Annotated in this window: 50 protein-coding genes and 1 tRNA gene (1 of these 51 cut by a window edge); 25 read left to right on the plus strand and 26 right to left on the minus strand. The window is 68.8% G+C overall.

Annotated elements, in window-relative coordinates; genetic code table 11:
- The 5 genes from CAP40_RS20630 to CAP40_RS00025 all read left to right on the plus strand — a co-directional run.
- Window positions 1-834: TonB-dependent receptor domain-containing protein (locus CAP40_RS20630; RefSeq protein WP_218822093.1), on the plus strand; the 834-nt coding region annotated here is incomplete at its 5' end.
- Window positions 835-993: 159 nt separating this feature from the next.
- Window positions 994-1,128, plus strand: a complete 135-nt coding sequence (locus CAP40_RS20665) for a hypothetical protein (protein ID WP_256923941.1) — start codon at window positions 994-996, stop codon at window positions 1,126-1,128.
- Window positions 1,129-1,142: 14 nt separating this feature from the next.
- Window positions 1,143-1,445, plus strand: a complete 303-nt coding sequence (locus CAP40_RS00015; RefSeq protein WP_086128364.1) for a DUF3649 domain-containing protein — start codon at window positions 1,143-1,145, stop codon at window positions 1,443-1,445.
- Window positions 1,442-2,911 carry a PepSY domain-containing protein gene (locus CAP40_RS00020; RefSeq protein WP_086127329.1) on the plus strand — a complete coding sequence of 490 codons (1,470 nt, stop codon included), beginning with the start codon at window positions 1,442-1,444 and terminating at the stop codon, window positions 2,909-2,911. The genes CAP40_RS00015 and CAP40_RS00020 overlap by 4 nt, the downstream gene beginning before the upstream one ends.
- Complete coding sequence (locus tag CAP40_RS00025; protein ID WP_086127330.1) at window positions 2,908-3,231, plus strand: DUF3325 family protein; 324 nt, start codon at window positions 2,908-2,910, stop codon at window positions 3,229-3,231. Before CAP40_RS00020 ends, CAP40_RS00025 begins: the two co-directional genes overlap by 4 nt.
- Here CAP40_RS00025 and CAP40_RS00030 read toward each other — a convergent pair.
- From CAP40_RS00030 to CAP40_RS00045, 4 genes are all read right to left on the minus strand, one after another.
- Complete coding sequence (locus CAP40_RS00030; protein ID WP_086127331.1) at window positions 3,228-5,045, minus strand: response regulator; 1,818 nt, start codon at window positions 5,043-5,045, stop codon at window positions 3,228-3,230. The genes CAP40_RS00025 and CAP40_RS00030 overlap by 4 nt on opposite strands.
- Window positions 5,032-5,898, minus strand: coding sequence for a protein-glutamate O-methyltransferase CheR (locus CAP40_RS00035; RefSeq protein ID WP_179187819.1), 867 nt, complete (start codon window positions 5,896-5,898; stop codon window positions 5,032-5,034). Before CAP40_RS00035 ends, CAP40_RS00030 begins: the two co-directional genes overlap by 14 nt.
- On the minus strand, window positions 5,895-8,990 hold the full coding sequence (locus CAP40_RS00040; protein ID WP_256923942.1) for a response regulator: 3,096 nt from the start codon (window positions 8,988-8,990) through the stop codon (window positions 5,895-5,897). Before CAP40_RS00040 ends, CAP40_RS00035 begins: the two co-directional genes overlap by 4 nt.
- A 248-nt stretch (window positions 8,991-9,238) precedes the next feature.
- Window positions 9,239-9,314, minus strand: a tRNA-Ala gene (locus CAP40_RS00045).
- Between the two features lie 209 nt (window positions 9,315-9,523).
- Here CAP40_RS00045 and CAP40_RS00050 point away from each other — a divergent pair.
- Complete coding sequence (locus CAP40_RS00050; RefSeq protein WP_086127333.1) at window positions 9,524-10,351, plus strand: DUF2171 domain-containing protein; 828 nt, start codon at window positions 9,524-9,526, stop codon at window positions 10,349-10,351.
- Window positions 10,352-10,430: 79 nt separating this feature from the next.
- Here the strand turns inward: CAP40_RS00050 and CAP40_RS00055 are convergent, their stop codons facing one another.
- From CAP40_RS00055 to CAP40_RS00070, 5 genes are all read right to left on the minus strand, one after another.
- Window positions 10,431-11,342, minus strand: a complete 912-nt coding sequence (locus tag CAP40_RS00055; RefSeq protein ID WP_179187821.1) for an alpha/beta fold hydrolase — start codon at window positions 11,340-11,342, stop codon at window positions 10,431-10,433.
- A 5-nt stretch (window positions 11,343-11,347) separates the two neighbouring features.
- Window positions 11,348-11,551, minus strand: coding sequence for a helix-turn-helix transcriptional regulator (locus CAP40_RS00060; protein WP_086127334.1), 204 nt, complete (start codon window positions 11,549-11,551; stop codon window positions 11,348-11,350).
- Window positions 11,548-11,958 (minus strand): hypothetical protein, encoded by a 411-nt coding sequence (locus CAP40_RS00065; RefSeq protein ID WP_086127335.1) that lies wholly within the window; start codon window positions 11,956-11,958, stop codon window positions 11,548-11,550. Before CAP40_RS00065 ends, CAP40_RS00060 begins: the two co-directional genes overlap by 4 nt.
- A gap of 103 nt (window positions 11,959-12,061) precedes the next feature.
- A complete protein-coding gene (locus tag CAP40_RS20310) occupies window positions 12,062-12,232 on the minus strand; it encodes a hypothetical protein (protein ID WP_179187823.1) in 171 nt (56 codons plus the stop codon).
- A gap of 91 nt (window positions 12,233-12,323) precedes the next feature.
- Window positions 12,324-13,721, minus strand: a complete 1,398-nt coding sequence (locus CAP40_RS00070) for a glutamate ligase domain-containing protein (RefSeq protein ID WP_086127336.1) — start codon at window positions 13,719-13,721, stop codon at window positions 12,324-12,326.
- Between the two features lie 40 nt (window positions 13,722-13,761).
- Between CAP40_RS00070 and CAP40_RS00075 the strand changes: the two genes are divergently transcribed.
- Complete coding sequence (locus tag CAP40_RS00075) at window positions 13,762-14,595, plus strand: LD-carboxypeptidase (RefSeq protein WP_086128367.1); 834 nt, start codon at window positions 13,762-13,764, stop codon at window positions 14,593-14,595.
- Window positions 14,596-14,822: 227 nt separating this feature from the next.
- On the opposite strand, the gene CAP40_RS00080 is transcribed toward CAP40_RS00075, so the two are convergent.
- Window positions 14,823-16,217, minus strand: coding sequence for a class I SAM-dependent methyltransferase (locus CAP40_RS00080; protein ID WP_144034174.1), 1,395 nt, complete (start codon window positions 16,215-16,217; stop codon window positions 14,823-14,825).
- A complete protein-coding gene (locus CAP40_RS00085) occupies window positions 16,207-16,563 on the minus strand; it encodes a VOC family protein (protein WP_086127338.1) in 357 nt (118 codons plus the stop codon). The genes CAP40_RS00080 and CAP40_RS00085 overlap by 11 nt, the downstream gene beginning before the upstream one ends.
- Before the next feature lie 72 nt (window positions 16,564-16,635).
- Here CAP40_RS00085 and thrS point away from each other — a divergent pair, with 72 nt between their 5' ends.
- The 3 genes from thrS to CAP40_RS00100 are packed head-to-tail and all read left to right on the plus strand — an operon-like array spanning window position 16,636 to window position 19,408.
- Window positions 16,636-18,636 (plus strand): threonine--tRNA ligase, encoded by a 2,001-nt coding sequence (gene thrS / locus CAP40_RS00090; protein WP_086127339.1) that lies wholly within the window; start codon window positions 16,636-16,638, stop codon window positions 18,634-18,636.
- Entirely contained in the window at window positions 18,633-18,959 is a 327-nt protein-coding gene (locus tag CAP40_RS00095) for a YnfA family protein (protein WP_086127340.1), read from the plus strand. Before thrS ends, CAP40_RS00095 begins: the two co-directional genes overlap by 4 nt.
- The gene (locus CAP40_RS00100; RefSeq protein ID WP_086127341.1) at window positions 18,959-19,408 is read left to right on the plus strand and encodes an acetyltransferase; all 450 of its coding nucleotides are present in this window, start codon (window positions 18,959-18,961) and stop codon (window positions 19,406-19,408) included. The genes CAP40_RS00095 and CAP40_RS00100 overlap by 1 nt, the downstream gene beginning before the upstream one ends.
- Here the strand turns inward: CAP40_RS00100 and CAP40_RS00105 are convergent.
- Entirely contained in the window at window positions 19,374-20,873 is a 1,500-nt protein-coding gene (locus tag CAP40_RS00105; RefSeq protein WP_086127342.1) for a glycosyltransferase family 39 protein, read from the minus strand. The genes CAP40_RS00100 and CAP40_RS00105 overlap by 35 nt on opposite strands.
- Before the next feature lie 226 nt (window positions 20,874-21,099).
- Between CAP40_RS00105 and infC the strand changes: the two genes are divergently transcribed.
- The 3 genes from infC (at window position 21,100) to CAP40_RS00120 (ending at window position 23,658) form a co-directional block, all read left to right on the plus strand.
- Window positions 21,100-21,633: a translation initiation factor IF-3 gene (gene infC / locus CAP40_RS00110; protein ID WP_086127343.1), complete on the plus strand. Its 534-nt coding sequence runs from the start codon at window positions 21,100-21,102 to the stop codon at window positions 21,631-21,633.
- On the plus strand, window positions 21,633-22,493 hold the full coding sequence (locus CAP40_RS00115) for a family 16 glycosylhydrolase (RefSeq protein ID WP_086127344.1): 861 nt from the start codon (window positions 21,633-21,635) through the stop codon (window positions 22,491-22,493). The genes infC and CAP40_RS00115 overlap by 1 nt, the downstream gene beginning before the upstream one ends.
- A gap of 670 nt (window positions 22,494-23,163) precedes the next feature.
- Window positions 23,164-23,658 carry an asparaginase domain-containing protein gene (locus tag CAP40_RS00120; RefSeq protein ID WP_086127345.1) on the plus strand — a complete coding sequence of 165 codons (495 nt, stop codon included), beginning with the start codon at window positions 23,164-23,166 and terminating at the stop codon, window positions 23,656-23,658.
- Between the two features lie 139 nt (window positions 23,659-23,797).
- On the opposite strand, the gene hutU is transcribed toward CAP40_RS00120, so the two are convergent.
- Genes hutU through hutI form a run of 4 tightly spaced genes read right to left on the minus strand, consistent with a single transcriptional unit; the run spans window position 23,798 to window position 28,957 of the window.
- Window positions 23,798-25,453 (minus strand): urocanate hydratase, encoded by a 1,656-nt coding sequence (gene hutU, locus CAP40_RS00125; RefSeq protein ID WP_086127346.1) that lies wholly within the window; start codon window positions 25,451-25,453, stop codon window positions 23,798-23,800.
- Complete coding sequence (gene hutG, locus CAP40_RS00130; protein ID WP_086127347.1) at window positions 25,450-26,247, minus strand: N-formylglutamate deformylase; 798 nt, start codon at window positions 26,245-26,247, stop codon at window positions 25,450-25,452. The genes hutU and hutG overlap by 4 nt, the downstream gene beginning before the upstream one ends.
- Entirely contained in the window at window positions 26,244-27,773 is a 1,530-nt protein-coding gene (hutH, locus tag CAP40_RS00135) for a histidine ammonia-lyase (RefSeq protein ID WP_218822094.1), read from the minus strand. Before hutH ends, hutG begins: the two co-directional genes overlap by 4 nt.
- Window positions 27,770-28,957: an imidazolonepropionase gene (hutI, locus tag CAP40_RS00140; RefSeq protein WP_086127348.1), complete on the minus strand. Its 1,188-nt coding sequence runs from the start codon at window positions 28,955-28,957 to the stop codon at window positions 27,770-27,772. Before hutI ends, hutH begins: the two co-directional genes overlap by 4 nt.
- 184 nt (window positions 28,958-29,141) lie before the next feature.
- Here hutI and CAP40_RS00145 point away from each other — a divergent pair, with 184 nt between their 5' ends.
- The 7 genes from CAP40_RS00145 (at window position 29,142) to CAP40_RS00175 (ending at window position 36,980) form a co-directional block, all read left to right on the plus strand.
- Window positions 29,142-30,482, plus strand: a complete 1,341-nt coding sequence (locus tag CAP40_RS00145; RefSeq protein WP_086127349.1) for a formimidoylglutamate deiminase — start codon at window positions 29,142-29,144, stop codon at window positions 30,480-30,482.
- Window positions 30,479-31,171, plus strand: a complete 693-nt coding sequence (locus CAP40_RS00150) for a UTRA domain-containing protein (protein WP_086127350.1) — start codon at window positions 30,479-30,481, stop codon at window positions 31,169-31,171. Before CAP40_RS00145 ends, CAP40_RS00150 begins: the two co-directional genes overlap by 4 nt.
- Before the next feature lie 71 nt (window positions 31,172-31,242).
- Complete coding sequence (locus tag CAP40_RS00155) at window positions 31,243-32,127, plus strand: LysR family transcriptional regulator (protein ID WP_086127351.1); 885 nt, start codon at window positions 31,243-31,245, stop codon at window positions 32,125-32,127.
- 71 nt (window positions 32,128-32,198) lie between these two features.
- Window positions 32,199-33,233, plus strand: a complete 1,035-nt coding sequence (gene dgcN, locus CAP40_RS00160) for an N-acetyltransferase DgcN (RefSeq protein ID WP_086127352.1) — start codon at window positions 32,199-32,201, stop codon at window positions 33,231-33,233.
- A complete protein-coding gene (gene dgcA / locus CAP40_RS00165) occupies window positions 33,191-34,180 on the plus strand; it encodes an N-acetyl-D-Glu racemase DgcA (protein ID WP_086127353.1) in 990 nt (329 codons plus the stop codon). The genes dgcN and dgcA overlap by 43 nt, the downstream gene beginning before the upstream one ends.
- Window positions 34,177-35,739, plus strand: coding sequence for an amidohydrolase family protein (locus CAP40_RS00170; RefSeq protein WP_086127354.1), 1,563 nt, complete (start codon window positions 34,177-34,179; stop codon window positions 35,737-35,739). Before dgcA ends, CAP40_RS00170 begins: the two co-directional genes overlap by 4 nt.
- Entirely contained in the window at window positions 35,739-36,980 is a 1,242-nt protein-coding gene (locus tag CAP40_RS00175; protein ID WP_208413820.1) for a dicarboxylate/amino acid:cation symporter, read from the plus strand. Before CAP40_RS00170 ends, CAP40_RS00175 begins: the two co-directional genes overlap by 1 nt.
- A 30-nt stretch (window positions 36,981-37,010) precedes the next feature.
- On the opposite strand, the gene CAP40_RS00180 is transcribed toward CAP40_RS00175, so the two are convergent.
- Together CAP40_RS00180 and CAP40_RS00185 are read right to left on the minus strand one after the other, a co-directional pair.
- Window positions 37,011-38,288 carry an amidohydrolase family protein gene (locus CAP40_RS00180; protein WP_086127356.1) on the minus strand — a complete coding sequence of 426 codons (1,278 nt, stop codon included), beginning with the start codon at window positions 38,286-38,288 and terminating at the stop codon, window positions 37,011-37,013.
- The gene (locus tag CAP40_RS00185) at window positions 38,285-40,300 is read right to left on the minus strand and encodes a prolyl oligopeptidase family serine peptidase (RefSeq protein WP_256923943.1); all 2,016 of its coding nucleotides are present in this window, start codon (window positions 40,298-40,300) and stop codon (window positions 38,285-38,287) included. The genes CAP40_RS00180 and CAP40_RS00185 overlap by 4 nt, the downstream gene beginning before the upstream one ends.
- A 122-nt stretch (window positions 40,301-40,422) precedes the next feature.
- Here CAP40_RS00185 and dacB point away from each other — a divergent pair, with 122 nt between their 5' ends.
- The gene (gene dacB / locus CAP40_RS00190) at window positions 40,423-41,862 is read left to right on the plus strand and encodes a D-alanyl-D-alanine carboxypeptidase/D-alanyl-D-alanine-endopeptidase (protein WP_086127357.1); all 1,440 of its coding nucleotides are present in this window, start codon (window positions 40,423-40,425) and stop codon (window positions 41,860-41,862) included.
- Window positions 41,863-41,901: 39 nt separating this feature from the next.
- Here dacB and CAP40_RS00195 read toward each other — a convergent pair whose 3' ends face one another.
- The 3 genes from CAP40_RS00195 to CAP40_RS00205 are packed head-to-tail and all read right to left on the minus strand — an operon-like array spanning window position 41,902 to window position 45,631.
- Window positions 41,902-43,086 (minus strand): dipeptidase, encoded by a 1,185-nt coding sequence (locus tag CAP40_RS00195; RefSeq protein ID WP_086127358.1) that lies wholly within the window; start codon window positions 43,084-43,086, stop codon window positions 41,902-41,904.
- The gene (locus CAP40_RS00200; RefSeq protein WP_086127359.1) at window positions 43,083-44,087 is read right to left on the minus strand and encodes a serine hydrolase; all 1,005 of its coding nucleotides are present in this window, start codon (window positions 44,085-44,087) and stop codon (window positions 43,083-43,085) included. The genes CAP40_RS00195 and CAP40_RS00200 overlap by 4 nt, the downstream gene beginning before the upstream one ends.
- A complete protein-coding gene (locus CAP40_RS00205; RefSeq protein ID WP_256923944.1) occupies window positions 44,084-45,631 on the minus strand; it encodes a permease in 1,548 nt (515 codons plus the stop codon). The genes CAP40_RS00200 and CAP40_RS00205 overlap by 4 nt, the downstream gene beginning before the upstream one ends.
- A gap of 318 nt (window positions 45,632-45,949) precedes the next feature.
- Between CAP40_RS00205 and CAP40_RS00210 the strand changes: the two genes are divergently transcribed.
- The 3 genes from CAP40_RS00210 to CAP40_RS00220 are packed head-to-tail and all read left to right on the plus strand — an operon-like array spanning window position 45,950 to window position 51,348.
- A complete protein-coding gene (locus CAP40_RS00210; RefSeq protein WP_256923945.1) occupies window positions 45,950-48,895 on the plus strand; it encodes a TonB-dependent siderophore receptor in 2,946 nt (981 codons plus the stop codon).
- A 37-nt stretch (window positions 48,896-48,932) separates the two neighbouring features.
- Window positions 48,933-50,102 (plus strand): serine hydrolase, encoded by a 1,170-nt coding sequence (locus CAP40_RS00215; RefSeq protein ID WP_086127361.1) that lies wholly within the window; start codon window positions 48,933-48,935, stop codon window positions 50,100-50,102.
- A gap of 4 nt (window positions 50,103-50,106) precedes the next feature.
- On the plus strand, window positions 50,107-51,348 hold the full coding sequence (locus tag CAP40_RS00220) for a threonine synthase (protein WP_086127362.1): 1,242 nt from the start codon (window positions 50,107-50,109) through the stop codon (window positions 51,346-51,348).
- Here CAP40_RS00220 and CAP40_RS00225 read toward each other — a convergent pair.
- Window positions 51,345-51,959 carry an alpha-ketoglutarate-dependent dioxygenase AlkB gene (locus tag CAP40_RS00225; RefSeq protein WP_306298537.1) on the minus strand — a complete coding sequence of 205 codons (615 nt, stop codon included), beginning with the start codon at window positions 51,957-51,959 and terminating at the stop codon, window positions 51,345-51,347. The genes CAP40_RS00220 and CAP40_RS00225 overlap by 4 nt on opposite strands.
- A gap of 141 nt (window positions 51,960-52,100) precedes the next feature.
- Between CAP40_RS00225 and CAP40_RS00230 the strand changes: the two genes are divergently transcribed.
- Entirely contained in the window at window positions 52,101-52,409 is a 309-nt protein-coding gene (locus tag CAP40_RS00230) for a helix-turn-helix transcriptional regulator (RefSeq protein ID WP_086128371.1), read from the plus strand.
- On the opposite strand, the gene CAP40_RS00235 is transcribed toward CAP40_RS00230, so the two are convergent.
- The 4 genes from CAP40_RS00235 to manD form a co-directional block, all read right to left on the minus strand.
- A complete protein-coding gene (locus tag CAP40_RS00235) occupies window positions 52,388-53,311 on the minus strand; it encodes a 1-phosphofructokinase family hexose kinase (protein ID WP_086127364.1) in 924 nt (307 codons plus the stop codon). The two genes, CAP40_RS00230 and CAP40_RS00235, sit on opposite strands and share 22 nt — an antisense overlap.
- Complete coding sequence (locus CAP40_RS00240) at window positions 53,308-54,312, minus strand: AAA family ATPase (RefSeq protein WP_086127365.1); 1,005 nt, start codon at window positions 54,310-54,312, stop codon at window positions 53,308-53,310. Before CAP40_RS00240 ends, CAP40_RS00235 begins: the two co-directional genes overlap by 4 nt.
- A gap of 79 nt (window positions 54,313-54,391) precedes the next feature.
- The gene (locus CAP40_RS00245; RefSeq protein WP_086127366.1) at window positions 54,392-55,528 is read right to left on the minus strand and encodes an endo-1,4-beta-xylanase; all 1,137 of its coding nucleotides are present in this window, start codon (window positions 55,526-55,528) and stop codon (window positions 54,392-54,394) included.
- Between the two features lie 16 nt (window positions 55,529-55,544).
- Window positions 55,545-56,699, minus strand: the 3' portion of a protein-coding gene (manD, locus tag CAP40_RS00250) for a D-mannonate dehydratase ManD (protein WP_086127367.1). Its footprint extends 57 nt past the window's final position; 1,155 of the gene's 1,212 nt are visible here — the last part of the coding sequence; its start codon lies beyond the right edge, outside the window; its stop codon occupies window positions 55,545-55,547.

Here is a 56,699-nt window from a genome sequence, read left to right on the forward strand (position 1 = left end):
GGCCTGATCTTCGAGCCGATCCGCGGCCTGAGCTTCACGGTCGATTTCTGGCGGATCAAGGTGAAGGACCAGATCGTCGGCGTGAACAACACGGCGCCGGTGCTCGATGCCTATTATCGCAACAACGGCGTGGTGAACATTCCGGGCTTCATCGTTCGCCCCGGCGCCGTGGATACGGCCAATCCCAATGCGCTGCCGCATATCGGCACCATCCAGGCGTCCTATGCCAACGCCAACCGGCAGGTCGTCCAGGGCATCGACGCCGGGGTCAACGCGAACCTGAAGCTGGCCGAGGGCCTGCGCTGGATCAGCTCGCTCGAAGTCTCGTACCTCGACAAGAACCATCTGACGCTGGTCGACTCGATCACAGGCGAGGCACAGCCCCCGCAGCGCTACGAGGACACGCTCAGCCCGTGCAACAACACTTCATGCTCGGGTTCGCCGCGCTGGCGCGCCAGCTGGCAGAACACGCTCCAGCTCGGCGGCACCAGCGTGACGGCCACGGCCTATTACACCGCCGGCTATCACGTGTCGCAGGTCGATTTCGGCGCGACGCCGTTCGACTGCCAGAGTGCGGTCGAACATGGCGCCGCCGCCTATGACGACGATTCGCCGGTGCAGTGCCGCTCGAAGGACATCTGGAACGTCGACCTGACGGTCCAGCACAGGATCAACGACAATTTCTCGCTGTCGCTGAACGTCCTCAACCTGCTCGACACCAAGCCGCCCTTCGATCCGAACGCCGCCTATGGCGGCTTCGGCTACAACCCGGCCTGGGCCGGCCCCAACATCATGGGCCGCTATTTCCGCGTCGGGGCGAAGATCGATTTCTAGACCCGCCGTAAGAGGGCAACTTCGGGGAGCGGCTTTGCCGCTCCCTCTTTTTTTGCCCGGTACGGACAGCTGTCGCGCCGCTTTCCGCTAATGCGATTGACTCGCAATATGCCATTCCCTAACGAGCCCGCCACACGGGTGTTTCAAAAGGGATCCGCGATGAAGTCCTTCCTCCGCAGCGCGCTGTCCGCCCGCGTCATGGCCGCGCAAGCCGCGGAGCCGGGCGGGCAAGCGGATCAGGGCAAGCACCGCGAGATGATCGCCCCCCTCGCCTCGCTCCGCCCCGCATATTGAACCGGGAGGAGCGCGTGGCGGGGACAGCACGAGCGCGTACGGGCTGGCGCTACCGCGCCAACGTCACGGCACGCGTGGTGGCCGGGACGATCGGCGCCTATGCGGTCGCCGCCCTGTTCGCCGCGGCGATGGCGCGCGTGCTGCCGATGCCCAGAGTGGAAGCGATCATGCCGGCGACTCTGCTCGCCTTCCTGGTCGGGCCGGCGGTCACGCTGTGGGCGTTCCTTGCCCGCGGCCCCTGGCGCGCCTGGGCAGGGGTGGTCCTGCTCGCCGCGCTCTTCGCCGCGATCGGCTGGTCCGCGGGGGCGCCGGCATGAGCGCGCTCCGCGAAGGCGCGCGCCAGGTCATGGCCTGGCTGCACGGCTGGACCGGGCTGCTGCTCGGCTGGGTGCTGTTCGTCATGTGCCTTGCCGGCACGCTCAGCGTGTTCAAGCCCGAGATCGGCCAATGGATGCGCCCGGAGACCCGCGCCACCGCCGACCCCGCCGATGCCGTGCAGGCCGCGACCGACTGGCTGGCCAGCAACACCAGGGGCTCGACCGGCTGGTATCTCACGGCCCCGAGCGCCCGGACCAACACGGTCGAGGCAGCCTATGACAGCGACGGCAGCTTCGTCTATCGCGCGCTCGATCCGGTGCGCGGCACGCCCGCCCCGCGCGAGACGCTGGGCGGCGAATTCTTCTACCGCCTCCATTTCGAACTGGAGCTGCCCTATCCTTGGGGCCGGCTGCTCGCGTCGATCGCGGCGATGGCGATGCTGGTCGCCCTGATCACCGGGATCATCGCGCATCGCCGCATCTTCAAGGACTATTTCACGTTCCGCCCGGCCAAGGGCCAGCGCTCCTGGCTCGATGGGCACAACGCGCTGGGCGTGCTCGCCACGCCCTTCCACGTGATGATCACCTTTACCGGGCTGGTCACGCTCGCCTCGCTCAACATGCCCTGGGCCATCTCCGCCACCTATGGCAAGGACCTGGCCGCAGTGTACCACGATCTCGCGCCAGGCGTGGCGGAGCGCGCCCGGGCGAACGTGCCCGCGCCGCTGGCTCCGATCGCCCCGATGCTGCGCGAGGCGCAGCGCCGGCTCGGCGGCACGATCGGCCGTGTCTATGTGATCAACCCGGGCGACCGGGCCGCGGTGGTCACCATATTCCGCTCGGATGCCGACCAGCTCGGCTTCACGCCGGCCGAGATCAGCTTCGACGGCGCCACCGGCAGGCCGCTGCGCGCCTGGCGGGAGAATCGCGGCGCGATCCAGACCTATAATGTCGTCTACGGCCTCCACATGGCCCGCTTCGCCTCGATCGCGACGCGCTGGCTCTATTTCCTGGGCGGCACGATGCTGACGCTGGCGATCGCGACCGGCCTGGTCCTGTGGATCGTCAAGCGCCGCGAGCGGGCGCCGCTCTCGCTCGGCAATCGCATGCTCGAGCGGCTGAACGCGGGCGTGCTGCCCGGCGTGCCGCTGGGCTGCGCCGCCTATCTCCTCGCCAACCGCCTGTTGCCGCTCGGCCTCGCCGGCCGTGCCGAACTGGAGGTCTCCGCCGCCTTGTGGACCGCCGCCGCGGCAGTGGCGATGGGCGCCGCGCTGCCACCGCGCTGGTCCTGGCCGCTGCTCACCGGCGCGACCGCGCTGGCCTGCGCGCTCGCGGCACTCATCGGCCTGTCGATCAGCGCCATGTCGGCGGTGCTGCTGGCGGTCGCCGCGGCGCTCGCCCTGCTTGCCGCGAAGCAGCTGCGCGGCCCGAAGCGGCGCCCCGAGCGCAGGCGGCGCGCGGCATGACGATGGCAGTCGCCGGCCTGCTCTATCTCGGCATGTTCGCGCTCGCCGCCGGCATGTCGCGCCACGCCGATCCCCTGCTCGGGGCCCAGGCAGGGCATGCCGTGCTCCGGCATCCGGCCCGCTATGGCTGGGCACTGGTCGCGCTCTCCTTCCTCGCCGCCTGCCTCGCGGGCGACGGCGGCCGGGCGCTGGTGCTTTGGTTCGGGCTGATCCCCTTCGCCAGCGCGATCATCCTGCTGGGGCTCAGCTATCGCCCGGCCGTGCCGCGCGCCATGGTGCCGGTCGCCGCGCTGATGGTGCTGCTCGCGCCCTTTATCTAGGCAAGGACCGCCTTGCCGCGCAGCAAGGCTCCGGCAATCTCCACGATCTCGACGGGATCGAACGGCTTGCCGATCGCCGGCACTCCCGCGAACCCCGCGGGAAGATGGTCGCGCCCATAGCCGCTGACAAAGGCGAAGGGCACGCCGCGTGCATCGAGCGCGGCCGCGATCGCCTCGACGCTGGCGCCTTGCAAATTGCCGTCGAGCAGCGCCCCGTCGATCCGCCCGCCCTCGACGATCGCCCGGGCATGCTCGGCGGTAGCGGCCGGGCCGACCACCTCCACGCCGGCATCGGCGAGGATCGCGGCGAGTTCGAGCGCGACCAGCGGCTCGTCCTCGATGATCGCGAAGCGCTTGCCGGCGATGGACGCCCTCGCGGCCCCGGCGCCCCTGGCCCAGCCGCCGTCATCCGCCGGGCGATCCGCCGGCAGTTCGGCCGCGCCGCCGGAATGCGGCACGGTCAGGATCCAGCGCAATCCTTCGGGCGCGAAGGTCGCCACGGCCGATCCGCCCTCGGCCTTCAGGCTCCGCTCGATCAATGCCGTGCCGAAGCCGCGCCGGCCCGGCGCCGCAACCGCCGGGCCGCCGGTCTCCGCCCATTCGAGCTCGAGCATCGCGCCCCGCAGCCGCCATTCCAGCCGCACCCGCCCGGCCTCGTTCGAAAGCGCGCCATATTTGTTGGCGTTGGTACCGAGTTCGTGGAGCACCAGGGCGAGGTGCAGGGCCGGCTCGGGCGACAGCTCGATCTCGGGCCCGGCGAAGCTCAGGCGCTGCGGGTCGATCGTACCGAGCTGCAGCTGCCCCTCGATCAGCTCGCGCAGCCGGGCGCCCTGCCAGGTGGTAGCGCTGAGCAGCGAATGGGCGCGGGCCAGCGCATGGATGCGCCCGATGAAGGTCGGCGCGAAATCGGAGGGGCCGGCCGAATGGCGCAGCGTCTGCGTCGCGATCGCCTGGACCGAGGCGAGCGTGTTCTTCACGCGGTGATTGAGCTCGCCGATCAACAGCCGCTGCGTCGCCTCGGCACGCTTGCGCTCGGTCACGTCGAGGATCTGGACGCTGACCGAGACCAGCCGGTCGCCCTCGAACAGCGCCGAGCAATAGCATTCGCAGTCGAGCAGGGCCCCGCTCTTGTCGTTGGCGCGCAGCGTCTCGACCCGGCGCAGCTCGTGCCCCTCGACCATCTGCCCCAGCACCGCCTCCACCGCCGCGCCATTGGCGGGATCGAGCCAGTCGAGCTTCGCGGCGCGCCGGCCCAGCACGTCCCCCGCGCTCCAGCCGAACAGCCGCTCGGCGCCGTTCGACCAGCCGATCACCCGGAGATCGGCGTCGAACTCGACGATGGCGAGCGGGCTGTTGTCGCTATGCGCCTGGATCCGGCCGAGCGCCGCGGCCAGCTGGTCGCGCTGGCGGGCGATCTCGAGCCGCTGGCGCGCCAGCTCGACGAAGATGTCGACCTTGCTGCGCACGATTTGCGGGTCGACCGGCTTGAACAGATAGTCGACGGCGCCCGCCTCATATCCCCGGAACCGCCGGCGCTCGTCGGTCGCCACCGCCGTCACGAAGATGATCGGAACGCGCCGCGTCCGCTCCGTCCCGCGCATCAGCTCGGCGAGTTCATATCCGTCCATCCCCGGCATCTGCACGTCGAGCAGGGCGAGCGCGACTTCGTGCCGGAGCAGCAGTTCCAGCGCGGCCGGGCCCGACGGCGCCTTGAGGATCTCCACGCCGTCGCGGCGCAGCAGCGCGTCCATCGCGATCAGGTTCTTCTCGACATCGTCGACGACGAGGATCTTCACGGTTTCAGGCTGCGGCATGGTCGACCTCCGCGGCTATCGGCCGGATGTTGCGCCGGTATATCTTCTCTTCGGACACGAAGTCGGCAAATGCGTCGGCATGCGAGGAGAAGCGCAGATTCTCCTTGGCGCCCAGCCCCAGGAAGCCGCCGCGCACCAGGCTCTGCCCGAACAGGCCGAGCGCGCGATCCTGCAGCGCCCGATCGAAATAGATCAGCACGTTGCGGCTCGAGACCAGATGCGCCTCGGCGAAGACCTGGTCGCTTGCGAGATTATGCTCGGCGAACACCGCCCGGGCCCGCAGGCTCTTGTCGAACACCGCCCGGCCATAGCCCGCGGTATAATGGTCGGAGAGCGATCCCCTGCCGCCCGAGGCGCGGTGATTCTCCGTGAACAGCGCGATGCGGTCCAGTTCGTAGACGCCGGCCTCCGCCCGCGCCAGCGCGGCGGGGCTGATGTCGGTGCAATAGAAGATGGTCCGCGCCTCCAGCCCCTCCTCGCGGAACAGGATGGCAAGCGAATAGAATTCCTCGCCGTTCGCGCAACCGGCGATCCACACCTTGAGCGAAGGGAAGGTGCGCAGATGCGGCACCACCTGCTCGCGGATCGCGCGGAAATAGGCCGGGTCGCGGAACATCTCGCTCACCTGGATGGTGAGGAAGCCCATCAGCTCGGCGAACAGCACCGGCTCGCGCAGCACCCGCCCTTGCAGCTGCGACAGGGTATCGCAGCCGAAGCGCGATTGCGCCCGTTCCAGCCGCCGCCGCAACGAGCCGCGCGAATAGCCGCGAAAGTCATGATGATAGCGCCGCCAGATCGCGTCGAGCAGCAGCTCGAGCTCCAGCGTGTCCACCGGATCCACGGCGTCGCTCATCGCGGCATCCAAACCCGGACGAGGCTGAGCAGCTTGTCGACGTCGAGCGGCTTGGCGAGATAGTCGTTCGCCCCCGCCGCGATGCAATCCTGCTGGTCGCGCGCCATTGCCTTGGCGGTGAGCGCGATCACCGGCAGCCCGCGCCATTCCGGCCGCCCGCGAATGGCGCGGGTGGCGGCGATCCCGTCCATCTCGGGCATCATCACGTCCATCAGCACCAGCTCGACCGGAGCGCCGCCGTCCCGCGCCGCGTCGAGCGCCGCCAGCGCCTCGATCCCGTTGCGCGCGATCTGCACCCTGGCGCCGTGCGGCTCGAAGATCGACGTGAGCGCATAGACGTTGCGGATATCGTCCTCGACGACGAGGATGTGCCGCCCGTCCAGCGCGGCGTCGCGCTTCAGCGCCTGGCTGAGGATCGCCTGCTGCTGCTCGGGCAGGTCCGACACCACCTGGTGGAGGAACAGCGTCACTTCGTCGAGCAGCCGCTCGGGCGACTTCGCGCCCTTGACGATGATCGACTTGGAATAGCGCCGCAGCCGCAGTTCCTCGTCGGCCGAAAGGTCGCGCCCGGTATAGACGATCACCGGCGGGAAGCCGAGATTCTCGTCCATGCTCAGCTGCTCGAGCAGGTCGAGCCCCGGCATGTCGGGCAGGTTGAGGTCGAGCACCATGCAGTCGAACGTCTCGCTGCCGAGCCGCTCCAGCGCCGCCGCGGCGCTGCGCGCGTCGATGGTCTCGACGTCGCGCGAGGCGAGCAGCAGCCGCACGCTCTCGGCCTGTTGCGCATCGTCCTCCACCACCAGCACCCGACGCAGGCGGCGCGTCATGTGCACCTCCAGCCCTTCGAGCACCCCGACCAGCTGGTCGCGCAACACGGGCTTGAGCATATAGCCGATCGCCCCGCCGGCGAGCGCGGCCTGGCTGTCGTCGTCGGCCGAGACGACATGCACCGGGATATGCCGCGTGCGCGGATCGCGCTTGATCCGGTCGAGCACCGACAGGCCGGTATGGTCGGGCAGTCCGATGTCGAGGATCACTGCGTTGGGCAGATATTGCCTGGCCATCAGCGCGCCTTCGTCGGCGGTGCCCGCGATCAGGCAGTCGAAGCCCAGTTCGTGCGCCAGCTCGTACAGGATGCGCGCGAAGGCGGGATCGTCTTCGACGACGAGCAGCACCCGGCTGTCCCCGCGCAGCTTCTCGCGATCGTCGGCCATTTCGGCGGCGCGCGGCGCACGCCTGGGCGCGGCCGGTGCGGGCATGGCGGCGATCAGCGGTGCCTCCGCCATGGGCGCCGCCTCGATCAGCCCCGGATCATAGGTCTCGGGCAGCAGCAGCGTGAAGACGCTGCCCTCGCCGGCGCTGCTCTCCAGCCGGATCTCGCCGCCCAGCAGCCGCGCCAGCTCGCGCGAGATGGAGAGGCCCAGGCCCGTGCCGCCATATCTGCGGCTGATCGTGCCGTCCGCCTGGCGGAACGCCTCGAAGACGATCTTCTGCTGATCGGGCGCGATCCCAACGCCGGTGTCGCGCACCGCAAAGCCCAGCCGTCCGTCGGCGGCCCGGCCGACGCTCAGCGCCACCTCGCCCCGGCCGGTGAACTTCACGGCATTGGAGAGGAAGTTGCGCAGCACCTGTTCCAGCCGCTGCGGGTCGGTCTCGAAGTCGTCGGGCGTGCCCGGCAGCGCCTCGCAGCGCAGCGCCAGCCCCTTGGCCTCGGCCGCCGGAGCGAAGCCCTGGCGAAGCTTCTCGAGCATCGGCGGGATCCGGATGCGGCGCGGCTGCAGTTCCAGCTTGCCCGCCTCGATCTTCGAAATGTCGAGCACGTCGTTGATCAGCGCGAGCAGATCGTTGCCCGACGTCTCGATCGTCTCCGCGTGCCGGATTTGCTCGGCGGTCATGTTGCCCGCGCGGTTCTCGGCGAGCAGCCGGGCCATGATCAGCAGCGAATTGAGCGGCGTGCGCAGCTCGTGGCTCATATTGGCGAGGAATTCCGACTTGTAGCGGCTCGCCTGCTCCAGTTCGCGCGCCTGGCCGGCGAGCGAGGATTGCGCGCGCGCCAGATCGTCGCGCTGCGCCTCCAGCGTCCGGGTCTGCTCCTCGAGCTGGGCGTTGCTTTCCTCCAGCTCGGCCTGCTGCACTTCCAGCCGCGCCTGCGATTCCTGCAGCGCGCGCGCCTGCGCCTCCAGTTCCTCGTTGCTCGATCGCAGTTCCTCGCCCTGCGCCTGCAATTCCTCCGCCTGTGCCTGGGTCTCCTCGAGCAGTTCCTGGAGCTGGGTACGATATTTGGCGGAGCGCACGGCGATGCCGAGCTGCTCGGCGATCCGTGCGAGCAGATCCTCCGCCGCCGCGGGCATCGCGGTGCCGGCGAAGCCGAGTTCCACCACCGTGTTGACCTGGCCGTCGATCCGGGCGGGCGCGATCAGCAGCTGCCCCGGCCGGGCCTGGCCGAGCGCCGAACCGAAATAGAGATAGCCGTCGGGCACCGGCGCCAGCGCGAAGCCCCGCCCGTCGGCGATCGCCTGGCCGAGCAGCCCGTCGCCCGGCGTCACGCGCTCGGGCACCGCCGCGCCGGCCGGCACGCCATAGCTGGCCCGGCGCAGGAAGCCGTCGCCGTTGCGGATGAAGATCGCCCCCGCGGTCGCGCCCAGATATTCGGCGAGGAAGCGGAGCGCGTTCGCGCCGAGCCGATCGATCGCCAGGTCTCCGGCGAGTGCCTGTCCCAGCCCGACCTGCCCCGCCTGCAGCCATTCCTCGCGGCGAACGGCCAGCCGGTTGCGGACGAACAGCACGCCGACGATGCCCAGCGTCCAGGCGGTGAGCACGCCCAGGGTGCGGTTGACGCGCGCGATGCTGGGGTCGACACCGCTGCGCGCCAGCATGAAGCCGGTGATCGTCAGCACGGTCGCGACCAGGGCGACCGCGGCGGGCACCACCGGCCGCGGCGCCAGATAGGCGAAGACGATCGGCAGCAGGTAGATCACCCATACCGAGGTGCCGAGCGGCAGCTGGAGATCGGCGAGAAACGGCGCCACGAGGAGAGCCGCGAGCGCGCCATAGAGCATCATTTCGTATTTCGCGCCGAACCGGTGGATCATCAAACCCCGTTCTCTAAGGCAAGCCCGAGAAATTGCCGCCTTATTCCAACAGCATCCGGGGATCGCAACCAAGATCGGCGCCGAACGACGCCGCCCGGCGCAACGTTCTGCACGCGGATAAGGTTCCGGGAAATGCGCAAATTACGGACAGCGGTCCGAATCGGGACGGCGATGGCCGGCGCGCGCAAGGCCCGGCCCGGCGGGACGCCAAGCCGGCTGCGTTCTAATATGTAGGAACTGTGGGCGGCTGGTGGAGCTGAGGGGAATCGAACCCCTGACCTCTGCAGTGCGATTGCAGCGCTCTCCCATCTGAGCTACAGCCCCGCCGCCTGTCCCCGGGTGGCCCCGGGAGGCGCTCCATTAGCGGCGCTTTTTCCCCAATGCAACCGGCTTGAAACAAGCGCGGCAAAACGCTTCGCCGGCGCGGCGAACTGCACTGAAAAGCGGGGATTTTTCCGGAACCATTGCCGGCTCTCGCCCGCTGAATCCACGCCGGCCAAGCCCCCCGAAGACCGGCAGTGGAGAAGATTCCCATGAGCGACCGTTACTCCGATCCCCGCTATTTCGGCCCCGAAGACCAATATCAGGTGAGCGGCGCCCGCCGCGCCGGCGGCGAACATTATTCGAGCGCCCGCGAATATGCCGCAGCCGGCGAGCTCGGCCGAACGCGCGGCTATCGCGGCGGCTATGGCCCCGGCGGATATGGCGGCGAATATCGCGGCGGCTGGGATCGCGGCGCCCGCGACCAGCGCGGCTGGGACGAGGCCCGCACCGCGTATCGCAGCCAGGATCCGGACCGCGGCTTCTTCGATCGCGCGGGCGACGAGGTCCGCTCCTGGTTCGGCGACCAGGAAGCGGAGCGCCGCCGCGAAGCCGACGCGCGCTACGACGCACGATGGCCCCACGGCCCCGACGATCACTATTCCGGCTGGCGCCGCCAGCGCATCGCCGAGCTCGACAGCGACTATGACGAATATCGCCGCGAGAACGCCCAGCGTTTCGAGAACGAGTTCAACAACTGGCGCACCGATCGCCAGGGCCAGCGCGACGGCCTGCGCCGGGTGGCCGAGCACATGGAGGTGGTCGGCTCGGACGGCAGCCATGTCGGCAAGGTCGACAAGGTGCGCGGCGATCGCATCGTCCTCACCAGGAACGACAGCGAGGCCGGTGGCCATCACCATTCGATCCCGTCGCGCTGGATCCAGTCGGTCGACGACAAGGTGACGCTGCGCAAGACCGCGGACGAAGCGCATGCGGCATGGAAGGACGAGGAGCGCGCGGGCGCGCTGTTCGGCGGACACGACGACCAGGACTGGAATCGCGACCGGAATCTCAACCGGAGCTTTTCCGGAACCTATTGATGCCCAGATACGGGAAGTGAGCAGAACTTGGGCCCGGGAACAGCTCCCGGGCCCCTTTTACTCGTCGCGGCGCGCCGGCTCAGCCGGCCAGGAAGGCGGCCAGCGCCGCGCGGAAGGCCTCGGGCTGGTCGAGCATGATGAAGTGCCCGCTGTCGGCCACGCCCTTCAGGTTCACCTTGGGCGCACCCGCATATTCGCGCTTGTAGAGCTCGAGCATCGGCGCCTCGCCGCCGCGCGCCGCCAGCCACGGCACCAGCACGGTGATCGGCGCGGCGATGCCCTTCAGGTCGGGGCGCAGATCGGTCTGGAGATCCTCGAACATGGTCTGGGCGGAAACCCGCATGTCCGCCTTGGCCATCCAGGCCGCGACCTGCGCCTGCGATTCGGGCTTGGCTGCGTTCTGCCGCGCGATCGCCTGGCCCACCGCCTCTGGAAGCGGCTTGCCGTAAAGGCTCGCCATCTGGGCGCGCATCGCCTCGGCCTGGGGCTTGACCGACTCGACCGTCGAGCCCGGGAAGAAGGCCGAGCCGACGAACGGCATCGCATCGACGATCAGCGCCTTGCCGACGTCGCCAGGATGCGCCTTGGCCAGCATCAGCGTCAGCAGCCCGCCCATCGAATGGCCGACAACCGCGGCGCCGGCGATCTTGCGCTCCGCGACCAGCTTGTGCAGCTCGGCGACCATGGCGGGGAGCAGCCCCTCGCCCAGATTGGCGCCCGGCGCGTCGCCGCCGAAGCCGTTGACCTGGACGAGATACACGGTGTGCGTCTTCGCCAGCTCGGGCGCCACGCCGTCCCACACCGCGCGAGGGCTCGACAGGCCGGGGATCAGGATCACCGGACTGCCCTTGCCGATCACCTGCACCGAGAGGTGATCCATCTGGATCATCTCGGCCGGTGCCGGCGCGGTCGCCGCATGTGCCGCGGGGGCATGGAGGATGGCGGGGATGCTGGCGGTGGCGAGCAGGGCGAAGGCGATGCGCTTGATCATGACGGTCAGTCCTTGCGGTTGGGATTGGTGAAGATTTCTTCGATGGTCAGGCCGAACACGTCGGCGATCCTGAAGGCGAGCGGGAGCGAGGGGTCGTAGCGGCCGGTCTCGATCGCGTTGACGCTCTGGCGCGAGACATCGAGCCGCTCGGCCAGGTCCTGCTGGCTCCAGGCCCGCTCGGCACGCAGCACGCGGAGGCGATTGTTCATTCGCCGCCTCCGCGCATCGCCGCCAGCTTGTTGAAGCAGCGGCCCACGCCCAGCCCCGCGAACCACAGGATCGCGGCGTAATAGGCATAGACGTGCGGCACGAGGCCGAAATTCTCGAGAAAGCCCCAGGCCGTCGCGATGCTCAGCGTGAAGCCGGTGGCGACCAGCGCCTGGCGCGTGACCTGCACCCGCAGATATTCGTCCTGCTCCTCGACGAGATAGCGACCGAGGACGAAGAACACGCCGATCACCGGCAGCGCGGGCAGCACGCCGGCGACATAGCCCAGCGGCCCGTGCAGCGGGCTGTTCCGCGCATGTATGACCACGCCGACCAGGATCAGCACATAGCTCATCATCAGCAGGATCACCGATTTCGTGTAGCGCTTCTGCGCCCGATTGCCGGCCATGATTGGCTTCCTTTGCAGTTTGTAAAGGGAGCTTTACCTGTGTCGGCACGATATGTCAACCAAGCTTTCCATATAGGAAAGCCTGCCAGACTAGATGCTAATGCTACTTTCCAGTCGGCGCTTCGGTATCGAGGCGCCAGCCATGGAAGGTGCGGATCATCGGCTTGCCGCATCCTTCGCACCAGGATCGGAAACTGGATCCGTCATTCCATGCGCGGCCATGGCTGCGATGGTGCTTACCGAACAGGCAATAGAATGGCTGCAGCAGGCGCATGCGTCGCCTCCCCGGAATCTCACGGGAATGGTGCCATCTCTGGCAAAAAAGTCCATATTTTTGCGCAGGTGCGTGAAAAGATTACCGGTTTTTAATCAGCGAGCTGCGCCAGCATCTCCGCCGCAAGGTGGCTGAGCGTGTCGTCGCGCGCGCCCATCACCACGATGCGATCGCCCGCGCGCGCATTGGCGACGAGATGCGCCGCCGCCGCCGCGCGATCGGGAATGTGGAGCGCATTGCGCCCGGTCGCGGCGACATCGGCCACGATGTCCGCGCTGGTCACCTCGCGGCTGGTGGTGCCGCCCTGATAGACGGGATCGGGCAGCACCAGCACATCCTCGCCGCCCAGCTTCTCGGCGAACATCGCGACGAGCTCGGCGCGCATCACCTTCAGAGGGCCATAGCCGTGCGGCTGGAACAGCAGGAGCAGCCTGCCGTCAAAGGCGTGCAGCGTGTCCAATGTCGCGGCGATCTTGTCCGGGTTGTGCCCGAAATCGTCGATCACGGCGATCCCGCCCGCCTCGCCGACCAGCTCGAAGCGGCGCTTCAGGCCCTGGAAGCCCTGGATCGCCTGGGCGGCCTCCTCCACCGCGATCCCCGCCGCCGCCGCCGCGCCGATCGCCGCCAGCGCATTGGAGACATTGTGCCGGCCCGGCACCTGCAGCGTCACCGGGATCGACGCCGCGCCCTCGCGCGCCAGCTCGAAGGCGATGCCGTAGCGCTGCTCGCGCAGGTTGATCGCCGTCAGATCCGCCGGCGCGCCGATCGCGAAGGTGCGCAGCCGCTCGCGCGGCATCGTCGCCGCCAGCAGCGCGCCCTCGCCATTGTCGAGGTTGATCACAGCCTTGCCCGCCCGCGCGATGAAGGCGCCGAACAATTCGATCAGCTTGTCCATCGGCAGATGATCGAGGCTGACATTGTTGAGCACCGCCACGCCCGGGCGATAGAGCGCGATCGAGCCGTCGCTCTCGTCGACTTCGCTCACATAGACCCGGCCGGCTCCCACCAGCGCGCTGGCAAAGGGCGCGTCTGGCGTGGCGAAGTTCTTCATCACCGCGCCGTTCATCACCGTGGGATCGCGGCCCAGCGCGTGGAGGATCCAGCCGATCATGCCGGTGACCGTGGACTTGCCGCTGGTCCCCGCCACGCCGATCGAGAGCGGCGCGGCATTGAACAGCCGGGCATTGAGCTCGGCCCGCGTCATCCGCGCATTGCCGAGTTCGGCGGCACGGCGCGCATCGGGCACGGTCTCCTCGATTGCGGCCGAAGCGACGACGATCTGCTCGGACGAACCGATTCCGCTGCCGTCCTGGGGGAACAGGGCGATGCCGCTGCGCGCCAGGAAATCGAATTTCGCGGGCAGCCGCGCCTGATCGAGGCTGCGGTCCGATCCGGCCACCCTGGCGCCCTGCCCGGCCAGGATCATCGCCAGGGGCATCATGCCCGACCCGCCAATGCCCACGAAGAAGTAAGGTTTGCGATGCTCCATGGCCTCGCGCTATCGGCAATTCGAAGCGAAGGGGCAAGGCATGCGCATCGGAGTCGTCGCACCAGCAAGACCGGTCAGCCGCGAGGGATCGCTGCGCATGGCCGCGTTCATGGCGCTGACCTATCCCGGGCACGAGATCGTGTTCCATCCGCAATGCTATCTGCAGACCGGCCATTTCGCCGGCACCGACGCGGAACGCGCGGCCGCCTTTCTCGAATTCGCCAATGATCCGGCGTTCGATGCGATCTGGTTCGCGCGCGGCGGCTATGGCTCGAACCGCATCCTGGAAGCAGTGATGCCGAAGCTCGGGCCGGCGGCAAACCACAAGACCTATGTCGGCTTCTCCGACATGGGGTTCCTGCTCGGCGCGCTATACGCCCGGCGGATCGGCCGGGTGGCGCATGGCGCGATGGCCTCCAGCCTGGGCATGAACGACACCGGCGAAGGCGCCGGCTGGGTGCTGGGCTGGCTGATCGACGGGGACAGGCGCGGCTTCGAGCCGGGCCTTGCCGACGGGCGCCCCGCCGCCGCGTTCAACCTCGCCATCCTGGCCGCGCTGATCGGCACCAAATATCTGCCCGACCTCACCGATCACGTACTCTATATCGAGGAAGTCGACGAGCCGCTCTACCGGATCGACCGGATGCTGTTCCAGATGGCGCATGCCACCCAGCTCAAGGGCATCGCCGGCGTGCGGCTGGGCGCCGTCACCGCGGTCAAGGACAATGGCGAGGCGGACGGCAATTACAGCTTCGGCGAGACGATCGATCAGATGATCGTGCGCTGGTGCGGGGAAATGGGCGTCCCCTATCTCGGCCGCGCCGAGATCGGCCATGTCGAGCTGAACCGCGTGGTGCCGTTCGGGCTGGTCTAGGGGCGTTTCGATATTCAGGCTAAGGATGTGGTCGGCGGGTGGGAGCGCTTCGAACCGACCTCCCGCGTCACCCTGAACTTGTTTCGGGGTCCAACGTGCCACCGGCGATATCGCTGGTGGAGAATTGGATGCTGAAACGCGTTCAGCATGACGGAAGAAAGGCTTCGATCTTCAATTTCCCTTTCGCCTCCGGGAATGAAAGGGGCGGAGCTGAATGTCGATCCGTCCTAGCCCTGCTTCCGGCACCACAGATGGAACATGCCCGCGAAGAGATGCGGGAAATCCACCTCCAGCCGGTCCCATAGCGCGAGGTCGTCCCGGTCCGCCGCCGTTCCGAAGCGCTCGGCGAAGCGCGCCCGCGCCTCGGGCGGGGCGTCGAGCATGAGCAGTTCGAAGCCCGCCGCCGCGAGCATCGCTCCGATCGCGGGCAGGCGATACCAATGCTCGCGAACATGGAAGCACAGGTCGCGGCAGCCGCTCAGCGTGTAGAAATCGTCGCTTTCCCGAAGCCGCGCGAGCGGCTGTTCCGGCGGCAAGGCGAGGACATGGGCACGGAAGGCGCGAATGCCCGCCGGGCTCGCATCCCAGCCATGTTCGGCGATCGCGCGATGCGCCTCGGCGATCCAGGCCCGGGCCCGCTCGCTGTAGAGCGCGACCCGCAGCACGCCGCCGGGCGCGAGCACCTCCGCCAGTGCGGCTAGCCCCAGCGCAGGCCGCTCCATATGATGGAGCACCCCGGTGCAGCTCACCAGGCCGAAGCGCCCGTCCAGCCGCGCCGCGTCGAGGATGTCGCCCTGCACGAAGCGAATCGTGTCGATCCCGAGCACCTCCGCCATGCGCCGGCCATGGGCCAGGCTGCCCGCGCTGAGATCGAGCGCGGTGATGGCGAGCGATGGATCCATCCGCGCCAGGTCGATCGGCTCGAACCCGGTGCCGCAACCGGCGACCAGCACCGCGACCGACCCGGCCTGCGGTGCGCCAAGGGCAGCCAGATGCGCCGCCACGGACACGCGCTCCCGCGTCGCCGCCGCACGCCAGCGCGGATAGGGACTGGCCTCATATTGCGCCCGCACCGCGCGGGAGACGCCATCTCCCGCATCGCCGAGCGAGGGCATCTCCGCCGCCAGCCGCCGCTCCTCGGCGATCTCGGCCGCCGCCGCCGCGGGGATACCCAGCGCTTCCCCGCCCCAGACATATTCGCTCGCAAAGGCCTGTGCCGCCAGGGCGTCGCGCAGCCCCGCCGGCAGCACCTGGCCGGCCAGCCATGCCAGCCGCGCCTCCATCGCCGGATGGACATTGATGCAGCGCGTGAGGAAGGTCGTCCACAACGGATCCTCCGCCACCACCGGCTCGGGATATTTCGCCAGCAGCATCCGCGCCGCGGCCCGGGCCAGCGATTGCGGGTCGACCGATCCGGCATGCAGGCAGGTCACCAGGTCCGCTTCGAGCTGCGGCGGCCATCCAGTGAGCGAGAGCCGGCCCAGCAGCTCGGCATAGGCCGGCGCCGCCCCCTCGGGGTCGAGCGCCAGTGCCCGGCTCAGCATCGGCAGCGCCTGGCCGAACCGGCCCTGGCGCGCGGCCTCCCCGGCCATGCCCAGCAACTGCGCGGCTTCAGGATGCAATGCGGCCGATCCGCACCAGCGTCCCGTCGGGATCGCTCACCGCGAACTCGTAGCAGCCCCAGGGCTTCAGGCTCGGCCCTTCCTTCTCGATGACAAGCTCGCGCACTCCCGCCGCCACGCCGTCGACATCGTCGGTGTAGAGATAGATGCCGAACGGATTGTGCCCCGGCACCAGCCAGCCGGTCACTGCCTGGTTGAGGTGCAGATGCCAGCCCTTGCCGTCCTCGAGGATGCGATAATCGCCATAGTCGCCGGTCAGGCGGAAGCCCAGTCTTTCGTAGAAGGCAGTGCTCGCGACCAGGTCGTTCACGGGAAGGATCGCGGTGGCACGATGTGAATCGGTCATACGGCTTGCCTATATTGCGTCCGCGAAGGCATAAGCCGCGCTCCTTAAACACTCCAGAGAAAGTCCCGACCCGTGTCCGAGATGTTCCGCATAACGCTGCCCGACGGTTCCGTCCGCGAGGTAGCCCCGGGGACTACCCCGGCGGACATCGCCGCCGCGATCGGCCCGGGCCTGGCCAAGGCCGCGCTCGCCGCGCGCGTCGACGGGGAGCTGCGCGACATCGGCCGCCCGTTCGAAGGCGACGCCCAGCTGGCGCTCGTCACGGCGAAGGACGAGAAGGACGCGCTCGAGCTCGCCCGCCACGATTATGCGCACATCCTTGCCGAAGCGGTGCAGAACCTCTTCCCCGGCACGCAGATCACCTTCGGCCCGGCAACGGACGACGGCTTCTATTACGACTTCGCCCCCAAGGACCGGCCCTTCACCGAGGAAGACCTGCCGGCGATCGAGGCCGAGATGCGCAAGATCATCGCCGCGGATGCGCCACTCATCCGCGAGGTCTGGTCGCGCCAGCAGCTGATCGAGCGCTGGACGAAGCAGGGCGAGAGCTTCAAGGCCGAATGGGCGCAGGAACTGCCCGAGGGCGAAGAGCTGACCGTGTACCGCGCCGGCAAGGGCGACGACGCCTGGCTCGACATGTGCCGCGGGCCACACCTCGCCTCCACCGGCAAGGTCGATCCCAACGCCTTCAAGCTGACCCGCGTCTCGGGCGCCTATTGGCGCGGCGACCAGAAGAACGCGATGCTCTCGCGCATCTACGGCACGGGCTGGCTCAACAAGAAGCAGCTCGACGAGCACATGATGCGTCTTGAGGAGGCCGCCAAGCGCGACCACCGCAAGCTCGGCCAGGAGATGGACCTGTTCCACCTCCAGCAGGAAGCACATGGCAGCGTGTTCTGGCACCCGAACGGCTATGTCATCTACCGCGCGCTCGAGGATTACATGCGCCGCGCGGTGAACGGCGCGGGCAGCAAGGAAGTAAAGACGCCGCAGGTGATGGACGCGCGCCAGTGGGAGCAGTCCGGCCACTGGGGCAAGTACCGCGAGAACATGTTCGTCATCCCCGACGAGACGCCGAACATCGAGGACGAAGGTCCGATGGTGTCGGAAGACGTGCAGTGGATGGCGCTCAAGCCGATGAACTGCCCCGCGCACATCCTGATCTTCAAGCAGGGCATCAAGTCGTATCGCGACCTGCCGCTCCGCCTCGTCGAGAATGGCTGCTGCCACCGCAACGAGCCGCATGGCGCGCTGCACGGGCTGATGCGCGTCCGCCAGTTCACCCAGGACGACGGCCATATCTTCTGCCGCGAGGACCAGATCGTCGATGAGGTGCAGGATTTCTGCCGCCTCGCCGACCGCGTCTACAAGGACTTCGGCTTCAACTATTCGATCAAGCTGGCGCTGCGCCCCGACAATCGCTTCGGCACCGAGGAGATGTGGGACCAGGCCGAGACCGAGTTGCGCGACGCCGTGGTCCGTGCCGGCATGGCTACGGAAGAATATGGCTGGGAAGAGCTGCCCGGCGAAGGCGCCTTCTATGCGCCGAAGCTGGAGTGGCACCTCACCGACGCGATCGGCCGCACCTGGCAGGTCGGCACGATCCAGTCGGACCGCGTGCTGCCCGAGCGCCTCGACGCGTCCTATGTCGGCGAGGATGGCGAGCGCCATCGCCCGGTGATGCTGCACCGCGCGATCTTCGGCTCGTACGAGCGCTTCATCGGCATCCTGATCGAGCATTTCGCCGGCAAGCTGCCGGCCTGGCTGGCCCCGACCCAGGCGGTGGTGGCAACGATCGTCTCGGACGCCGACGACTATGCGCACGAAGTGACCCGGAAGCTCCAGGCGGCAGGCATCCGCGTAGTGAGCGACCTTCGCAACGAGAAGATCAACTACAAGGTGCGCGAGCATTCGGTCGCCAAGGTCCCGAACCTGCTCGTCGTCGGCAAGCGCGAGGCCGAGGAAGGCACCGTGGCGCTGCGCGTGCTGGGCTCGCAGGGGCAACAGATGCTGAGCCTCGACGAGGCGGTGGCGAAGCTGGTGGCCGAGGCGACTCCGCCCGACCTCGGATGAACCCGGCCACGCTCGCGATCTACGCGGCCGCCGCGCTGGCGGAGATCGCGGGCTGCTTCGCCTTCTGGGGCGTGCTGCGGCTGGACAAGCCCGCCTGGTGGCTCGTTCCCGGCGGCGCCTCGCTCGCCCTGTTCGCCTGGCTGCTCACCCTGAGCAGCGCGGACGCCGCGGGGCGCGCCTATGCCGCCTATGGCGGGATCTACATCCTGGCCTCGCTCGGCTGGCTGGTGCTGGTCGAGCGGGTGCCGCCCACCCGCTGGGACCTGGCCGGCGCGGCGCTGGCGGTGCTCGGCTGTGTGGTCATCCTGTGGGGACGTCGCTGATGGCCCATATCCGCCCCGGCACCGCAGTGGACGTCCCGCGCGCGCTGGCGATCTGGCGCGCCGCGGTCGACGCGACGCACGGCTTCCTCTCGAGCGAACATCGCGCCGAGATCGACACGATCGTCGCCGAGCAGTTCCTGCCCGTCGCCCCCCTCTGGCTGGTGGAGGACGATGCCGGCAGGGTGCAGGGCTTCCTCGCCATGGACGGCGCGATGATCGACGCGCTGTTCGTCGACCCCGCCGCGCATGGCCGGGGTTTCGGCACCGCGCTGGTCGATCATGCGCTGGCGCTCTCGCCGGATGCGCTGGTCGATGCCAACGAACAGGCGGACAACGCCCTGCCCTTCTATCTCGCCCGTGGCTTCGAAGTGATCGGCCGCTCCGAAACCGATCCGCACGGCCGGCCCTATCCGATCATCCACCTGCGCCATGCGGGGGTGCCGGCCTGACCAGGCACAGGCGCACGGGGACCTGCGCCCCGAGCAGCAGGCCCCGCGCGCGCAGCCAGGCAAGCGGCGCCGGTTCGTGCCGCTCGAAGTTCGCCTCGCGCAGCACCTGCCTGCCCGCGCACGGCACCTTGCCGAGCGTGAGCAGGTCCCGGCGCGGCGCTTCCCCGCCCAGCGGCAGCGCGGCGGCGCCGGGGACGAGGGCGAAGGTCCGCCGCGTCCATTCGTCGGTCGCGAGGCTTCCAGGGCGTGCGGTGGCGATCCAGCCCGCGGCGGCGGCCCGCGCCGATGCGAGATCAGGCTGGTCATAGGCCATCAGCAGCGCGCGGCCGGCCAGCAGCGCGAAGAGCGCCGCGACGATCAGCCGGCCGCCGTCGCGCCAGGCCCGCGCCCCGAGCACGCCCAGCGTCGCCGCCGCCGCCGCATAGGCGAAGGGAAACATGCGCGGCTTGGGATCCACCGCCAGCACATAGGTGAGCAGCACGAAATGGAGCAGCGCCGCGATCGCGACCAGGCGCAGCCACCGGTCGCGGCGCCAGGCCCGCCACCGCGCCGCCGCGAGCGCCAGCGCGCCGCACAGCGTCAGCCCGCACAGCGGATCGGCGAGCAGGTTGAGCAGCGGGTCCACCGTCCAATGGACATGGATGCCCATGCTGCGCCGCCAGTTGCGGATGAAGTCGAGGTTGAGCAACGGGCTGCGGCTGGTGTCCACGCCCGCCGCCAGCTCGGTGGTGGGAATGCGGCCATGGTGGAGCGAGAGCTTCCAGCCATATAGCGGGTCGCCGGTCGCCATCGCATAGGCTAGCGCCTCGATGCCGAGCAGCGCCGCGGCCGCAGCGGCGAAGGGCAGTGCGAGCCGCCGCCGGTCCGGCGCCAGCATCAGCCAGCCCAGGCCGAGCAGCGGCAGCAGCGCCAGGCTGCTCATCCGCGTCATCACGGCCAGCGCCAGCATCGCCCCCGCCCCCGCCGCCCAGCGCGCATCGTTCCGCTCGAGCGCGATCTGGATGGCGAGCAGGCAGGCCATGGTCCAGGCGAATTCGGGCTGGTCGACCAGCGGCTGGAGCGCGTTGAGCGGGAACAGCGGAGTCAGCGCCAGCGCCGAGCCCGCCAGCATCGCCGCCGCGGCGCCGAAGCGGCGCTCGACATTGGCGACGAACAGCAGCAGCCCCGCCACGGTGTAGAGCAGCGGCACCAGCCCCACCGTCCAGGGGCCCTCGCCGGACAGGGCGAGCACGGCGCCCATCGGCGCCACCAGCGGAAACCGCGCCGCCCAATGCGTGTCGGGAAGACAGAGGCCGTGCCGGGCCACGCACCGCGCCGCTTCGAGATAATACCAGTCGTCGCCGCCGCCGCCGACATAGGGGCGCGGGAACAGCAGGACGAGCCCGAGCAGCAGCGCGAGCGGCACCGCCCAGGCGGGCATGCGCCACCCGGTCTCGCTCGATTCGATCGCGGCGATGCGCGCCATGCCCTGCCCTTTCGGACGCCTTCATGGCCCGGCCGGTCCTAAGCCATCGCTAAAACCGGGCTTGCAGGCAGTGCCTCTACACCCGATATCTGCGGTTGCCGGGCCACAGTGCACGGAATTTCGGCGGAAATGCAGGCATCGGACTACCCGAGTGCCGCATCCTGCGTTATTGAGCCGCCCAAACCCTGAGTCCGCAACAACAGGAGCAAGTCGTATACGTCCGCCCATGAATCGCCGCTCGATGGTGGCACCGCCGATGAACGGTCCGCGGTTTAACGAATTCATTCAGTCGCCCAAGGTCCGCGTGATCGACCATGAGGGTGAGAATCTCGGCGTGATGTACACGCGCGAGGCGATGGAACAGGCGCAGGAGCTTGGACTCGACCTGGTCGAGGTGTCCCCCAATGCGGACCCGCCCGTCGCCAAGTTCCTCGATGTCGGCAAGTTCAAGTACGAGGCGCAGAAAAAGGCGAACCTCGCCCGGAAGAGCCAGAAGACGCAGGAGATCAAGGAGATCAAGATGCGTCCGAACATCGACGATCACGATTACGACGTGAAGATGAAGGCGATCCACAAGTTCATCGGCGAAGGCGACAAGGTGAAGGTCACCCTGCGCTTCCGTGGCCGCGAGCTTTCGCACGGCCAGCTCGGCATGGCGCTGCTCCAGCGCGTCCAGCAGGACTGCGCCGAGGATGCCAAGGTCGAATCCTATCCGCGCATGGAAGGCCGCCAGATGCTGATGGTGCTGGCGCCCAAGTGATGCGATGCGGCGCTCTGGCGGCGGCACTGCTGCTGCCGGGCGCCGCTTCCGCCCAGACGATCCAGGCCCCGCTCTCCACTGCCCATGCCGACGCGCCGATGGCGGTGCCGCCGGGCTATGCACGGGTCTGGTCCGACGAGTTCGACGGCAAGCGCCTCGACCCCCGCAAATGGGCCTATGACACCAGCCGCAACAAGGAAGGCTGGTGGAACAACGAGCTGCAATATTACGCCGCGAACCGCCGCGAGAATGTCCGCCTCGAGCGCGGCAGGCTCGTCATCGAGGCGCGCAGGGAGCGGCTGAGCGGCCGCGCCGATCATGGCGGCCAGGACTATAGCTCGGGCAAGATCCAGACCCGCGGCCGCGCCGACTGGACGGGCGGCTTCATCGAGGTCCGGGCGAAGCTCGCCTGCGGCAAGGGGCTGTGGCCGGCGATCTGGATGCTCGGCAGCGACGAGAAGGCCGGCTGGCCCGGCCTGGGCGAGATCGACATCATGGAGCATGTCGGCTGGGATCCCGGCCGCGTCCATGGCTCGATCCACACCAAGGCCTATAATCACGTCATCAAGACGCAGAAGACCGCCCAGGCAATGGTGCCGGACGCCTGCACCGCCTTTCACGACTATCAGCTGGACTGGAACCAGGATCGCATGCTGATCGGCGTGGACGGCCGCGCCTTTCTGCGCTTCGACAACGACCACAAGGGCAATCCCGACACCTGGCCCTTTGCCGGCCCGCAATATCTGATCCTCAACGTCGCGGTCGGCGGCTGGGGCGGCGACAAGGGAATCGACGCCGATGCATTCCCTTCACGCATGGAAGTCGAATACGTCAGGGTCTGGCAGAAGAAGCGGGACTAGCGGCGCGCCGGGGGAAGGCACTGGCGCAGAGGTTACTTCCGCGATGGCCTCGGCTCCACTCCCATCCCCGCGAAAGCGAGGATCTCACGCGATGACGTCGCCTCTTCCACCGTCATGCTGAACTTGTTTCAGTATCCCACTCCCCTCAGGCGATATCGCTCGTGGAAGGTAGGGCCCTCAAGCAAGCCAAGGGCGGGGCGATGGTTTGGCACAAATCACTTGACATGATGAACCATATGGGTTAGCACTGCACCCGTCCCGCCTGCCAGGCCAGCATGCGGACACAGAAGGCCGGTGGATGCACGTTGCAGCCACCGGTGGACCGGCGCGGAGCCGTTCGGCACAAGTCGAAGCTTCGCCGCATTGCCCGCTGCAGAGCCCCTTGCCTCAAAAACTACCCCTGACCCTTTCCACGGCCGCAATACAGGGGAGGCACGCCGCAGCATCAAGTCTCGACGCGACACGCCACCAATGCCAACCAACCATCGTCGTCGAGCGCCGAGCGCCTGGAAAGAGAACGCGCCGGTCCTTCCTTCCGTCATCCCCCGGCTGCCCAATGGCAGACCGGGACAGACGCGCTTCCCAACTCTCCATCTCCCCGCCAGCGGGACCAGGGAAATGACGGTGGGAGGTGCTTTTCCTGTTCTTCGAACCGGCGTAAGGGCCGCGCATGACCAGCACCCAGCCCATCCTCGTGCTCACCACCGGCGGCACGATCGACAAGCAATATTTCGACGCCTCGAGCAAATACACGATCGTCGGCACCATGGTGACCCGGCTGCTCGAGCTGGGCCGCGTGCTGCATCCCTTCGAGGTCGAGGAAGTGATGCGCAAGGACAGCCTGGAGATGGACGATGCCGATCGCGCCCTGATCGCGTCGCGCGCCGCCGCATCGGATGCGAAGCGCATCGTCATCACGCACGGTACCGACACGATGACCGAGACCGCCAAGGCGCTGACCGGCATCGAGGGCAAGACGATCGTGCTGGTCGGCGCGCTCGCCCCGGCACGCTTCGCCGAGAGCGATGCCACCTTCAACCTCGGCATGGCCTTCGCCACCGTCCAGGTCGCGAGGCCGGGAGTCTATATCACCATGAACGGCACCGTGTTCGAAGCCGGCAAGGTGGTGAAGGACCGCGAGGCGGGCAGGTTCGTGGAGATTTGAAGGGCAACGTTGCAACGCCCCCAGACCGTCACCCTGAACTTGTTTCAGGGTCCAACTTTCCACGTGCCGTACCGCTTGAGGCAGGTTGGATGCTGAAACAAGTTCAGCATGACGAAGGGGAAAGGACGATGGAATCGCCCTACAATATCCCCGGCAGGTTCAGTCCCTTCTCCCGCGCGCAATCGATCGCGATGTCATAGCCCGCATCGGCGTGCCGCATCACGCCGGTCGCGGGATCGTTCCACAGCACCCGCTCGAGCCGCCTGGCTGCTTCCGGCGTGCCGTCGGCGACGATCACCATGCCGGCATGCTGCGAATAGCCCATGCCGACGCCGCCGCCATGATGCAGCGAGACCCAGGTCGCGCCGCTCGCGGTGTTGAGCAGCGCGTTGAGCAGCGGCCAGTCGGAAACCGCGTCCGATCCGTCGCGCATCGCCTCGGTCTCGCGATTGGGGCTGGCGACCGATCCGCTGTCGAGATGGTCGCGGCCGATGACGATCGGGGCCTTGAGCTCGCCCGACGCCACCATCTCGTTGAAGGCCAGACCCAGCCGGTGCCGGTCGCCCAGGCCCACCCAGCAGATGCGGGCGGGAAGCCCCTGGAAGCGGATGCGCTCGGCGGCCATGTCGAGCCAGTTGTGGAGATGCGCGTCGTCGGGCAGCAGCTCCTTCACCTTGGCGTCGGTCCTGGCGATGTCCTCGGGATCGCCCGAGAGCGCGGCCCAGCGGAACGGCCCGACCCCCCGGCAGAAGAGCGGGCGGATATAGGCGGGGACGAAGCCGGGGAAGTCGAACGCATTGGCCACGCCCTCGTCGAGCGCGACCTGGCGGATGTTGTTGCCGTAATCGACCGTCGGCACGCCCGCCGCATGGAAGTCGAGCATCGCGCGGACATGCCGTGCCATGGCGGCCTTGGCGGCCCTGGCCGTCCCTTCCGGATCGCGCTCGCGCCGCTCGATCCACTCGGCGACGGTCCAGCCGGCGGGCAGATAGCCGTTGACGGGGTCATGTGCCGAGGTCTGGTCGGTCAGCAGGTCGGGGCGGATGCCGCGGGCGAACATCTCGGGCAGGATCTCGGCCGCATTGCCGAGCAGGCCGACCGAGACCGGCTTGTCGGCGCCGTGGATGATCGCGAGCGCTTCGTCGATCGTCTCGGCAGCCCGGTCGAGATAGCCGGTGCGCAGGCGCATCTCGATCCGGCTGGGCTGGCACTCGATGGCCAGGCACGAGGCGCCCGCCATCACCGCCGCCAGCGGCTGTGCCCCACCCATGCCGCCCAGGCCCGCGGTGAGCAGCCAGCGCCCCTTCAGGTCGCCGCCATAATGCTGGCGGCCCATCTCGGCGAAGGTCTCGTAGGTGCCCTGCACGATGCCCTGGGTGCCGATATAGATCCACGAGCCGGCGGTCATCTGGCCATACATCGCCAGGCCCTTGCGATCGAGCGCGTTGAAATGCTCCCAGGTCGCCCAGTGCGGCACGAGGTTCGAATTGGCGAGCAGCACGCGCGGCGCGTTCTCGTGTGTGCGGAACACGCCGACGGGCTTGCCCGACTGGATCAGCAGCGTCTCGTCGGCTTCGAGATCGCGCAGCGCGGCGACGATCCTGTCATAGCTCTCCCAGTCGCGGGCGGCGCGGCCGATGCCGCCATAGACGACCAGCTCCTCGGGCCGCTCTGCGACATCGGGGTGCAGGTTGTTCATCAGCATGCGCAGCGGCGCTTCGGTGAGCCAGCTCTTTGCGGTGCGTTCCGTGCCAGTGGCGGGCTTGATGATGCGGCTGTTGTCGAGGCGAGTCATTCCGGGGCTCCGGCGAAAGTGAGACAGGCGGTGAGGATCTGGGCGAGCGCGTCGCGCATCGGCGCGGCGCGGGCTTCGTCATAGGGGGTGGGCCAACATGCTTCGTCGAAGCCGGCGGGCTCGTCGATATAGCCGCGGCAGGCCAGCTCCATCTGGATGGCGTGGACGCCCCGTTCGGGCCGCCCGTAATGGCGCGTGGTCCAGCCGCCGCGGAAGCGCCCGTCGGTCACCTGGCTCCAGGGCGTCGCGGCGCAGGCGGCTTCCACGGCCTGGCGCAGGGCCGGGGCGCAGGTCGTGCCGCCATTGGTGCCGATGTTGAACTGCGGCAACTCGCCCTCGAACAGCCGCGGCACATGGCTGCGGATCGAATGGGCGTCGTAGAGGACGAGCCTGGGGTGGATCGTCCGGAGGCGGGCGATCTCCGCCTCGATCGCGGCGTGATAGGGGTCGAAATAAGCGGTGCGCCGCCGGGCGATCTCGTCCGCATCGGGGTTCTGGAGCGGCTCGCCGTCGAAGGTGGTGGTGGGGCAGAGCTCGGTCGTCGCCTGACCGGGGTAGAGCGAGGCGCCCGAGGGATCGCGGTTCACGTCGATCACGCTGCGGGAAATGCCGGTGCGGATCGTGGTCGCGCCGAGGCCGGCGGCGAAGGCGTAGAGCCGGTCGATCCACCAATCGGCGTCCTTGCGGGCGAGCCAAGGTGAGGGGAACGCGACCTCCGCCGGAATGTCCGTCCCGGTATGCGGGAAGGCGACGATCAGCGGCGCTTCGCCACGATGGACCTCGAGCCAGTTCATGCGACCCCCGGCAACGCGATTCCCGCCGCCTCGGCCACCGCGCCGGCGCGGACCAGCGCAGTCGCGGCCTCGATGTCGGGATGGAAGTGCCGGTCATGGTCGAGCGTCGGCACGTCGCGCCGCAGCCGGGCGCGGACGCGTTCCAGCGCCGCGGAGGAGGCGAGCCCGGCATGGAAGTCGCAGCCCTGGGCAGCGGCGAGCAGCTCGATGCCGATCACCGCGCCGGCGTTCGCCGCCATCTCGAGCAGGCGGCGGGCGCCGTGCGCGGCCATCGAGACATGGTCCTCCTGGTTCGCCGAGGTCGGGATCGAATCGACGCTGGCCGGCGTGGCGCGCTGCTTGTTCTCGGAGACGAGCGCCGCGGCGGTCACCTGGGGGATCATGAAGCCCGAATTGAGCCCCGGCCGGGGCGTGAGGAAGGCCGGCAGGTTGGACAGGGCCGGATCGACCAGCATCGCGATCCGGCGCTCGGCGATCGAGCCGATCTCGCAGATCGCCAGCGCGATCATGTCCGCCGCGAAGGCCACCGGCTCGGCGTGGAAATTGCCGCCCGACAGCGCCTCGTCGGTCTCGGGGAAGATCAGGGGGTTGTCCGAGACGCCGTTCGCCTCGGTCTCCAGCGTCGTGCCTGCCTGGCGCAGCAGGTCGAGCACCGCGCCCATCACCTGGGGCTGGCAGCGCAGGCAATAGGGGTCCTGCACGCGCGGATCATTGTCGCGGTGCGAGGCGCGGATCGCGGAGCCGGCCATCAGCGTGCGCAGCGTCTCGCCCACCGCGATCTGGCCGGGATGGCGGCGCAGCCGGTGGATGCGCGGATCGAACGGCGCGTCGGTGCCCTTGGCCGCCTCGGTCGAGAGCGCGCCGGTCACCAGCGCCGCCTGGAACAGCGTCTCGGTCTCGAACAGCCCGGCCAGGGCGTTGGCAGTGGAGAATTGCGTGCCATTGAGCAGGGCGAGCCCTTCCTTGGGCCCGAGCGTCAGCGGGGTAAGGCCGGCCTCGGCCAGCGCCTGCTCGGCCGGCAGCACGCGGCCGCCTGTTTCGATCTGCCCGACGCCGATCATCGTCGCGGCCATGTGGGAAAGGGGGGCGAGGTCACCGCTCGCGCCGACCGACCCCTGGCTCGGCACCACCGGCGTGAGGCCCCCGGCCAGCATCGCTTCGAGCAGCGCCACCGTCGCCGGCCGCACGCCCGATGCGCCCTGGGCGAGGCTCGCGAGTTTCAGCGCCATCATCAGGCGGACCACGGGAGCAGGCGAGGGCGCGCCCACGCCCGCGGCATGGCTGAGCACGATATTGCGCTGGAGCGTGGCCAGGTCCTCGGCCTCGATCTTCACGCTGGCGAGCTTCCCGAAGCCGGTGTTGATCCCATAGACGGGTTCGCCATGCGCCAGGATGCGCGCCACCGCGGCAGCGCTTTCGGCGATCCGCGGGTTGGCGGCGGGATCGAGCTTCGGCACTGCGCCGCGCCAGATCGCGCGCCATTCGGCCAGCGGCACCGCGCCGGGGATCAGCAGGATTTCGGTCATTGGCCCTTCCAGATGCGGGCATGGAGCGGGTTGAGCCCCATGCGATAGACAAGCTCGGCCGGCCGCTCGACGTCCCAGATGGCGAGGTCGCAGGACTTGCCGGGTTCGATGGTGCCGATCTCGTGGTGAAGGCCCAGTGCCCGGGCCGCCTCGCGGGTCATGCCGGCCAGGCATTCCTCCACGGTGAGGCGGAACAGCGTCGCGGCCATGTTCATGACGAGCAGGGGGCTGGTGAGCGGGGAGGTGCCGGGATTGCAATCGGTGGCGAGGGCGATCGGCACCCCCGCGTCGCGCAGCGCCTGGATCGGCGGCAATCTGGTCTCGCGGACGAAATAGAAGGCGCCGGGCAGGAGCGTGGCCACCGTGCCCGCCTCGGCCATCGCCGCGATCCCGGCATCGTCGAGAAATTCGAGATGGTCCGCCGACAGCGCGCCATGGGAAGCGGCGAGCGCGGCGCCATGCTGGTTGGAAAGCTGCTCGGCATGGAGCTTCACGCGCAGCCCATGCGCCCCGGCCGCTTCGAAGACCCGCCGGATCTCGTCGGCAGTGAAACCGATATTCTCGCAAAAGGCATCCACCGCATCCGCCAGCCCGGCCTCGGCCACCGCCGGGATCATCGTCTCGCAGACGAGGTCGACATAGCCGGCGCGATCGTCCGCATATTCGGGCGGCAGCGCATGCGCGCCGAGAAAGGTCGTCGCGATCCGGACCTTGCGCGCCTGGCCCAATGCCCTGGCCGCGCGCAGCATCTTAAGCTCGCCGTCGAGCGAGAGGCCATAGCCCGACTTCACTTCGACGGTGGTCGCGCCCTCGGCGATCAGCGCGTCGAGCCGGGGCAGCGCGCCCGCCACCAGCTCGGCCGCGCTCGCCGCCCGGGTGGCGCGCATCGTCGAGACGATCCCGCCGCCGGCCCGCGCGATCTCCGCATAGCTCGCGCCCTGGAGGCGCAGCTCGAACTCGTGCGCGCGGTCGCCGCCATGGACCAGGTGCGTGTGGCAATCGATCAGCCCGGGGGTGATCCAGCGCCCCTTGCAATCGACTGTCTCGATGGCGTCGGGCGCCTCGCTGGCCGGGCCGACCCAGGCGATCCGGCCCGCCTTCGCCGCCACGGCGCCATGCTCGACGATGCCCATCCCGGGGCCCGCCATCGTCGCGATCCGTGCATTGGTCCAGAGTCGGTCCATGCGCGCATCCTTGCCTGTTGGATTGATTATGTCTAGACATAATGAAAGGCCTGTCGCACACTTTGTCCGTCATCCCGGCGAAAGCCGGGATCTCGCGCGGCCCTTGCCCCGCAATCGCCTGAGATCCCGGCTTCCGCCGGGATGACGGAAATGGGGCGGGAATGACGGGAATGGGAAGGCCTGGATGGATCTCTGGTTCGAAACCGCACTGCTCCCCACCGGCTGGGCCGGGCGCGTTACCGTGCGCATTGCCGAAGGGCGCATTTCGCACGTGCTGGCCGGCACCGATCCGGCGGCCGGTGCCGAGCGCCACCGCGTCGCGATCCCCGGCCTCGGCAATGTGCATAGCCACGGCTTCCAGCGCGGCATGGCCGGGCTCAGCGAGCGTCGCGGCCGGCCCGACGACGATTTCTGGAGCTGGCGCGAGATCATGTATCGGTTCCTCGACCGGCTCACGCCCGAGGACATCGCCGCGATCACTGCCCTGGCCTATGCCGAGATGCTCGAGACCGGCTATACCCGCGTCGGCGAGTTCCACTATCTCCATAACGACATAGACGGCGCACGCTATGCCGATCCCGCCGAGACCGCCGGCGCGATCGTCCATGCCGCGGAGCGGACCGGCATCGGGCTTACCCTGCTCCCCGTATTCTATGCCCATAGCGATTTCGGCGGACTGCCCGCCAAGCCCGGCCAGCGGCGCTTCCTCTCGGATATCGACGGCTTCGCGACGCTGGTCGAGGCGAGCAGAGCCAAGCTTCCCGCCGACGCAGTGCTGGGCGTGGCGCCGCACTCGCTGCGCGCGGTCACGCCGGAAGAGCTCCGGGCGGTCACGGCGCTGACCACCGGTCCGCTCCATATCCATGCCGCCGAGCAGACCAGGGAAGTAGAAGCCTGCCTCGCCTGGAGCGGCGCGCGGCCCGTGGAGTGGCTGCTCGACAATCTGGGCATAGGCCGGCGCTGGACGCTGATCCACGCCACCCATCTGACCGGGGCCGAGGCCGACCGCCTCGCCGCTTCGGGCGCGGTGGCGGGCCTTTGTCCGGTCACCGAGGCCAATCTCGGCGACGGCATCTTCCCGGCCGAACGCTATCTCGCGGCCGGGGGAGCGATCGCCACCGGGACGGACTCCAACATCCAGATCGACGCCGCCTGCGAGCTCCGCGCGATCGAATATTCGCAGCGCCTGTCGCTCCGGCGCCGCGCGATCCTGTCGCCCGAAGGTGCCTCGGTCGGCGAGACGCTGTTCCACGCGGCGCTCGCGGGCGGGGGGCAGGCGCTCGGTGTCGAAACGGGGATTGCGCCGGGCGCTCCCGCCGATATCGTGAGCCTGAACATGGACCATCCAGGCTTTGCCGGCGCTTCGGCCGACACGCTTCTCGATCGCTGGATCTTCGCGGGCCGCGCCGGCGCGATCGACTGTGTCTGGCGCGCGGGCACGCTGCAGGTCGTGGGCGGAAAGCACCGGGGGAGCGAGGCTATCGCTAGTCATTATCGCAAAACCCTGGAGCGCCTGCTCGGGTGACGCTGCAGGAACGCATCCGCTCGGACATCGAGGAGCGCATCCGCTCGGGCGCGCTGCGCCCCGGCGATCGCATCCCCTTCGAGCATGAACTGGTGGCGCATTATGGCTGCGCGCGCGCCACGGTCAGCAAGGCGCTGGAGCGGCTCGCGCATGCCGGGCTGATCGAGCGGCGCCGCAAGGCCGGTTCCTTCGTGGCGCATCCCCAGGTCCATGCCGCGGTGCTGGCGGTGCCCGATCTCGCACAGCTGATCGCGGCGCGGGGCGAGCGCTATGGCTGGGCGCTCGACACCTGCCGGGTGGTCAATCGCGATCCGGATATCGAAGTCTCCGGCATCCCGGCGCCCGCCTTGCTGATCGAGGGCGTGCATTTCGCCGGGGAACAACCCTTCGCGCTCGAGCGCCGGCTGATCGCGCTCGATACCGTGCCCGTCCCGCGGGCCGACACGTTCGAGACCGAGGCGCCCGGCTCCTGGCTGCTCCACCATGTCCCCTGGACCGATGCGCGCCACCGCATCCGCGCCGTCTCAGCCGGCGGCCCGCTGGCCAGGAAGTTGAAGCTCGACGCCCATGCGGCCTGCCTCCAGGTCGAGCGCTGGACCTGGCGCACCGGCCGGGCAGTCACCTTCGTCCGCCAGACTTTCCCGGGGGATCGCTACGATCTGGTCGCGGAGTTCACGCCGGGGGGATGATTCTCCCCTCCCTGGAAGGGAGGCGAGGAACGGGCCTTTCCCCTTTTCGCGCAGTTCGATAGGCTGGCTGGATGAACCTGCGGCACATCGAAATCTTCCACGCCGTCTATGTGAACGGCTCGGTCAGCGGCGCCGCGCGCGCGCTCAACGTGTCGCAGCCCTCGGTTTCCAAGATGCTGCGGCATGCCGAGAGCCTGCTCGGCTTCCAGCTCTTCCACCGCACCAATGGCCGCCTCGTTCCCACCGAGGACGCGCACACCCTGTTCACCGAGGTCTCGGAGATCCAGGACCGCGTCTATGCGCTGCGCGAGGCGGGCCGGAACCTCAAGCGCGGCGCGGGCGGGATGCTGCGCATCTCGGCGCTGCCGTCGCTGGCCCTCAATGCGCTGCCCACCGCCGTCTCGCGCTTCATGCGGGGGCATGAGGGAGTCCGCTTCGATCTCCAGACCGTCCATCACGACGACCTGCTGCGCAAGCTCTACGAGCGCGAGACCGATGTCGCGATCGCCTATGAAGTGCCCCATGCCGCGCCGATCGGCCATCGCTGGCTGGGCGAGGGCGAGCTGGTGGTGCTCTATCGCGAGGAGGACATGCCCGATGCGCCGCCGCGCATCGAGCTTGAGCGGCTGCGCGGGCGCCCGTTCATCAGCCTCGCCAACAGCGGCCCGATCGGCCAGCTGTTCAGCCAGGAATGCGCGCGCCTGGAGCTCGATCTCGACGAAGTCATCTCCGCGCGCACCTTCTACATCGCCACCGCACTTGTGGCCCAGGGCGTCGGGATGACGGTGGTCGACAGCTTCACCGCGCAGGCCTCGCTCGTTCCCGGGCTGGCGATGCGCCCGCTCAAGCCGCAGCTCACGTTCGACGTGCATGCGATGTTCCTGCTCAATCGGCCGCCCACTGCGCTGGCCACCGATTTCCTCAAGGCGCTCGCCAAGGTCATCGATACGCCATAACGGCTGGCTATGCCGAGGCGCGCACTCGCTATGCGCGGTGCCCGATGCGAGCGGGATAGCGTTATCACCCAATGATACCGGCACCTTACCTCCTCTACCTCGGTCACAGCACCGATTTCGTGGGCATCAAGACCTCGCGCGGCCTGGCCGAATTCCGGCGCGGCGATTGCGTGGGCGAGTTCCGCCATGACGACAGTCCGCTCACGCTCGGCCTGCCGCGCATGACCATCGCGGAAGGCGCGGCGGCGGGCGCGAAGACGCTCGTCCTCGGCATCGCCAATTCGGGCGGCACGCTGGGCGGCGACCTGGTGCGCGACGCGGCGGCGGCGCTCAATGCGGGGATGAACGTTGCCGCCGGCCTCCACCAGCGGCTGCGCGAGGTGCCCGAACTGGCGGCGCTCGCCATGGAGAAGGGCCTGCAGCTGTTCGACGTGCGGGATCCCCCGGCGGACATGCGGGTCGGCACCGGATACGCCCGGGCCGGGCGCCGCCTGCTGACGGTCGGCACCGATTGCTCGGTCGGCAAGATGTACACCACGATCGCGCTCGCGGATGCGCTCAAGGCGCGTGGCGAGAAGGCCGATTTCCGTGCGACCGGCCAGACCGGAATCCTGATCGCCGGCGCCGGCGTGCCGATCGACGCGGTCGTCGCCGATTTCATCTCGGGCGGCATCGAGATGCTTGCGCCCGAGCGGACCGATGGCGGCTGGGACCTGATCGAGGGCCAGGGCTCGCTCTTCCACCCGAGCTTTGCCGGCGTCTCGACGGGCCTGCTTCACGGCGCCCAGCCCGAAGCGATCGTGCTCTGCCACGATCCGAGCCGCAGTCATATGCGCGGCTTGCCGGGCCGGGCGCTGCCGGGCCTGCGGGAATGCCTGGAGGCCAATCTCCAGGTCGCGCGCCTCACCAGCCCGGAGGTTCGCGCGGTCGGAGTCTGCCTCAATACCTCCCGGATGGAGGTTGAAGCGGCGCGTGTGCTTTGCCGGCAGATCGAGGCCGATCTCGGTCTGCCCTATACCGATCCAATCGCCTTCGGGGTCGAGGCGATCATCGACGAGTTGCTATGCACCGAACCCTCACGGCCCGCCACGACCGCTTCGCGCTGAGCAAGCCCTTCCGCATTTCGCGCGGCGTGAAGACCGAGGCCGATACGGTCACGGTCTCCATCCGCGCAGGCGCGCTGGAAGGGAGAGGGGAAGGCGTGCCCTATTCCCGCTATGGCGAGAGCGTGGAGAAGGCGCTCGCGGCGATCGAGGGCATCCGCCCGGCGATCGAGGCGGGCGCGGGGCGCGAGGAGCTGCTGGCGCTCCTTCCCGCCGGCGCGGCCCGCAACGCGGTCGACTGCGCGCTCTGGGACCTGGAAGCGCGCGCGGCCGGGAAAAGCGTCGCCGCGCTGCTCGGGACGCCGGAGCCCGAGCCGATCGCCAGCGCGCGCACCATCGTGATCGATACGCCGATGATGATGGGCTGTGCCGCGCGCCGCGCCGCGCATGCGCCGCTGCTCAAGGTGAAGGTCGATGGCCGCCTGCCCGACGCGCAGATCCGCGCAGTCCGCGCCGCCGCGCCCGATGCCCGGCTGATCGTCGATCCCAATGAGAGCTGGGACGCGCGGCTGGTCGAGGCGATGCAGCCGGTGCTGGCGGCGCTGAAGGTCGACCTGCTCGAACAGCCCGTGCCGGCCGAGATCGACGCATGCCTCGAGACTTTCCGCCCGCTCGTGCCGATCGCCGCAGACGAGTCCCTCCACACCCGCGAGGATCTCGACCAGGTCGCGCGCCGCTACCAGGTGGTGAACGTGAAGCTCGACAAGGCCGGCGGCCTGACCGAGGGGCTGCGCCTCGCCCAGGCCGCGCGCGACCGCGGCCTGGGCCTGATGGCCGGCTGCATGGTCAGTTCCTCTCTGTCGATCGCTGCGGCGCTGCACATCGCCCGCATGTCGGATTTCGTCGACCTTGACGGTCCGATCTGGCTCGCCAAGGATCGCCCCGGTGGGGTCGAGGACCGGGGCGGGACGCTCTATCCGCCACTTCCGGGATTTTGGGGAACGCCATGAAGATCGCGCTGCTGCTGGGGACTGCCGCTCTTTCATTGGGTGCCGCCGCGCCGCTTCCGCCGCAGAAGGTCGATCTGCTGATCCGCGGCGGCACGATCTATACCGGCTCCGACGCGCCCTTTGTCGGCGACGTCGCGGTCAAGGGCGATCGCATCGTCGCGGTGGGGGCGCATGCGAACCTGATCGCCGCGCGCGTGATCGATGCGAAGGGGATGATCGTTGCCCCCGGCTTCATCGATCCGCACACGCATATGGGCGACGATCTCGCATCGACGGATCCGAAGAAGCGCCTGATCCCCGCCTTCCTGATGCAGGGCGTCACCACGGCGTTCATCGGCAATGACGGCGGCGGCAGCCCGGACCTGGCCAAGGTCCTGGGGAGCGCGGCAAGCAAGCCGGTGGGCATCAACTATGCCGCCTGGGTCGGCTTCGGCGCGGTGCGCGAGAGGGTGGTGGGCGAGGATGCGCGCGATCCCACGCCCGCCGAGCTGGAGCGGATGAAGGGCCTGGTCGCCGGCGCGATGTGCCAGGGTGCGCTCGGTCTCTCCACGGGCCTGTTCTATGCTCCCCAGAGCTTCGCCAAGACCGAGGAAGTGATCGCGCTCGCCAAGGAGGCGGGCAAGCGCGGCGGCAGCTATGACAGCCATATCCGCGACGAGAGCAGCTATACGGTGGGCCTGGCGGCCGCGATCGACGAGGCGATCCGCATCGGGCGCGAGGGCGGGCTGCCCGCGCATATCAGCCACATCAAGGCGCTGGGCGTCGACGTGCAGGGACAAGCGCCCGCGATCATCGCCAAGATCGACGCGGCCCGTGCCCGCGGCGAGAAGGTCACCGCCAATCAATATCCCTGGTCGGCCTCGGGCACGAGCCTGGTCGCCTCGCTCGTCCCGCTCTGGGCGCAGGATGGCGGCCGCCCGGCGCTGCTCAAGCGCTTCGACGATCCTGCGCTGACCGAGAAGATGCACGCCGGCATGGTCGAGAATCTCCGCAAGCGCGGCGGGGCGGGCAAGCTGCTGATCGTCGAGGGCAAGTACCGGAACCGCTATCTCGACGCCGTCGCGAAGGAGATGAAGCTCGACCCGGTCGATGCCGCGATCGCGGTGATCCGCATCGGCGATCCCGGCACCGTCTCGTTCAACCAGAGCGAGGCCGATATCGCCGCCTTCATGCGCCAGCCCTGGGTGATGACCGGATCGGACGCTTCGGGCGGCCATCCGCGCGTCTATGGCTCCTTCGCGCGCAAATACGACAAATACGTCAAGGCCGATCACGTGATCACCCTGCGCCAGTTCATCGAGCGAAGTTCGGCGCTGACCGCCGACACGTTCGGGCTGGAGGGCCGCGGCCATCTGCGCGCCGGCGCCTTCGCCGATGTCGTGGTGTTCGATCCGCGTACCTATGCCTCGCGCGCCACCTATGAGCAGCCGGCGCTGCTGGCGGCCGGGGTGCGGACCGTGCTGGTCAACGGCGTGCTCGCGGTCGACAGGGGCGCGATGACCGGCAAGGCCGCCGGCCGAGCGCTCGCGCACAAGCCCACCCCCGGGACCTGCAACTGATGGGCTGGTGGTTCGGCATCGCCCTGTGGAAGCGCGTGCTCGCCTTCCTCGTCCTCGGCGTCGTGTTCGCGCTGCTGGTGCCGCAGGGCGCGCCCTGGGTGCAGTTCGTCGGCGACCTGTTCGTCCGTGCGATCCGCATGCTGGTGGCGCCGATCGTGCTGGTCACCATTGCCTCGGGCATCACCACGCTCGCCGATCCCAAGCGGCTCGGCAGCCTGGGCGGGCGCACGGTCGGCATGTTCGCGCTGACGACCTTCATCGCCGTCTCGGTCGGCATGCTGGTCGCGGCGATCGTCCAGCCCGGCATCGGCGCGCCGCTCGGCACGGCCGAGGCGCATGTGCTCGGCAAGCCGGTCACGCCCTATGAGCAGCTGATCAATATCATCCCGACCAACATCTTCGATGCGCTGGCCAAGGGCGACATGCTGGCGCTGATCTTCACCTCGATCCTGATCGGCTGCGGCACGGTGGTGGCGGGGGAGGCGGGCAAGCCCTTCGCCAACCTGCTGCAATCGACTTCGGCCGTGCTGCTGCGCGTCGTCGGCCTGGTGATGGAGGCGACGCCCTTCGGCGTGTTCGCGCTGATCGCCAATGCCGTCGCGGCGAACGGCGCGGCGGTGTTCGTCCATGTCGGCTGGCTGGCGCTGGCGGTGGTGCTGGGCTCGCTGATCCAGATGCTGGTGGTGCACAGCCTTCTCCTGCGTTTCGTCGCGCGCCTGCCGCTGCTGCCCTTCTTCCGCGGCATCGTCGACGCGCTGGCGGTGGCCTTCTCCACCGCATCGAGCGGCGCGACGCTGCCGGTGGCGATGCGCGTCTCCGAACAGAATCTGGGCATCGGCCGCTCGGTCTTCTCCACCGTGCTGCCGCTCGGTGCCAGCATCGGCAAGGACGGCACGGCCATGTATGTCGGCCTGCTGTCGATGTTCGCGCTCCAGGCCTTTGGCGTGCACCTGACGCCCACCGTCTATGCGACGGTGCTGTTCACCGGCGCGCTCGCCGCGTTCGGCACGGCGCCGGTGCCGTCGGCCTCGCTGTTCATGCTGGCGGCGGTGCTGAGCGCAGTGGGCGTCTCGCCGGAGCAGACTGCCCTGGTGGTGGGCTTCGTGCTGCCCTTCGACCGGCTGCTCGACATGACGCGGACGGTGCCGAGCGCCTCGGCGAACCTCACCGTGGCGACGCTGGTGGCGCGCTGGGAAGGCGAGCTGGACGAGGAAGTCTATCGGGCGGCCGACAGGGCCTAGGGCAGTTCCCTTCCCTGGAAGGGAGGGGAGTCAGTCCAGCGAAACCTCTTTGCCGGCCACCCAAACCCGCTTGACCGAGTAGAGGTCCCGGAAGGTCAGGTCCGGCGTCCCGCCGGTCAGCACCAGGTCGGCGCGCATGCCCTTGTGGATCCTGCCTTCGGTCTTCCGGCGCCCCATGATGTCGGCGCTCACCCGCGAGCCGGCCTCGATCGCCTCGGCCGGAGTGAAGCCGAGCTCGGTCAGCAGCCGCATCTCGCGCAGCGCGCCGAAGCCGGGATAGACGCCTTCGATGCCCGTGTCCGTGCCCACGCCAATGCGGATTCCGGCCGCCTTCAGCCGGCGGATATTCTCCCGCATGATTTCCCAGCGCCTGCTGTCATAGGGCGCGATCGCCCCGCCCTTGGCCAGCCGCGCCGCCTCGCGGTCGCGCTGCTCGGGCGTGAGCAGCGCCAGCTCCTCGGGCGCCAGCGCACGCGTCTCGAGCGGCTCATAGGTCGCCAGCGTGGCGACATAGGCCATGCGGTGTTTCCGCATCAGGCCGATCAGCTCGTCGTCGACCAGTGCGTCGCCCACACCGTGCGCCACCGAGTCCACGCCCGCCCGCGCGGCGATCTTCGCCCCTTGCAGCGTCACGGTGTGCGTCATCACCCTGATGCCCGCTGCGTGCGCATCCGCCACGATCGCGGCCAGGGTCGCTTCGTCCATGCTCGGCCGGTCGGGACGGTCGGGGTCGCCATAGCGCCAGCCGTCGTTGAACACCTTCACCATGTCGGGCTTGTGGGCCAGGGCCCCGGCCATCGCCGCATGGGCTTCGGCCGGACTGGTCACCTGGAGCGTGATCGCATTGGTGAACTGGCTCTCGGTGCCATGCCCGTCCGGCACGCCCAGGCGCACCGCCAGGGTGAGGCGCGGCGTATCGGCCTGGAGCGCGCGGATCCCGGCCATCATCGCGGCCGAGACGGAGAATTCGTTCACGCTCGTCACGCCCGCGCGCAGATAGGGCAGGTAGAAGCGGTGGAGCGCGGCGGCGTCGGCAAAGGCTTCGCGCCGGGTGTGGATGTGCAGGTCGTGCAGCCCGGGGATCAGCGTCAGCCCCGTGGCGTCGATCACCGCGGTGCCCTCGGGCACGCGCAGCTTCCTGCCGATCCGGGTGATCCGGTCGCCCTCGATCAGCACGTCCCGCAGCCTTGCCGGCGTGCCGGTGCCGTCGAACACGCGCGCGCCGTGGATCAGCGTCGCGCGTTCCTGTTCCTGCGCTTGCGCCCCATTTGCCCCGGCCAGTGCCGCCGCCGCCATCAGCCACCTCATTTCAGATGCGCGTCGAAGAAGGAGATGGTGCGGCGATAGGCCGTGAGCCAGTCGGCATAGCGGAAGAATTCGTGGCGCTCATTGGGGAATACCAGTTCCTCGTGGGGCACGCGCCGCGCCGCCAGCTCGCGGGCGAGCAGCAGCGACTGGCCGAAATCGACGTTCCTGTCGTCATCGCCGTGCACGAGCAGCACCGGCGAGCGCCAGGTGCCGATCGCGCCCATCGGCGAACTGTCCCATTGCTTCTGCCGCGCGGCGGCCTGCTGCTCGGGCGACAGGTTGTTCTCGACATTGCGCAACAGGGTGTGGACGCCGTGGAAGTCCGCGCCCGCCTTGAACAGGTCGCTGTTCCGCGCCAGCGCCAGCGCCGTCAGATAGCCGCCCCAGCTGCCGCCCCAGATGCCGATCCGGTCCGGCGCCACGTCCGTTTGCGCCGCGAGCCAGCGCCCGCCGGCGAGCACGTCACGATATTCGGAAGCGCCGTCGCGGGCGATCCCCGGCGCATCCCGGAATGCCTGCCCATAGCCGGTGCCGCTGCGATAATTGACCGAGAGGACCGTATAGCCGCGCGCGGCCAGCGCCTGGTTCATCACATAGGCGTTCGAATAATATTGGGCGTGATGGAAGCCGAGCAGCATCTGGCGCCGCGGCCCGCCATGGACGAAGATCAGTGCCGGGCGCGGGCCCTTGCCCTGGCCGCGGAACAGCTGGCCGTGGACGGTCACTCCGTCCTCGGTCCGATAGGTCACCGCCTCGGGGGCGATCGCGCCCTTCATCTCGGCCGTTTCGCCCAGCGGCGCCAATCCCTTCGCCAGCACCGGATGGGCCGGATGGCGCGCATCGGCGGCGATCCCCGCGAGCAGCCCGCCCGCAAGGACCGGCAGGCTCTCGCTGCCCTTGCCGTCGGTCACGCGCTTCGCCGTCCCGCCGCTTGCCGGCACCTGCCAGAAATGCCGCCTGTCCGCCTCGTCGGCATTGGCGGCGAAGGTCACCATGTCGTCGGCGCCGAGCACGAAGGTCTCGACCTCGAAGCTGCCGGAAGTCAGCGCCCTAGGCTCGCCGCCCTTGGCCGCGTCGATCGCATAGACGTGCAGGAAGCCGCTCCGCTCCCAGGGGAAGAGCAGCCGGCCCCCCTTGCTCCACCAGAGATTGTGCTGGCGCGTGCCATAATAGCGGCCGCCCATGCCCTGGGGGGCGGTCCACAGCGTGCGGGCCTTGCCCGTCGCGGCATCGGCCACCCGGATCGACCAATAGGGGCCGCCGTCCCGCGCCGCGCCCGCGGGCGGATCGAGATACTGGATATAGGCGACCTGGTCCCCGCCGGGCGAAAGCGCCGGCTCCACCGAATAGCCGAGCGCCGGCTCCATATAGGTCAGCCGGCCGCCGTCCGCGTCGAGCAGCGCGACGAAGGCACGGTCGTTGCGATTGTCGACGAAGAGCAGTCGCTTGCCGTCGGGCGTCCATTTCAGGTCGCTGACCTCGCCCGGAACCGCGGCGATGCGCGCCGCCTTGCCGGCCCGCCACAGCCACAGCTCCCCGCGCCGGGTGAAGGCGATGCGCTGCCCGTCGGGCGAGAAAACGGGCAGGTGTCCGTCTCCGATCGGTGTGGGATCTCCACCGTCTTCAACGACGAACACCTGCTGCCCCGGCGTGAACGCGGCCGAGGCGGTATTGGGAATCTTGCCGTCGGGGAACTCGTCGTCCCCGCCGCGCACATATGCCAGGCGCCGGCCGTCGGGGCTGAGCGCCGGATCGTAGAGCATCATGCCATCGTCCTCGGCATGGCGCGTGACCTGCCGGGCTTGCCGACCCGCGTCCGCCACCCACAGGTTGCGCACGCCGGCGCGGTTCTCCACCCAGGCGAAGCGCGGCACGTCGCGTGCGCCGGCCATCTGGCTGGCGACCGGCAGGGCGAGCGCCGTGGCCAGGTCGTCGGTCTGGGCCAGCGCCGGCGGGGCGAACGCCACCACCGTCGCGGCCAGGGGTTTCAAGGTGGCCCGCATCAGGTTCATGCCGCGAAGGTGCCGGGCCGATGTCGCCCGTACAATGCCGGCATGCGCCATGGTTATGCCCGGGCGACTCCTCTGAATGATCGCGGGTTTGCAGGCCCGGTGGCGGGAGTTACGCTCGCGGCATGAAGCATTTCGTCCTCGGCATCGCCCTTACGCTCGCCACTCCCGCGCTCGCCCAGCAGACGCTGGAGCAGCGCGTCGCCGCCAAGCTCGCCGAGGCGCCGACCGGCACCCGCTTCGGCCTGGTCGTGGCCGACGACACGGGCAGGGAGATCGTCGCGATCAATCCCGACGGCCGCTTCATCCCCGCCTCGAACACCAAGGTCTACACCACCGCCGCCGCCTTCGCGAACCTGCCCGGCATCGACCAGCCCGATGCCATCGGCGGCGCCGCGGTGCGCCTGGAGGGCGAGGATGTGGTGCTGGAGGGGCGCGGCGATGCCCGCCTGTCGAGCGCGGACGACTGCACGGTCGACTGCCTCGCCACGCTCGCCGACGCGGTCGCCGCGAAGACGAAGCAGGTCCGCAACATCGTCGGCGACGACACCTTCTTCCCGGACCAGCGCTGGAGCCCGGGAATGAGCTGGAACAACATTCCCAGCGCGTCGGGCACCGGCATCTCGGCGCTGACGCTCGACGACAATGAGCTGAAGCTAACCGTCTCGCCGGCCCGGGCGGGGGAGGCGGCCAGGGTGGAGCTCTGGCCCTATTTCGCCGTGACCAACGCGGCGAGGACCGTGCCGGGCAGCGAGACCCGGCTCGGCTGGGACCGCGACCCCAACGGCAAGCAGCTTCGCATCACCGGCACGATCGGCGCGGATGCCCAGCCGAAGAGCTGGAAGCTCGGCATCGACGATCCCGCCGATTATGCCGCCTGGCGCCTCAAGGCGCTGCTGGAGGCGCGCGGGGTGAAGGTGAAGGGGCATGTCGAGGTGCGCCATCGCCCGGTGACGCCGCAGGACGATCCGGCCGATCCCGGCTATGCGGCGGCCCGCGCCGCCCTGTCCAGGCTTCCGGTGCCGCTCGCGGCGCTCACGCCGGCGCCGCTCGCCGAGGACCTGAAGCACATCAACAAGGTCAGCCAGAACCTGCACGCCGAGCTGGCGCTGCGCCGCATCGGGCAGTTCCAGGGCGGCAGCGGCTCGATTCCCGAAGGCGTTGCCCGGGTCGGGAAGATGCTCGCCGCGGCGGGCGTGCCGCGCACCGCCTGGGACTTTTCCGACGGCTCGGGCATGTCGAGCTACAACCGGGTGAGCCCCCGCGGCTCGGTGCTGCTGCTGCGCTGGGTCGCTGTCCAGCCCTGGGGGGCGCAGTTCCGCGATACGCTGCCGATCGGCGGGGTTGACGGCACGCTGGCCCGCCGCTTCAAGGGCACGCCGCTGGAGGGCAAGGTCTTCGCCAAGACCGGCACGCTCAACGCCACCAATGCGCTTGCCGGCTATTTCACCGCGGCCAGCGGCAAGACCTACACCTTCGCCTTCTACGCCAACGACGTGCCGCAGGATGCGAGCGCGACCAAATATATGGACGACGCCCTGAACATCGTGGCGGCGGGAAACTAGCCTTCTCCCTCTCCCCTCCAGGGGAGAGGGAGAAGCGGATCACTTTTTCGCGGCCCAGTCTTCCGCCTGCTTCAGCACGCGCAGCACGTTGCCGCTCCAGATCTTCTCGATGTCGGTATCGGAGAAGCCCTCGCGGCGCAGGCGGGCGGTGATCTTCGGCAGGGCGGTGATGTCCTCCATGCCGCGCACGCCGCCGCCGCCGTCCCAATCGGCGCCGATGCCGACATGGTCGACGCCCATCACCGCGATGCAATGGAGCAGGCTCTTCATGAACAGCTCGAAATCGGCGCCCTGATAGGGGTTGGTCGCGTCCGCCCTGGCCTTGTCCGCGATCAGCTGGCGCTGGTCGGCGGCGGAGAGCGCCCACCAGTCGTCCTGCCGGTCGGAGATCCTGTTGCGGGCCTCGTCATGGTCGCCCTCGACCAGGTAGACGCTGTTCACCTGCAGCACGCCGCCCGCCTTGGCGAGCTTGCGCATGCGCTCGTCGTCCAGGTTGCGCGGATGGTTGAAGATCGCCCTGGGCCCGGAGTGCGAGGCGATGATCGGCACCTTGGACAGGGCCAGCGCCTGGTCGAACACGTCGTCCGACGAATGGCTGACGTCGATCAGCATGCCCAGCCGGTTCATCTCGGCCACCCATTGCTTGCCGAGCGGGGAGAGGCCGTTCCACTGCTTCACCTTGTCGGTGGCGCTGTCGCCGAACTGGTTGTTCCGGAAATGGATCGGCCCGGCCATCCGCACGCCCTGGTCGTAATACCATTTGAGCAATGTCAGGTCGGTGCCGAGCGGATAGCTGTTCTCGATCGACTGGAAGACGATGCGCTTGCCCGCCTTGGCGATGCGATAGGCATCCTCGGGCGTGGTCGCGAATTCCATCTTGTCGGCGTTGGCCGCCACGACGCGCTGGATCCACATCTCGCGGGTCAGCGCCGCGTTGCGTGCCTTGGCATAGCCTTCGGGCGTGAGCGGTCCCTGGCCGGTATAGACCACGAAGAAGCCGCCATCGAGCCCGCCCTGCTCCATGCGCGGCAGGTCGACCTGGCTCTTGTCGAAGTCGCGGTCGTGCCAGCGATCGAACTTCCAGCCCGGATGCTCGAACAGTTCGGGCGTGTCGAGATGCGTGTCGAGCACCAGCATCTGGTCGTGCGCCAGCCGGTCGGCAGGGGTGGGCGTGTCGCTATCCGGCCCGGACAGGGCGATGGCGAGGGCGAGCAAAGAGATCATGGAGCCTCCCAGGCGTTGATGACGGCATCCCCCGTCGCGGGGCGCAGCACGAAGATGCCGCTGTCGAAATGGCGGGTCGGATGGACGCGGTTGGTGAGCAGCGTCCAGGCGAGCCCGCGTTCGAAATCGATCCACAGGCCGGTGCCGGTGAAGCCGGTGTGCCCGATCGTTTCGTCCGAACAGGCCTGCCCGCCCGACCAGCCGGCGAACTTGCGCTCCCAGCCGCAGGTACGGTGCGAATATTGGGGCGTGCGGATCGCCGCGAGCATCATGGGCGAGAAGCTGCCGCTCAGCACGCCCTGCGCGAAGTCGAGCACGCCGGCCACGGTGCCGAACAGCCCGGCATGGCCGGTCTGCCCGCCCATCGCCGCGCAATTCTCGTCATGCACCTCGCCCTTGAGCACGCGGTTGCGCCACATGCAGCGTTCGGTCGCCACGGCCGGGCCCGGCGGCGGGCCGTAGCTCAGGCCCGGGCCCAGCGGCCATTCGCCCAGCGCCTTGCCCGTCACGCGCTCGATCGCGATGCCGAGCAGCAGGAAGTTGATGTCCGAATAGACCGGCTCGGGAATGTGCTTCCATTCGCGCTGGAGCACGAAGGCGCGCAGCCGATCGGGATCGCCGCCATAGGTGTAGATCGGCTCGACCGCGGGGAAGAGCGTGCGGTGCGCCAGGCAATCCCGGAACGTGAGGGTGCGTTCATAGGCGCCCGCCACGTCATATTGCCGCAGGTCCGGGATGGCCGTGGTCAGCGGTGCGTCCAGGTCGATCCGCCCTTCTTCGGCCAGGCGCAGGATCATCGTCGTCGTCGCCACCACCTTGGAGACCGAGGCAAGGTCGAACCAATGGTCGAGCGTCAGCGGCTCGGGTGTGGGGACGAGCGCGGCCATGCCGGCATGCGTCACCCAGCGCCGCCCGTCCGCGGCCACCACGCCCAGCGTCGCGCCGGGGATGCGCCCGGCGGCCACCGCCGCGGCGGCGGGTGCGAAGGCCGTGTCGATCATGCCGCCACCGCATCGCCGTCGGGCCGGGGCTTCGCGCGGACGATGAACGGCACGAAGACCAGCGCGGCGACGCTCATCGTGCCCGCCATGATGAAGAAGCCGTCATAGCCGATCGCCTTCTGGAAGACGCCGGAAAGGCCCGCGAGCAGCCTGGGGATCAGGAAGGCGAGGCCGGAGAGCAGCGCATATTGCGTGCCCGGGAAGCGCGGGTTCACCAGCAGGGACAGGTAGACGACGAACACCGCCCCCTCGAAACCGTGCCCGAACTGGTCGAGCGCCATGGCGAGGTACAGGTCGAAATCGCCCGCCGTCACCTGCACGCCGAGCAACGAGAACCAGACCGGGCCGCCCGGCGCCTGATAGGCGAGCCAGGCGAAGATCCAGTTGCTGAGCGCGGACATGATCGCGCCGATCACCAGCGCCCAGCCCATCGGCGCCTTGGCCGCCAGCCAGCCGCCCAGCGCCACGCCGAGCATGGACGAGAGCAGCGCCACCGCGCCGTCGGCGACCGCGATCGCCTCCAGGCTGTAGCCCAGCGCGTTGAACAGCGGGTGCGAGAGGGTGAGCGCCATCACGTCGCCCATGCGATAGACCGAGACGAACAGCAGGATCGGGATCACCACCAGCCCATAGCGCCAGGCGACGTTGAGATAGGGAGCGAGGCCGGACGTGGTGAGCAGCCGGTGGCTCGGCGGGAGCTTCCGGATCCACGGCACCGCCGCGCCCAATGCCATGAACGGCAGCAGCGCGACGGCGAATACCCAGTATTTGACGATGTCCGGGTTATCGAGCCCGACCGATCCCATCGCGGCGAGCAGCGCCCAGCCGACCGCTGCGGTGACCACGAGGCTCCCGCCGAGCACCACCGCGCTGGCGAGGATGCCGGTGACGAGCGCCGTGCCGCGCCCGCCGCCATGCCCGGTATCGGGCCGCATGCAGGCGAGGATGGGGAAGGGGAGGAAGGCGGCCGCCGCGATCACCAGATAGGCGGTGGTCCAGTCGCTCTTCGCCGCGATGTAGATCGCGCCGCTGCCGGCCGCGACCATGGCGCTGCGATAGCCCCACAGGTTCGCCGCCACCATCGGGCCCTGCTCCTCCTGGGTCGGCGCCAGCTCGATGCGCCAGGCGTCGGCGGCGACTTCCAGCGTGGTGGTCCAGAAGGCGAGCAGCACCGCGAACAGCGCGGTGACTTGCAGATTGGCATCGGACGAAGTGAGCGCCATCGCCACGGTCGAGAGGAAGATGCCCAGCTGCGACAGCATGATCCAGCCGCGCCTTTTGCCCCAGAAGCGGCCGAAGCCCGGCACGTCATATTTGTCGAGCAGCGGCGCCCAGGCGAACTTGAAGGTCGGCAGCAGCGCCACCCAGGCAAAGAAGCCCACCGTCACGATGTCCACGCCGTGCTTGGCCAGCCGCAGCAGCAGCACGGCGTTGAACATGTAGAAGGGCAGGCCCGCGGCGAAACCGAGCAGCAGGTACAGCGCCAGCCGGCCGAAACCCGGGCGGATCGCCGCCGCCGCGGGAAGACTCGGCGCGTCAGTCACGCGGCACCGGACGGTCGAAATGCGGCATCAAGGGCTCCCCTGGGGCTGGTTTCCCTAACGCTCGGCCGGGGCGGGCACGCAGTCAATGGCCAGTCTGACAGGCTTGTGTTGCAGTCCTGTCACGTTTTCGTGGGCAATTGTCACATTTGATGCCCCGGGGTTATGGCGCGGGGAACAGAAACTATGGCGCGCCGCAACATTCTTGGTACCTAATGCCCTTTCACCGCGCGGGATATTGCGGGCTTCAGGGGGTTTTAGGAAATGATCGAAGCAACGGCGTTTAGGAAGGTTCTGGCCAGCAGCACGGCTTTCGCGGCCATGGCGATCGCGCTGCCGGCCTGGGCGCAGACCAGCGATCCGGAGACGCCCCAGGCGGCTGCCCAGGCGGCTCCTGCCGCCGAGGAGGGCGAGATCCTCGTCACCGGCACCCGCATCCGCCGCGACGGCTTCCAGGCCCCGACGCCGCTCACCGTGCTGACCCAGCAGGATATCCAGAACACGTCGCCGACGAACAACATCGCCGACTTCGTCAACCAGATGCCCCAGCTCGCCGGCTCGACCAAGCCGGCCAATTCGCGCCTCAACCTGTCGAACGGCTCGGCGGGCATCAACGCGCTCAACATGCGCAACCTGGGCGAAGGCCGGGTGCTGGTCCTGCTCGACGGCCGCCGCTCGGTCGGCTCCACCATCTATGGCTGGGTCGACATCAACACCATCCCGCAGGCGCTGGTCGACCGCGTCGAGGTCGTCACCGGCGGCGCTTCGTCGGCCTATGGTTCGGACGCTGTCTCGGGCGTGGTGAACTTCGTCCTCAACAAGAAGCTCGACGGCCTGAAGATCGAGGCCGATACCGGCATCACCACCTATGGCGATGGCGGCAATTACTCGGCCAGCATCGCGGGCGGCAAATCCTTTGCCGGCGGCCGCGGCCACATCCTGCTCAGCGCCAACATCGCGCACCAGGACGGCATCTTCGAGGTCGGCGACGACCGCGAGTGGAATCACACCGGCTATGTGCGCATCCAGGATCCCAACTGGACGAGCACCAGCACGACGCCGCAGTTCATCACCACCCGGCGCCAGATCGGCGCGGCGAACTCGACGCCCGGCGGCCTCATCACCGGCTCGGCCGGCGGCTCCGCGAATGCGCTGCGCGGCCTGTATTTCGGCTATGGCGGGGCAGTGAACACCTTCGACTATGGCAGCTTCGCCTATCCGGCGTTCACCCGGGCGTCCGGGTCGTCGGCGCCGAGCCTCGTCCAGGGCGGTTCCTGGCAGGTCAATGATTCCGGTACCCGCATCGGCCTGATGCCGAAGGACGATCGCTGGGGCGTCTTCGGCCGGCTGAGCTACGAGGTCGCGGACGGCGTCGAGCTCTTCGCCGAAGGCTCGTACAACCGGCAGAAGGTGTTCTTCAACGCGGGCCCGAACCTGTCGACCGGCATCGCGATCAACACCACCGGCTGCACCACCGTTCCGGTCCCCGTGACCTGCAACGCCTTTGCGCTCCAGTCGCTCGGCGCGGCGCGGCTTGCCGGCGTCACCGGCCTCACGCTGGCGACCACCGCCGCCGACCTGCCGTTCCGCGCGATCGCCAACGAGCGCAAGGTGCAGCGCTATGTCGTCGGTGCCGAGGGCAGCTTCGAGGCGTTCGGCAGGCCGGCGCACTGGGACGTCTATGCCCAATATGGCCGTTCCGACCTGCGCGAGCAGCTCCGCAACATCATGAACCTGACCCGCATGGCGAATGCGACCAACGCCGCCTTCGCCCCGGCCGGCAATGCGCGCGGCTATACGACCGGCTCGATCCAGTGCCTGATCAACGTCGATGCCATTACGACCAACGACGATCCGAACTGCGTGCCGCTGAACCGCATGGGCGTGGGCGTCGCCAGCCAGGATGCGATCAACTATGTGCTGGGCAACCCCTATCGCGACCAGGTGATGGAGCAGTTCGTCGCCGGCACCAACTGGTCGGTCACGCCGTTCGCCACCTGGGCGGGCGATGTGAGCGTCTCGGTCGGCGGCGAAGTCCGCAAGGAGAAGATCCGCGGCACCGTGCCCAAGGAATTCCAGCCGATCGTGACCACCACCGGCACGACCAACGCATGGTCGGTGGGCAACTATCTGCCCTTCACCGGCGAATATAGCGTGAAGGAAGCCTATCTCGAGACGGTGGTGCCGCTGGGCTTCGGCCTCGAATTCAACGGCGCCGTCCGGGCTACCGATTATTCCAACTCGGGCTATGTCACCACCTGGAAGCTCGGCGCGACCTGGGCGCCGATCCCGGACATCCGTTTCCGCGTGACCCGTTCGCGCGACATTCGCGCGCCCAATCTGAACGAGCTGTACCAGGCCGGCACCGCCAACAGCGATTCGGTGCGCAATCCCAAATACACCTCGGACGGCCTGAACGGCCCGGCGACCTGGGGCTATTCGGGCCTGACCACGGGCAATCCGAACCTGCTTCCGGAAATCGCCAATTCCTGGAACATCGGTGCGGTGGTCTCGCCGCGCTTCCTGCCGGGCTTCACGGCGTCGGCCGATTATTTCCGCATCAACCTGGCGGGGGCGATCGACTCGATCAGCGCGCAGGAAATCGTCAACCGCTGCTCCGACGGCAATACGGTCTATTGCGCGGCGATCACCAACGACCCGGTCCGTTCGCTGCCGGGTGCGCCGTACCTGCTCATCCGCAGCCAGCCGTTCAACTTCGTGCGCAAGCTGGTGCGCGGCATCGACTTCGATGCGGCCTATCGGATCCCGCTGGGTGCCGCGAGCACCTTCACGCTGAAGGGCGTGGCGACGCGCTATATCGAGAACCTCTCCGATACCGGCATCGCCGGCAGCGTGGCCGTGAACACCGTTGGTGCGAACGGCGGCCAGGCCAGCACGCCGACCTGGATCTTCCGCGGCAGCGCGACCTACGAGACCCAGACCTTTTCGGCCACCGTCACCGGCCGCGGCGTCAGCGCGGGCAAATATGTCGCCAACGGCATCGAGTGCACCAGCGGCTGCCCGGTCTCGACCACCAACTTCCCCACCTATGACAACAACCGCGTCTCGGGCCTGTTCTACGTCGACCTCAACCTGACGCAGACCGTGCCCTTCGGCGGCAACCAGGCGCAGTTCTTCATCAACGTCACCAACCTGTTCAATCGCTGGCCGCTGCTCGTGCCGGAAACCGGCATGGCGGCGAACACCACCTATTCGGACATGCTCGGCCGCCAGTTCCGCGCGGGCATCCGCATCAGCCTGAAGTGATCGTCGTGCCGGCTCCATCCGCCGTGATGGAGCCGGCATGATCGCCGCCGCGCTCCTGCTCGCGGCGGCATCGGACCCGGTTGCCGCGGTCCGGGTAACGTTCAATGCGGGGGGAGAGATGTCGGTCAGCGCGAAAGGGCTGGCCGACATTTCCGCATCCAGGCCGGTTACCGCCGACGATCCCGTGCGGATCGCTTCCATCTCCAAGCTGGTCGTCGCGATCGGCGTGATGCGGCTGGTCGAGCAGGGCAGGGTCGATCTCGATGCCGATGTCTCGCGCTGGCTCGGCTGGAAGCTGCGCAATCCGGCCTTTCCCGACGCGCCGATCAGCCTGCGCCTGCTGCTCTCGCATCGCTCCAGCCTCACCGACCGGGTCGATTATGTCCTGCCCCTCGATGCGGATATGCGCGCGGTGCTGGAGGACCCGAAGGCCTGGGACGCCAGCCATGCCCCCGGCAGCTGGTGGGCCTATACCAACTTCAACTTCCCCGTGATCGCCGCAGTGATGGAGCGCGCCACCGGCGAGCGGTTCGACCGGCTGATGGACCGCCTGGTCTTCGCGCCCATGAAGCTCGATGCCTGCTACAACTGGGCGAGCTGCCGGCCCGGAACCGCTGCCCGTGCCGTCGTCCAGTATCGCGGGCGCGTTGCCACCAAGGACGACAATCGCGGCTCGGCGCCGGCATGTCCGGTCACCCCGGCGCGGGACGGCGGCTGCAACCTGGCCGCCTGGCGCCCGGGCAGCAACGGCGCGATCTTCTCGCCCCAGGGCGGGCTGCGCATCTCGGCACGGGGACTGGCGCGGATCGGCCGCATGTTCCTCGGCGGCGGCCGGCTCGACGGGGCGCGCATCCTGCGCCCCGCCTCGGTCCGCATCCTGGAGACGCCGCTCTGGACCTGGGATGGCCATGACGGCGATGTCGGCGGCGATATCTCGGTCGCGGTGCCCAGCGCCGGCGCCACCTGCGGCTATGGACTGGCGATGATGTTCACCGCCACCGGCGCCCCGGGCTGCCGTGACGATCCGTTCGGCGACGGCCGCAGGCGCTTCGGCCATTCGGGCGATGCCTATGGCCTCAAATCCGGCCTGTGGATCGATCGCGCCGCCGGCACGGGCGTCGCCTATTTCGCCACCGATGTTCCGGATGTGCCGGGGAAACGATCGGCCTATACGCCGACGGAGGAATCGCTCGCCCATCCGGAGTAGCATCTTGCGCCACGACGCCAATCTGACGACCGACCGTCCCACCTTCGTCACCCATCTCGAATGTTCGATGACCGGCGAGCGCTACGAGGCGGACCGGCTGCACGGCCTTTCCCGCGCCGGCCGGCCGCTGCTGGTGCGTTACGACCTTGCGGGCGTGAAGGCCGCGCTGCCGAGGGAAGCGCTCGCCGGCCGTCCCGCCGACCTGTGGAAATATCGCGAGCTGCTTCCCGTCCGGCGGACGGAGAATCTGGTCAGCCTGGGCGAGATCGCCACGCCGATCATCCCGCTCGACGGGCTGGCGCGCGAGGCCGGGGCGAGCCATCTCTGGGTCAAGGACGAGGGGCGCCTGCCCACCGGCTCCTTCAAGGCGCGCGGGCTGGTCATGGCGATCGCCATGGCGAAGGAACTGGGCGTCGCCACCATCGCGATGCCGACCAACGGCAATGCCGGTGCGGCGGCGGCCGCCTATGCCAGCCGGGTGGGCATCGAGTCGGTGATCTTCTGCCCGGCGGACACGCCCGAAGTGAATGTGCGCGAGATCGCCGCCCAGGGAGCGCGCGTCTATCGGGTCAACGGGCTGATCGACGATTGCGGCAAGCTGGTGGGCCGGGGGGCGAAGGAGCGGGGGTGGTTCGATCTCTCCACGCTCAAGGAGCCGTATCGCATCGAAGGCAAGAAGACGATGGGCCTCGAGCTCGCGGAGCAGCTCGGCTGGGAGCTGCCCGATGCGATCTTCTATCCCACCGGCGGCGGCACCGGCCTGATCGGCATGTGGAAGGCCTTTGCCGAGATGGAGGCGCTGGGCTGGATCGGCGCGAAGCGTCCGCGGATGATCGCGGTGCAGGCCGAAGGTTGTGCGCCGATGGTCCGCGCCTTCGAGGTGGGGGAGCGCCATGCGACCCGGTGGGAGGATGCGCACACCATCGCGATGGGCATTCGCGTGCCGCAGGCGGTGGGCGATTTCCTGATCCTCGACGCCGTCCGGGAAAGCGGCGGCGTGGCGATGGCGGTGAGCGACGAGAGCATCGCCCGGGCAGTCGACGATGCGGCGCGCAAGGATGGGCTGCTGCTCTGCCCCGAAGGCGGCGCGACGCTGGCGGCGTGGCGCAAGGCCCTGGCCGAGGGGCTGGTCTCGCCGGAGGAGAAGGTGGTGCTGTTCAACTGCGCGACGGGACTGAAATACCCGCTCGCCGATCAATCGAAGATGCTCGACAAGGATGGGCCGATCGATTTCGGAGCGCTCTAGATCGGGGCCTCATATTCTCCCCCGTCATCCAGGGGAGGACGCTGCCCGGCCAGGCTCCGGAACGTTATCGACCAGCGCGGCGCGCCCATCGGCGCGATGCTGTGCTCCCAGCGATGCCGCGCCTCGCCATGGAGATGATAGGCCCCGCGCGGCGCCAGCGGCAGCTCGGCCCGATCGAACTTCCCGTCCGTGCGCCGCCGGCGCAACCGCAGCACCGCGGGCGCGCCGAGCGATATGCCGACGATATGTTCGAACACCGGCCGGTCGCGATGCCAGCCGATGCCGGCGCCCGGGTCATAGCGGATGGCCAGCGCCTGGACGAGCGCATCCGCCTCCAGCCCGGCCAGTGCGGCGGCGCGGGCGCGCAGCGGCAGCAGCCAGTCGGGGATCGCTTCGGTTTCGGCAAAGCTCGAATCGGTGAAGTCGTAGCGCCAGCCGAAACTGCGCGTCAGCCGCTTGCCCTGCCATTGCCGAAAGCGGAACGGTGCCAGCCCGGCTGCGTCGACAAACCGAATCAGATCGGCTTCTTCGCGCGGGCCAAGGATATTCTTCGCCTGTTCGATGCCGCGGGGCAGGGACTCTTCGAAAAGCGCGGGAAACAAAGGGGACACTGGCGGGATATGGGAACCCCGTCTAAGTTCTTCCAGCCGGGGATACCTTCATACTCGAATGGAATTCCTTTGTCTTTCCCGCAAGATAGCGGTTGCAACCGGCGTTGCGGCGCCCTAGCTGTTCGCCCCGTGAAGAACGAAATGATCGCCGTGGTCGATCGCGCCTCGTCGTTCCTGAAGGCGCTGTCGGGTCGAAGCCGTTTTCTGTTGCTGTGCCACCTTCTCGATGGCGAGAAGTCGGTGGGCGAACTCGCGCGCCTCACCGGCGCGCGCGACACCGCCGTGTCGCAGCAGCTCGCGCTCCTGCGTCGCGAGGGGATGGTCGCCGCGCGCCGCGACGGCCAGATGATCTTCTATTCGCTGGCCAGCGACGAGGCGCGGCACATGCTGGAAGCGATGCACAGCCTGTTCTGCCGCGCCGATGCGGCTCAGGAAACCGTCCCGGCATAGAGCCGTTCCACATCTTCCTTGCGGGCCAGCTCGGTCGCGGGAGTCATCAGCGTCGCCGCGCCTGCGGCGATGCCGTAGCGCAGCGCTTCCTCGATCCCCTTGCCTTTTGCCGAGGCGAGGATGATGGCCGCCACCATCGAATCCCCGGCGCCAACCGTACCCTTGGCTTCCACGGGGATCGCTGGCAGGCGCAGTTCCTGATCCTTGCCAACCAGGAGCGCCCCGCGTTCGGCAAGCGAGATCACCACCAGCTCCGCAAAGCCGCGATCGTGCAGCGCGCGCGCCGCCGCCATCTCGTCCGCCGCGCCGGCGATTTCGCGCCCGAGCAGGTCCGCCGCCTCGCGCAGGCTCGGCTTGATCAGCCATGCCCGGGCGCCTTCGCACGCAGCCAGCGCCGGCCCTGACGTGTCGATCGCCAGCTTCACGCCCGCCGCATGGCAGCGTTCCGCGATGCGCTTCAGGATCGCCGGGTCGCAGCCCGGCGGCAGGCTGCCGCTCACCACGATATGATCCGCGTCCGCCACGCCGAACAGCGCGTCGAGCAGCCTGGTCTGCTCGTCCGTGCCGAGTTCGGGGCCCGGCAGCACGAAGCGATACTGGTCGCCCGGCCGGCCCTCGTCGACGGTGAAGCTCTGGCGGGTCGTGCCGGCGATCGGCACCGGCAGGATCGGCACCCGTTGTTCCTCGAGCAACGAGACGATCGTTGCGCCGGTAGGCCCACCGCTGGGGAACACTGCCATCGCCCGGCCGCCGAGATGCGTCACCACCCGCGCCACGTTGATCCCGCCGCCACCCGGATCGAAGCGCGGCGCGGTGCATCGCAGCTTGTGCCCGGGGCGCACCTTCTCGGTGCAGGTGGTCACGTCGAGCGCCGGGTTGAGCGTCAACGTCGCAATCGTCATCCGCGCGTCCGGTCCAGCGCGGCGCGCGCGGCGGCGACGATCAGCTCCTGCGGGCGGTTCACGCGGATGCGATGCCAATGGATCTCGCCTACCGAGCGGCGCGACTGCTCGCGCACCACTGCCTCCGTCGCGTCCGAGGCGTCGTTCGTGCGCGCGTTGACCCGGGCGATCCGGTCGCGCTCGGGCGCTTCCAGCCAGATGCCGGTAAAGGCCGCCCGATAGCGATCGGCCAGCGCCTCGGCCACGTCGCGTTCGCTGCGGCTCATGAACACCGCGTCGAGGATCACGCTGTTGCCGCAGGCGAGGTGATCGTCGGCGGATTCGAACAGGGCTTCATATGTTTCGTCGTCATTGTGACGCGTATAATGCCTGGGCGGCAGCCTGGTTTCCGGGCTCACGCCGGCCAGGCGCTTGCGGAACACGTCGGAGCGCAGCACGCGGGCGCCGGGGAGGCGGCCGATGCGGCTGCCGAGCAACCGCGCCAGCGTCGACTTGCCGGTGCCCGAAAGCCCGCCGATCACCACCAGCCGCGGCCTGGCGGGCGCGAGCAGGCTGTCGGCCAGTTCGGCGTCGCCGTCCGCGCTCGCGCGCAGCGAGAGGTAGAGTGGGAGCAGCGACCAGCCGGCGGCGCCCTGCGGCGCGATGTCGAGATAGCGGTTGGCCAGCGTGTTCGCTTCGCCCGCCATGCCGCCGCGCATCACTTCCAGCACGGGCCTGGCGAAATCGTGGAGCAGGTCCGCCGGCTCGCCCATCACCGCGCGCACCCGGCCGGCGGCGATGCGGCGGGCGATCGAATCCTGGTGGCGGGCAAGCTCGTCGCGCTGGGCATCGCTGGCCGCAGCGAGCGCGAGCATTTTCCGAAAGGCCGCGCCGTCCCCCTTTGGCGATGCGGCGTGGCGCGCGGCAATATGGTCGGCAAGGGCGTGCAACTGGTCCGTGTCGAGATCGCCGGCCAGCAGCGCCTCGAAGCTTGGTTCCTGGCTCGCGGCCACCGCCGCCATCGTTCCACCCCTTGTTCCGGATCCTTCGAATCAGCCCTAGCATGAGTTTTCTGAACGATCTTGGACAAGATCGACCTAATTATCGTGCCGCGGCGCCCGCAAAGGCATCGCGGATCACGCCATGGAGCGCCTTGGGCCGATATTCCGCATCATAGGGCGTCGCGCGCTGCCGCGTCCCGTCCCTGCGCGGGGTGAAGCCGTTCAGCCAGGTGAAGCGGTCGCACATGCCCCAGGCCAGCACGTCCCTGAGCTGCGGATAGGAGAACAGGATCTCGAGATAGGCCGCGGCATAATTGGCGATGATCCCGTCGCGGATCTTCGCATCGGTCGGCAGCGCCTTGTCGTTCACGTCGAATTCGGTGATGGCCAGCTTGTAGCCCATCTGCACCGCGCCATCGAGGAAGCTGCGCCAGGGCTTTTCCTGCCGGCTCACCAGCGCGCCCACCGTGGCGCCCTCGGTCAGCCCAATATGCGATTGCACCCCCAGCGTGTCGCACGGGATGCCGCGCTTGCGGAACCCCTCGAGCAGCTTGAGCACGCCGGTGCGGTGCCCTTCGTTGCCGGGCTCCCAGCTCATGTAATCATTGTAGACCAGCTCCACTCCCGGCGCATGTTCGCGCGCGGTGTGATAGGCGAAGTCGAGCATCGCCTCGGTCCCGCCGAACGCCCTGGACAGCGACGAGGTGCGCAGCGCGCCCGTGCCTTCCTCCACCGTCTCGTTGACCACGTCGAAGCTGGTGACCCGGTTCGCATAGAGCTTGCAGAGCGTGCGGATGTGCGTGCCCAGGATGCGCTCGGCTTCCTTTGCCGGGGTGGCGCCGAAATCATGGTCGTTCAGCCATTTCGGGAAATATTGCGTCTTGTGCCACAGCAAGGTGTGGCCGCGCATCGCCATGCCGTTGGCCTCGGCATAGTCGAGCATGTCGGAGAAATGGTCGAGGTTGAAGGTCTTGGCATCCGGCCGGATCGCCTGCCACTTGAACTCGTTCTCGGGCACCAGGATGCCGCAGTCGCGCTTCAGCAGCTCGGCATATCTCGGATTGGCGAAGGAGCCACGATCCGCGCCCGGCGGGCTCCAGGAAAAGCAGGAGCCGAAGCGCATGCCCTTGGTCTTCGCCACCGCGTTCAGCCCCTCCACCGCCTGGGCGAAGGCAGGGCAGGGCAGCGCCAGCGCGGCGCCCGCGCCCAGCAACCCACGGCGTGTCAGTTCGATCATCGCAAGCCTCTCCCGCTCACCAGTTGAACAGCGTTCCGTCCTCGAGCCGCGCGACGGGGAGATAGGCGCGCTTATATTCGTATTTCGCCGCCAGTTCCTCGTCGATCTCCACGCCCAGCCCGGGCGCGTCGCCCGGATGCATCATCCCGTCCCTGAAGCCATAGGCATGGGGGAAGACCGCGTCGGTCCTTGCCGTGTGCGGCATCAGCTCCTGGATGCCGAAATTGGGCACCGACAGGCCGAAATGCAGCGCCGCCGCCATGCATACCGGCGACAGGTCGGTCGCGCCGTGGCAGCCGGTGCGCACCTGATGAAGGTCGGCGAACGACGCGATGCGCCGCATATGGGTGATCCCGCCCGCATGGACGATCGTCGCGCGGACATAGTCGATCAGCTGCTCCTCGATCAGCTGCTTGGCGTCCCAGATCGTGTTGAAGATCTCGCCCACCGCCAGCGGCGTGGTGGTCTTCTCGCGGATCAGGCGGAAGCCGGCCTGGTTCTCCGCGGGCGTCGGGTCCTCCAGCCAGAACAGGCGATAGGGCTCCAGCTCCACGCCCAGCCGCGCCGCCTCGATCGGAGTCAGCCGGTGGTGAACGTCGTGGAGCAGGTGCACGTCCCAGCCCAGCACTTCGCGCGCCTTTTCGAACAGGGGCGCGACGGAGCGGAGATATTTCTCCGTCGACCACAGGCTCTCGGTCGGCAGCGCGCCGTCCGCCGGCTCGTAGCGCTGGCCCGGCTTGGCGACGCCATAGGTGGATTTCAGGCCCGGCACGCCCGCCTGGAGGCGCACTGCCTTATAGCCCTGCTCCACATGCCGCACGGCCTCCGCGATCGTCTCCTCGATCGTCGCGCCATTGGCATGGCCATAGACCATGCAGCCGTCGCGGCTCGCTCCGCCGAGCAGCTGGTAGAGGGGCAGGCCCGCCACCTTCGCCTTGATGTCCCACAGCGCCACGTCCACCGCGGCGATCGCGCACATCGTCACCGGGCCGCGCCGCCAATAGGCACCCTTGTAGAGATACTGCCAGATGTCCTCGATCCGGTGCGCGTCGCGCCCGATCAGGCAGGGGATGACGTGGTCCTGCAGATAGCTGACCACCGCCAACTCGCGCCCGTTGAGCGTCGCGTCGCCGATGCCGGTGGTGCCGTCCGCCGTCTCGATCCTGAGCGT

This window comes from Sphingomonas sp. IBVSS2, from assembly GCF_002127225.1.
GTDB lineage: Bacteria > Pseudomonadota > Alphaproteobacteria > Sphingomonadales > Sphingomonadaceae > Sphingomonas.

Bases quoted from the DNA above. Each gene is read 5' to 3' on its own strand.
- CAP40_RS20665 (WP_256923941.1), top strand. From the start codon at position 994: ATGAAGTCCTTCCTCCGCAGCGCGCTGTCCGCCCGCGTCATGGCCGCG.
- CAP40_RS00020 (WP_086127329.1), top strand. From the start codon at position 1,442: ATGAGCGCGCTCCGCGAAGGCGCGCGCCAGGTCATGGCCTGGCTGCAC.
- CAP40_RS00025 (WP_086127330.1), top strand. From the start codon at position 2,908: ATGACGATGGCAGTCGCCGGCCTGCTCTATCTCGGCATGTTCGCGCTC.
- CAP40_RS00030 (WP_086127331.1), bottom strand. From the start codon at position 5,045: ATGCCGCAGCCTGAAACCGTGAAGATCCTCGTCGTCGACGATGTCGAG.
- CAP40_RS00035 (WP_179187819.1), bottom strand. From the start codon at position 5,898: ATGAGCGACGCCGTGGATCCGGTGGACACGCTGGAGCTCGAGCTGCTG.
- CAP40_RS00040 (WP_256923942.1), bottom strand. From the start codon at position 8,990: ATGATCCACCGGTTCGGCGCGAAATACGAAATGATGCTCTATGGCGCG.
- CAP40_RS00050 (WP_086127333.1), top strand. From the start codon at position 9,524: ATGAGCGACCGTTACTCCGATCCCCGCTATTTCGGCCCCGAAGACCAA.
- CAP40_RS00055 (WP_179187821.1), bottom strand. From the start codon at position 11,342: ATGATCAAGCGCATCGCCTTCGCCCTGCTCGCCACCGCCAGCATCCCC.
- CAP40_RS00060 (WP_086127334.1), bottom strand. From the start codon at position 11,551: ATGAACAATCGCCTCCGCGTGCTGCGTGCCGAGCGGGCCTGGAGCCAG.
- CAP40_RS00065 (WP_086127335.1), bottom strand. From the start codon at position 11,958: ATGGCCGGCAATCGGGCGCAGAAGCGCTACACGAAATCGGTGATCCTG.
- CAP40_RS20310 (WP_179187823.1), bottom strand. From the start codon at position 12,232: ATGCGCCTGCTGCAGCCATTCTATTGCCTGTTCGGTAAGCACCATCGC.
- CAP40_RS00070 (WP_086127336.1), bottom strand. From the start codon at position 13,721: ATGGAGCATCGCAAACCTTACTTCTTCGTGGGCATTGGCGGGTCGGGC.
- CAP40_RS00075 (WP_086128367.1), top strand. From the start codon at position 13,762: ATGCGCATCGGAGTCGTCGCACCAGCAAGACCGGTCAGCCGCGAGGGA.
- CAP40_RS00085 (WP_086127338.1), bottom strand. From the start codon at position 16,563: ATGACCGATTCACATCGTGCCACCGCGATCCTTCCCGTGAACGACCTG.
- CAP40_RS00095 (WP_086127340.1), top strand. From the start codon at position 18,633: ATGAACCCGGCCACGCTCGCGATCTACGCGGCCGCCGCGCTGGCGGAG.
- CAP40_RS00100 (WP_086127341.1), top strand. From the start codon at position 18,959: ATGGCCCATATCCGCCCCGGCACCGCAGTGGACGTCCCGCGCGCGCTG.
- CAP40_RS00105 (WP_086127342.1), bottom strand. From the start codon at position 20,873: ATGGCGCGCATCGCCGCGATCGAATCGAGCGAGACCGGGTGGCGCATG.
- infC (WP_086127343.1), top strand. From the start codon at position 21,100: ATGAATCGCCGCTCGATGGTGGCACCGCCGATGAACGGTCCGCGGTTT.
- CAP40_RS00115 (WP_086127344.1), top strand. From the start codon at position 21,633: ATGCGATGCGGCGCTCTGGCGGCGGCACTGCTGCTGCCGGGCGCCGCT.
- CAP40_RS00120 (WP_086127345.1), top strand. From the start codon at position 23,164: ATGACCAGCACCCAGCCCATCCTCGTGCTCACCACCGGCGGCACGATC.
- hutU (WP_086127346.1), bottom strand. From the start codon at position 25,453: ATGACTCGCCTCGACAACAGCCGCATCATCAAGCCCGCCACTGGCACG.
- hutG (WP_086127347.1), bottom strand. From the start codon at position 26,247: ATGAACTGGCTCGAGGTCCATCGTGGCGAAGCGCCGCTGATCGTCGCC.
- hutH (WP_218822094.1), bottom strand. From the start codon at position 27,773: ATGACCGAAATCCTGCTGATCCCCGGCGCGGTGCCGCTGGCCGAATGG.
- hutI (WP_086127348.1), bottom strand. From the start codon at position 28,957: ATGGACCGACTCTGGACCAATGCACGGATCGCGACGATGGCGGGCCCC.
- CAP40_RS00145 (WP_086127349.1), top strand. From the start codon at position 29,142: ATGGATCTCTGGTTCGAAACCGCACTGCTCCCCACCGGCTGGGCCGGG.
- CAP40_RS00155 (WP_086127351.1), top strand. From the start codon at position 31,243: ATGAACCTGCGGCACATCGAAATCTTCCACGCCGTCTATGTGAACGGC.
- dgcN (WP_086127352.1), top strand. From the start codon at position 32,199: ATGATACCGGCACCTTACCTCCTCTACCTCGGTCACAGCACCGATTTC.
- dgcA (WP_086127353.1), top strand. From the start codon at position 33,191: ATGCACCGAACCCTCACGGCCCGCCACGACCGCTTCGCGCTGAGCAAG.
- CAP40_RS00170 (WP_086127354.1), top strand. From the start codon at position 34,177: ATGAAGATCGCGCTGCTGCTGGGGACTGCCGCTCTTTCATTGGGTGCC.
- CAP40_RS00175 (WP_208413820.1), top strand. From the start codon at position 35,739: ATGGGCTGGTGGTTCGGCATCGCCCTGTGGAAGCGCGTGCTCGCCTTC.
- CAP40_RS00180 (WP_086127356.1), bottom strand. From the start codon at position 38,288: ATGAGGTGGCTGATGGCGGCGGCGGCACTGGCCGGGGCAAATGGGGCG.
- CAP40_RS00185 (WP_256923943.1), bottom strand. From the start codon at position 40,300: ATGAACCTGATGCGGGCCACCTTGAAACCCCTGGCCGCGACGGTGGTG.
- dacB (WP_086127357.1), top strand. From the start codon at position 40,423: ATGAAGCATTTCGTCCTCGGCATCGCCCTTACGCTCGCCACTCCCGCG.
- CAP40_RS00195 (WP_086127358.1), bottom strand. From the start codon at position 43,086: ATGATCTCTTTGCTCGCCCTCGCCATCGCCCTGTCCGGGCCGGATAGC.
- CAP40_RS00200 (WP_086127359.1), bottom strand. From the start codon at position 44,087: ATGATCGACACGGCCTTCGCACCCGCCGCCGCGGCGGTGGCCGCCGGG.
- CAP40_RS00210 (WP_256923945.1), top strand. From the start codon at position 45,950: ATGGCGATCGCGCTGCCGGCCTGGGCGCAGACCAGCGATCCGGAGACG.
- CAP40_RS00215 (WP_086127361.1), top strand. From the start codon at position 48,933: ATGATCGCCGCCGCGCTCCTGCTCGCGGCGGCATCGGACCCGGTTGCC.
- CAP40_RS00230 (WP_086128371.1), top strand. From the start codon at position 52,101: ATGATCGCCGTGGTCGATCGCGCCTCGTCGTTCCTGAAGGCGCTGTCG.
- CAP40_RS00235 (WP_086127364.1), bottom strand. From the start codon at position 53,311: ATGACGATTGCGACGTTGACGCTCAACCCGGCGCTCGACGTGACCACC.
- CAP40_RS00240 (WP_086127365.1), bottom strand. From the start codon at position 54,312: ATGGCGGCGGTGGCCGCGAGCCAGGAACCAAGCTTCGAGGCGCTGCTG.
- CAP40_RS00245 (WP_086127366.1), bottom strand. From the start codon at position 55,528: ATGATCGAACTGACACGCCGTGGGTTGCTGGGCGCGGGCGCCGCGCTG.